This window comes from Vibrio owensii CAIM 1854 = LMG 25443 (assembly GCF_000817815.1).
GTDB classification, from domain to species: Bacteria; Pseudomonadota; Gammaproteobacteria; order Enterobacterales; family Vibrionaceae; genus Vibrio; species Vibrio owensii.
Window position 1 is genome coordinate 1 of the sequence record NZ_JPRD01000024.1, and the last position, 57,671, is coordinate 57,671.

General features: G+C 45.8%; 41 protein-coding genes, 1 pseudogene and 1 riboswitch (1 of these 43 running past the window's edge). Of the genes and pseudogenes, 32 read left to right on the forward strand and 10 right to left on the reverse strand.

What is annotated here, in order from left to right; genetic code table 11:
• Positions 1-897: 897 nt before the first annotated feature.
• Positions 898-2,223, reverse strand: coding sequence for a cation:proton antiporter (locus H735_RS14740; protein WP_009707674.1), 1,326 nt, complete (start codon positions 2,221-2,223; stop codon positions 898-900).
• Between the two features lie 189 nt (positions 2,224-2,412).
• Here H735_RS14740 and metH point away from each other — a divergent pair, with 189 nt between their 5' ends.
• Complete coding sequence (gene metH, locus H735_RS14745) at positions 2,413-6,093, forward strand: methionine synthase (RefSeq protein WP_020195918.1); 3,681 nt, start codon at positions 2,413-2,415, stop codon at positions 6,091-6,093.
• Positions 6,094-6,160: 67 nt separating this feature from the next.
• Here metH and lysC read toward each other — a convergent pair whose 3' ends face one another.
• Positions 6,161-7,513 (reverse strand): lysine-sensitive aspartokinase 3, encoded by a 1,353-nt coding sequence (gene lysC, locus H735_RS14750; protein ID WP_020195917.1) that lies wholly within the window; start codon positions 7,511-7,513, stop codon positions 6,161-6,163.
• A 124-nt stretch (positions 7,514-7,637) separates the two neighbouring features.
• A riboswitch (Lysine riboswitch) is annotated at positions 7,638-7,816 on the reverse strand.
• Between the two features lie 223 nt (positions 7,817-8,039).
• Here lysC and H735_RS14755 point away from each other — a divergent pair.
• Positions 8,040-9,161: a pyridoxal-phosphate-dependent aminotransferase family protein gene (locus H735_RS14755; RefSeq protein WP_020195916.1), complete on the forward strand. Its 1,122-nt coding sequence runs from the start codon at positions 8,040-8,042 to the stop codon at positions 9,159-9,161.
• A 56-nt stretch (positions 9,162-9,217) separates the two neighbouring features.
• Here H735_RS14755 and H735_RS14760 read toward each other — a convergent pair whose 3' ends face one another.
• The 4 genes from H735_RS14760 to H735_RS14775 all read right to left on the reverse strand — a co-directional run bounded on the left by H735_RS14760 (position 9,218) and on the right by H735_RS14775 (position 15,710).
• Complete coding sequence (locus H735_RS14760) at positions 9,218-11,002, reverse strand: PglL family O-oligosaccharyltransferase (RefSeq protein ID WP_020195915.1); 1,785 nt, start codon at positions 11,000-11,002, stop codon at positions 9,218-9,220.
• 67 nt (positions 11,003-11,069) lie between these two features.
• Positions 11,070-13,892 (reverse strand): excinuclease ABC subunit UvrA, encoded by a 2,823-nt coding sequence (gene uvrA, locus H735_RS14765; RefSeq protein ID WP_020195914.1) that lies wholly within the window; start codon positions 13,890-13,892, stop codon positions 11,070-11,072.
• 138 nt (positions 13,893-14,030) lie between these two features.
• Complete coding sequence (gene galU, locus H735_RS14770) at positions 14,031-14,903, reverse strand: UTP--glucose-1-phosphate uridylyltransferase GalU (protein ID WP_009707668.1); 873 nt, start codon at positions 14,901-14,903, stop codon at positions 14,031-14,033.
• 162 nt (positions 14,904-15,065) lie between these two features.
• Positions 15,066-15,710: a LuxR C-terminal-related transcriptional regulator gene (locus tag H735_RS14775; protein ID WP_005438104.1), complete on the reverse strand. Its 645-nt coding sequence runs from the start codon at positions 15,708-15,710 to the stop codon at positions 15,066-15,068.
• A gap of 293 nt (positions 15,711-16,003) precedes the next feature.
• Here H735_RS14775 and H735_RS14780 point away from each other — a divergent pair, with 293 nt between their 5' ends.
• From H735_RS14780 to tldD, 26 genes and pseudogenes are all read left to right on the forward strand, one after another.
• Entirely contained in the window at positions 16,004-16,543 is a 540-nt protein-coding gene (locus H735_RS14780) for a single-stranded DNA-binding protein (RefSeq protein ID WP_005438106.1), read from the forward strand.
• Positions 16,544-16,790: 247 nt separating this feature from the next.
• On the forward strand, positions 16,791-18,800 hold the full coding sequence (csrD, locus tag H735_RS14785; protein ID WP_020195913.1) for an RNase E specificity factor CsrD: 2,010 nt from the start codon (positions 16,791-16,793) through the stop codon (positions 18,798-18,800).
• An 11-nt stretch (positions 18,801-18,811) separates the two neighbouring features.
• A pseudogene (locus tag H735_RS14790) lies at positions 18,812-20,260 on the forward strand (MSHA biogenesis protein MshI).
• Positions 20,257-20,907 (forward strand): type II secretion system protein GspM, encoded by a 651-nt coding sequence (gene gspM / locus H735_RS14795; protein WP_009707663.1) that lies wholly within the window; start codon positions 20,257-20,259, stop codon positions 20,905-20,907. The pseudogene H735_RS14790 and the gene gspM overlap by 4 nt, the downstream one beginning before the upstream one ends.
• Positions 20,900-21,229 carry a hypothetical protein gene (locus H735_RS14800; protein WP_009707662.1) on the forward strand — a complete coding sequence of 110 codons (330 nt, stop codon included), beginning with the start codon at positions 20,900-20,902 and terminating at the stop codon, positions 21,227-21,229. Before gspM ends, H735_RS14800 begins: the two co-directional genes overlap by 8 nt.
• 20 nt (positions 21,230-21,249) lie before the next feature.
• Positions 21,250-22,920 (forward strand): pilus (MSHA type) biogenesis protein MshL, encoded by a 1,671-nt coding sequence (mshL, locus tag H735_RS14805; protein ID WP_027726671.1) that lies wholly within the window; start codon positions 21,250-21,252, stop codon positions 22,918-22,920.
• A gap of 43 nt (positions 22,921-22,963) precedes the next feature.
• The gene (locus tag H735_RS14810) at positions 22,964-23,809 is read left to right on the forward strand and encodes an ExeA family protein (protein ID WP_027726670.1); all 846 of its coding nucleotides are present in this window, start codon (positions 22,964-22,966) and stop codon (positions 23,807-23,809) included.
• Positions 23,794-24,891, forward strand: coding sequence for a tetratricopeptide repeat protein (locus H735_RS14815; protein ID WP_042980064.1), 1,098 nt, complete (start codon positions 23,794-23,796; stop codon positions 24,889-24,891). The genes H735_RS14810 and H735_RS14815 overlap by 16 nt, the downstream gene beginning before the upstream one ends.
• Positions 24,888-26,612 (forward strand): MSHA fimbrial ATPase MshE, encoded by a 1,725-nt coding sequence (locus H735_RS14820; RefSeq protein WP_020195907.1) that lies wholly within the window; start codon positions 24,888-24,890, stop codon positions 26,610-26,612. Before H735_RS14815 ends, H735_RS14820 begins: the two co-directional genes overlap by 4 nt.
• A gap of 8 nt (positions 26,613-26,620) precedes the next feature.
• Positions 26,621-27,844, forward strand: coding sequence for a type II secretion system F family protein (locus H735_RS14825; protein ID WP_020195906.1), 1,224 nt, complete (start codon positions 26,621-26,623; stop codon positions 27,842-27,844).
• Positions 27,845-27,848: 4 nt separating this feature from the next.
• Positions 27,849-28,310: a hypothetical protein gene (locus H735_RS14830; protein ID WP_020195905.1), complete on the forward strand. Its 462-nt coding sequence runs from the start codon at positions 27,849-27,851 to the stop codon at positions 28,308-28,310.
• 289 nt (positions 28,311-28,599) lie between these two features.
• The gene (locus tag H735_RS14835; RefSeq protein WP_020195904.1) at positions 28,600-29,082 is read left to right on the forward strand and encodes a type II secretion system protein; all 483 of its coding nucleotides are present in this window, start codon (positions 28,600-28,602) and stop codon (positions 29,080-29,082) included.
• A gap of 71 nt (positions 29,083-29,153) precedes the next feature.
• Entirely contained in the window at positions 29,154-29,384 is a 231-nt protein-coding gene (locus H735_RS14840) for a type II secretion system protein (protein WP_020195903.1), read from the forward strand.
• A 119-nt stretch (positions 29,385-29,503) separates the two neighbouring features.
• Complete coding sequence (locus H735_RS14845; RefSeq protein WP_020195902.1) at positions 29,504-30,052, forward strand: type II secretion system protein; 549 nt, start codon at positions 29,504-29,506, stop codon at positions 30,050-30,052.
• Positions 30,049-30,642: a type II secretion system protein gene (locus tag H735_RS14850; protein ID WP_020195901.1), complete on the forward strand. Its 594-nt coding sequence runs from the start codon at positions 30,049-30,051 to the stop codon at positions 30,640-30,642. The genes H735_RS14845 and H735_RS14850 overlap by 4 nt, the downstream gene beginning before the upstream one ends.
• Positions 30,642-31,355: a PilW family protein gene (locus tag H735_RS14855; protein ID WP_020195900.1), complete on the forward strand. Its 714-nt coding sequence runs from the start codon at positions 30,642-30,644 to the stop codon at positions 31,353-31,355. The genes H735_RS14850 and H735_RS14855 overlap by 1 nt, the downstream gene beginning before the upstream one ends.
• Complete coding sequence (locus H735_RS14860; protein WP_020195899.1) at positions 31,345-31,788, forward strand: MSHA biogenesis protein MshP; 444 nt, start codon at positions 31,345-31,347, stop codon at positions 31,786-31,788. The genes H735_RS14855 and H735_RS14860 overlap by 11 nt, the downstream gene beginning before the upstream one ends.
• A gap of 8 nt (positions 31,789-31,796) precedes the next feature.
• Positions 31,797-36,218: a DUF6701 domain-containing protein gene (locus tag H735_RS14865; RefSeq protein ID WP_227741536.1), complete on the forward strand. Its 4,422-nt coding sequence runs from the start codon at positions 31,797-31,799 to the stop codon at positions 36,216-36,218.
• Positions 36,219-36,370: 152 nt separating this feature from the next.
• Positions 36,371-37,414 (forward strand): rod shape-determining protein, encoded by a 1,044-nt coding sequence (locus tag H735_RS14870; protein ID WP_005381144.1) that lies wholly within the window; start codon positions 36,371-36,373, stop codon positions 37,412-37,414.
• Between the two features lie 147 nt (positions 37,415-37,561).
• Positions 37,562-38,452 carry a rod shape-determining protein MreC gene (gene mreC, locus H735_RS14875; protein ID WP_009707647.1) on the forward strand — a complete coding sequence of 297 codons (891 nt, stop codon included), beginning with the start codon at positions 37,562-37,564 and terminating at the stop codon, positions 38,450-38,452.
• Positions 38,442-38,930, forward strand: coding sequence for a rod shape-determining protein MreD (mreD, locus tag H735_RS14880; protein WP_020195896.1), 489 nt, complete (start codon positions 38,442-38,444; stop codon positions 38,928-38,930). Before mreC ends, mreD begins: the two co-directional genes overlap by 11 nt.
• 4 nt (positions 38,931-38,934) lie before the next feature.
• Positions 38,935-39,504: a Maf family protein gene (locus H735_RS14885; RefSeq protein ID WP_009707646.1), complete on the forward strand. Its 570-nt coding sequence runs from the start codon at positions 38,935-38,937 to the stop codon at positions 39,502-39,504.
• Between the two features lie 18 nt (positions 39,505-39,522).
• Complete coding sequence (rng, locus tag H735_RS14890) at positions 39,523-40,992, forward strand: ribonuclease G (RefSeq protein ID WP_005438152.1); 1,470 nt, start codon at positions 39,523-39,525, stop codon at positions 40,990-40,992.
• Between the two features lie 11 nt (positions 40,993-41,003).
• Complete coding sequence (locus tag H735_RS14895) at positions 41,004-44,882, forward strand: YhdP family protein (RefSeq protein WP_020195895.1); 3,879 nt, start codon at positions 41,004-41,006, stop codon at positions 44,880-44,882.
• 39 nt (positions 44,883-44,921) lie between these two features.
• Complete coding sequence (locus H735_RS14900) at positions 44,922-45,743, forward strand: carbon-nitrogen hydrolase family protein (protein ID WP_020195894.1); 822 nt, start codon at positions 44,922-44,924, stop codon at positions 45,741-45,743.
• 11 nt (positions 45,744-45,754) lie between these two features.
• Positions 45,755-47,200: a metalloprotease TldD gene (tldD, locus tag H735_RS14905; RefSeq protein ID WP_020195893.1), complete on the forward strand. Its 1,446-nt coding sequence runs from the start codon at positions 45,755-45,757 to the stop codon at positions 47,198-47,200.
• Positions 47,201-47,270: 70 nt separating this feature from the next.
• Here the strand turns inward: tldD and H735_RS14910 are convergent, their stop codons facing one another.
• Positions 47,271-48,647, reverse strand: a complete 1,377-nt coding sequence (locus tag H735_RS14910) for a PhoH family protein (RefSeq protein ID WP_005438161.1) — start codon at positions 48,645-48,647, stop codon at positions 47,271-47,273.
• A 536-nt stretch (positions 48,648-49,183) separates the two neighbouring features.
• On the opposite strand from H735_RS14910, the gene rapA reads away from it, so the two are divergent.
• The gene (gene rapA, locus H735_RS14915) at positions 49,184-52,093 is read left to right on the forward strand and encodes an RNA polymerase-associated protein RapA (RefSeq protein ID WP_020195892.1); all 2,910 of its coding nucleotides are present in this window, start codon (positions 49,184-49,186) and stop codon (positions 52,091-52,093) included.
• Positions 52,094-52,191: 98 nt separating this feature from the next.
• Here the strand turns inward: rapA and H735_RS14920 are convergent, their stop codons facing one another.
• The gene (locus H735_RS14920) at positions 52,192-53,457 is read right to left on the reverse strand and encodes an NRAMP family divalent metal transporter (RefSeq protein WP_009707642.1); all 1,266 of its coding nucleotides are present in this window, start codon (positions 53,455-53,457) and stop codon (positions 52,192-52,194) included.
• A gap of 240 nt (positions 53,458-53,697) precedes the next feature.
• On the opposite strand from H735_RS14920, the gene rluA reads away from it, so the two are divergent.
• Both rluA and H735_RS14930 read left to right on the forward strand, forming a co-directional pair.
• Entirely contained in the window at positions 53,698-54,450 is a 753-nt protein-coding gene (gene rluA / locus H735_RS14925) for a bifunctional tRNA pseudouridine(32) synthase/23S rRNA pseudouridine(746) synthase RluA (protein ID WP_020195891.1), read from the forward strand.
• A gap of 32 nt (positions 54,451-54,482) precedes the next feature.
• Positions 54,483-55,445: a D-2-hydroxyacid dehydrogenase gene (locus H735_RS14930; RefSeq protein ID WP_020195890.1), complete on the forward strand. Its 963-nt coding sequence runs from the start codon at positions 54,483-54,485 to the stop codon at positions 55,443-55,445.
• A 65-nt stretch (positions 55,446-55,510) separates the two neighbouring features.
• Here H735_RS14930 and yjgA read toward each other — a convergent pair whose 3' ends face one another.
• Positions 55,511-56,038, reverse strand: coding sequence for a ribosome biogenesis factor YjgA (gene yjgA, locus H735_RS14935; RefSeq protein ID WP_005442209.1), 528 nt, complete (start codon positions 56,036-56,038; stop codon positions 55,511-55,513).
• Between the two features lie 110 nt (positions 56,039-56,148).
• Between yjgA and pmbA the strand changes: the two genes are divergently transcribed.
• Positions 56,149-57,492, forward strand: a complete 1,344-nt coding sequence (gene pmbA / locus H735_RS14940; protein ID WP_005442211.1) for a metalloprotease PmbA — start codon at positions 56,149-56,151, stop codon at positions 57,490-57,492.
• 83 nt (positions 57,493-57,575) lie between these two features.
• Here the strand turns inward: pmbA and mgtE are convergent, their stop codons facing one another.
• Positions 57,576-57,671 carry the 3' portion of a magnesium transporter gene (gene mgtE, locus H735_RS14945; RefSeq protein WP_005432861.1) on the reverse strand. The gene runs 1,260 nt beyond the window's last position, so 96 of the gene's 1,356 nt are visible here — the last part of the coding sequence; the start codon falls outside the window, past its right edge; the stop codon is at positions 57,576-57,578.

A 57,671-nucleotide genomic window follows, 5' to 3' on the forward strand; every position in this document is an offset into this window, starting at 1 on the left:
TCCGCTCCGCCACTTATTTAAAAACCCAGTCTTCGGACTGGGTTTTGTCGTTTTAAAGCTCAAAAATGTTCCCTTTCAGGGAATGAGTCCCGCTTGAACGCAAGCCCGAACTAGGCGTCCCCGCCGGTTTGCCGCTTATTCCAGACCTTAGTGGAAATGCTGAGGTCTTTTCGTATTACGATATTATACTTTGGTCTGCGACCAACGAGTCCCGCTCGTGTGCGAGTCCAATTGAACGTAAGCCTAGACTCGGCATCATCACCACTCCGCTACTTATTTAGAAACGTAGTCTTTGGACTTGGCATTGTCGTCTCTAGAGCACAATGACGTTCCCTTTTAGGGAGCAGATCTCCAAAAGGTGTTCTCTTAGTCGAGTGCTCCTTCAGGTGTTTCCGATTTAATTTCTCTTATTCAGAAAAACACAAAATAACGAAGTGAAAGAGCGCCTTGGACTTTTCGTATCTATGGGCTTGTTAATTCTCTAATAAAGCTTAGTTAGCATGTAATCTACGTTTCGGACCTATTAATTCATTTAGAATACAGTAATGATTTTGATGTTGGAGTCGATGAGCTCCATAGCTTTAGCTAGTCTCGTCTTCACTTATTCCTATAAAGTAGGCCTCAGTCTGAAGACCCCCTATATTTCATCATTCCTTAACAGTTCAGCCTTGGCGTTGTTTTTATAGTATGGGAGGGAGAACTTCTTCTTTCCAATGTAGCAAGCTACTGTCGACTCTTCTCTTAGTGTTACATGATTATGGATTAAGAAGCGCTGTATGAAGTTACTAGAGGTAGGGAAATAGGTTTTAGTTTATTGTTTTGGCTTTAGATACACTAGATTTTAGGCATAAAAAAAGGCAGCCAAGTGGCTACCTAGTTTGATAATTGTAGAAGTACTTACTCTTGAGAAGCTTTTGCTTCTTGTGGTTCAACTGAGCCTTCTGCTTCCATTTCTTTCTCGGCTTGTTTCGCTTTCTCGATCATTGGCGTAATGGTGGAGCCTTGAATCAGGATTGAGAACACAACCACCGAGTAGGTCATCACCATGATGATCTCTTTCACATCAATCAATTTCTCTGGAATAACCAAGATACCCGATGGGATTGATAGTGCCATAGCTAGAGCGAGGCCGCCGCGCAAGCCACCCCAAGTTAAGATCTTAATAGACCAAGGATTATATTTTCTATAGCGCTTAAATCCGATGTAAGAAATGAACACACTTAGATAGCGAGCAGCCAGCACTAGTGGTACTGAAATTGCCATCATGATCCAGTCTTCTTTGTGGAATTCGAACAGTAGCATCGACATACCGATAAGAAGGAATAGCACGCCATTTAAGAACTCATCGACCAGTTCCCAGAAATGGTCTAGGTGATCTTCACTCTCTTTAGAGAAACCGATAAAACGCGTCCAGTTGCCAATCATAATACCCGATACCACCATCGCAAGTGGTCCAGATACATGAAGGTATTCAGCAAATGCGTAACCAGCGGTTGGCACACCAATAGTAAGCAATAGCTCCATTGAGTGGTCATCAGTGGCGCTGATTAAGTAGTGGAAAATAAGACCTAGTACGAAGCCATAAACGATGCCACCAATCGCTTCTTGAACAAATAGAAGTGTTACACTGCCAACGGTAGGAGCTTCAGTACCGAAGGCGATGGTGAATAGTGTTACGAAAATTACCAGACCAAAGCCGTCGTTAAACAGAGATTCACCTTCGATCTGTGTGGAGATTCGTTTTGGTGCATTAAGCTTTTTAACAATGGCGAGTACTGCAATCGGGTCGGTTGGGGAGATAAGCGCACCGAAGAGCAGACAGTAGACGAGGTCAAATTGAATGCCGATAACTTGGCAGAAGCCGTAAAGTACAAAACCGATAAAGAAGGTTGAGAAGAGTGTTGCACCTAAAGCGAGTACGGTGATTTCCCATTTTTGATCTTTGAGGTTAGGGAGTTTGATACCCAAACCACCGGCAAAAAGTAGGAATCCGAGGATACCTTTAAGAAGAAAATCCTCGAAGTTAATGCTGGTAACAGTTTCGGTCGCTATCTCGGTGAGATGAAACCAATCATTTTGACCTGCGATTAGAATGAGGAGTGAAAGAATCATCGAACCGGCAGTGATTGCGATGGTGGTTTGCATCTTTCCTATCTTACTGTTTACAAAGGCAATAACCATTGCCGCTGCAGATAGAAAACATAAAGTATGATAGACCGACATAGAGCTCTCTATTTGTAACATTTTATGAATGGAATTCTCGGACGATGTTGACTAAATAGCAAACATTTTTTCGAGATTATTTTGTAACTCGACGGAGACAAAATAATCAGTAATTCGTATTTTAGACGTCTAGACTCCTTTAATTTGTGTGATAGGATGGAGAGATAACTAAAGGAATGAGGCTGTACTGTGGGAAGTAATGTAAGACAACAGATTGAAGCTCAATTAAAGCAACGTATCTTGCTGATCGATGGTGGTATGGGCACCATGATTCAGGGATATAAACTTGAAGAGCAAGACTATCGAGGAGAGCGCTTTGCGGATTGGCATTGTGATCTAAAAGGCAACAACGATTTGTTGGTGCTCACTCAGCCTCAATTGATTAAGGAAATTCACAGCGCTTACTTAGAAGCAGGCGCTGATATTCTTGAAACCAACACCTTTAACGCGACGACGATTGCGATGGCTGACTATGAGATGGAAAGCCTGAGTGAGGAAATCAACTTTGCCGCTGCAAAGCTTGCGCGTGAAGCCGCTGATGAGTGGACGGCAAAAACGCCAGAGCGCCCACGTTATGTTGCGGGTGTGCTTGGTCCAACAAACCGTACTTGTTCTATCTCCCCTGATGTAAACGATCCGGGCTATCGTAACGTCAGCTTCGATGAGCTTGTTGAAGCTTATTCAGAATCAACTCGAGCGCTGATCAAAGGTGGCTCTGACCTTATTCTGATCGAGACCATTTTCGATACACTTAATGCTAAAGCTTGTGCCTTCGCAGTTGATAGCGTCTTCGAAGAATTAGGTATCGAGTTGCCAGTTATGATCTCCGGTACCATTACCGATGCTTCTGGACGCACCCTCTCAGGTCAAACTACGGAAGCCTTCTATAACTCTCTTCGTCATGTTAACCCTATTTCATTTGGTTTGAACTGTGCGCTTGGTCCTGATGAACTGCGCCCGTACGTAGAAGAGCTTTCTCGTATCTCGGAATCTTTTGTTTCTACTCACCCAAATGCGGGTCTACCGAATGCATTTGGTGAATATGACCTTTCGCCAGAAGATATGGCGGAACACGTTAAAGAGTGGGCGGAGAGTGGTTTCCTCAACCTAATTGGTGGTTGTTGTGGTACCACGCCAGAGCATATTCGCCATATGGCAATGGCAGTTGAAGGTGTGAAACCTCGTGATTTGCCTAAGCTTACGGTTGCTTGTCGTTTATCCGGTCTTGAGCCTCTTACTATTGAAAAAGAGACGCTGTTTATTAACGTAGGTGAGCGTACTAACGTTACTGGTTCTGCTCGATTTAAACGTTTGATCAAAGAAGAACTCTATGATGAAGCACTAGAGGTTGCCCGACAACAAGTTGAGAACGGAGCTCAGATCATCGACATCAACATGGATGAAGGCATGTTGGATGCAGAAGCTTGTATGGTTCGCTTCCTAAACCTATGCGCATCTGAGCCTGAGATCTCCAAAGTGCCTATCATGGTCGACTCTTCTAAATGGGAGGTGATCGAGGCGGGTCTGAAGTGTATTCAGGGCAAGGGCATCGTAAACTCCATCTCTTTGAAAGAAGGTAAAGAGAAGTTTGTTGAGCAAGCAAAGTTGATTCGTCGATACGGTGCCGCAGTTATCGTTATGGCGTTTGACGAAGTTGGTCAGGCAGAAACACGTGAACGTAAGCTAGAAATCTGTACTAACGCTTACCGTATCTTGGTTGATGAAGTCGGCTTCCCACCAGAAGACATCATCTTTGACCCGAACATCTTTGCAGTTGCGACGGGTATCGAAGAGCACAACAACTACGCCGTGGATTTCATTGAAGCGGTTGCAGACATCAAGCGCGACTTACCTCACGCGATGATCTCCGGTGGTGTGTCTAACGTTTCCTTCTCATTCCGCGGTAATAACTACGTTCGTGAAGCGATTCATGCGGTGTTCCTATACCACTGTTTTAAAAACGGTATGGACATGGGCATCGTGAACGCGGGTCAATTAGAGATCTACGATAACGTTCCAGACAAACTGCGTGAAGCAGTAGAAGATGTGGTTCTTAACCGCCGTGATGATTCGACCGAGCGACTACTTGATATCGCGGCAGAATACGCCGGAAAGGGTGTCGGCAAAGAAGAAGATGCTTCTGCACTAGAGTGGCGTACTTGGGCGGTAGAAAAACGTCTAGAGCATGCGCTGGTTAAAGGCATTACTGAGTTCATCGTCGAAGATACCGAAGAAGCTCGCCTTAATGCCTCTAAGCCACTTGAAGTCATTGAAGGTCCATTGATGGATGGCATGAACGTGGTGGGTGACTTATTTGGTGAAGGTAAGATGTTCCTTCCTCAGGTAGTGAAATCAGCGCGTGTTATGAAGCAGGCAGTAGCGCACTTAGAGCCTTTTATTAATAAAGAGAAGCAAGCGGGCTCTTCCAACGGTAAGATTTTGTTGGCTACGGTAAAAGGTGACGTGCACGATATCGGTAAGAACATTGTTGGCGTGGTTCTACAATGTAACAACTACGAGATCATCGATCTTGGCGTCATGGTGCCATGTGAGAAGATCCTCAAGGTAGCCAAAGAAGAAAACGTCGACATTATTGGTCTTTCTGGTTTGATCACACCGTCTCTCGATGAAATGGTTCATGTCGCGAAAGAAATGGAGCGTCTTGATTTCGATCTTCCACTTCTGATTGGTGGTGCAACAACATCCAAAGCGCATACGGCAGTTAAGATTGAGCAGAACTACAAACATCCTGTGGTTTACGTCAATAACGCTTCTCGTGCGGTCGGTGTATGTACATCACTGTTATCAAATGAGCTTCGTCCTGGCTTTGTTGAAAAACTGGATGCGGACTATGAGCGCGTACGTGATCAGCATAACCGTAAGAAGCCGCGCACTAAGCCTGTTACTTTAGAAGAAGCACGAGCGAACAAAGTCGCGATTGATTGGGATAAGTACACGCCTCCTACCCCTGTGAAGCCGGGCATTCATATCTTTGATGACTTTGAAGTATCTACTTTGCGTAAGTACATCGACTGGACGCCTTTCTTTATGACTTGGTCGTTAGTCGGCAAGTATCCAACAATCTTTGACCATGAAGAAGTGGGTGAAGAGGCTCAACGCCTGTACAAAGATGCTAACGAACTACTAGATCGTGTTGAGCGTGAAGGGTTACTCAAAGCGCGTGGCATGTGTGGTCTGTTCCCTGCAGCAAGCGTGGGTGATGATATCGAAGTCTACACCGACGAATCGCGTACAGAAGTGGCGAAAGTCCTGCATAACTTACGCCAGCAGACGGAGAAACCAAAAGGCTTCAACTACTGCCTGTCGGATTATGTTGCCCCGAAAGAGTCTGGTAAGCTCGATTGGGTTGGTGCTTTTGCTGTAACTGGTGGTATCGGTGAGCGTGAACTTGCCGACGAATACAAAGCGCAGGGTGATGATTACAATGCCATCATGATTCAAGCGGTAGCGGACCGTCTGGCGGAAGCATTTGCTGAGTATCTACATGAGCGCGTGCGCAAAGAGATTTGGGGTTACGCTGCGGATGAAGAGCTATCGAATGAAGAGCTGATTCGTGAGAAATACCAAGGTATTCGTCCTGCTCCCGGCTATCCAGCATGTCCAGAGCATACTGAGAAAGGACCGCTTTGGGAGCTTATGAATGTTGAAGAAAACATTGGAATGTCACTGACATCGAGCTATGCGATGTACCCAGGAGCATCCGTTTCGGGTTGGTACTTCTCGCACCCTGACTCTCGTTACTTTGCGATCGCTCAGATCCAAGAGGATCAGTTGCAAAGCTATACTGATCGTAAAGGTTGGGATAGGATCGAAGCGGAAAAATGGTTAGGTCCCAACATTAACGGTTAACCAAGCTATATAGAAACGAAAAGGGCTGCCATGTGCAGCCCTTGTTTATTAGTGATTGAAAGTATTTTTATTGCTCAAACAACTCGGTGTGCAATTTTTGGATTGCTTGGCGAGATACGGACTCGTGAACAAGGAAGCACAGGTTATGTGGGCTTGCACCGTAACAGATCATACGTAGGTTGAAGTCTTCTAGCGTGCCAAATACTTGCTTCGCGTAGCCTTTGCTTTCACTCATGTTGTTACCAATCAGAGCGACGAGGCATAGATCGTGTTCCACCTCTACCTTACATAGCTCTTCAAGCTCTTCACGCGCTGCTTGTGGCAATTGAGGTGCACCGCCAGATGTGTCTGTTTGATCAAGAGTGAGTGACACACTGATTTCAGATGTGGTGATCAGATCAACAGAGATTTTGTGCTTCGCTAGGATCTCAAATACTTTCGCTAAGAAGCCGTACGCGTGGAACATGTTAGCACTGCGTAATGTCACCATGGTTTGGTTGCAGCGAAGAGCAAGTGCTCGGAATAAAGGCGAACTCTCTACTTGATGGCGAATCCATGTGCCGCCTTTTTCCGGCTCTTTAGATGACCCAACAAATACCGGAATGTCGTGACGAAGAGCAGGAACCAATGTTGAAGGGTGCAGGATCTTTGCGCCAAAGTTTGCCATCTCTGATGCTTCGCTAAAGCTGATCTCTGGAATTGGCGCTGCTTTTGAGGCGATACGTGGATCAGTGGTGTAGATGCCCGGAACGTCGGTCCAAATCTCTAGACCTGCAGCTTTCACGCCTTCTGCAATGAGTGCTGCACTGTAGTCACTGCCGCCACGGCCAAGCGTAGTGGTATTACCTTCTTCATCTGAACCAATAAAACCTTGGGTGATAACCACGTATTCTTGGCAAAGTGGGACTAACTTTTCTTGTGCTAGTTGTGAAATGGACTCGACATTAGGTTCAGCTCGACCAAAGTTTCCATCGGTTTTTAGCACGTCGCGAATATCAAAACGAACTGCGTTCACACCACGCTCTCGCATTAGTTGGGCAAGGATGTGAGTCGACATTAATTCACCACAAGCGACTAAATGATCGGTCAGTTTAGTGCTTGCTTGGATTGAAGCGGCCTCTGCCAAACTGGTGACGGTATCAAGAATCGAATAAACCTCTGCCGCAGCTTCGGTTGCATCCTCAAGTTGCGACAGAATTGATTGGTGGATACCTGCTAGTTTCTGAAGTACTTCCGCACGATGTTCTTGGTCTTGAACACCATTTGCCAGTTCAACCAATAGGTTAGTGACACCTGAGCAAGCGCTGCTAACCACAAGGCGAGTATTTGGGTTGTTTTCTATGATAGTGGAGCAACGACTCATTGCCTCAAAGTTGGCAACACTGGTTCCACCGAATTTTGCTACGTTAAATGCGCTCACTGCGTTCTCCCACGACTTCCTGAAAAAATAATAACAAATTAATAGGTTGCCTAATACATCCAATGTTTGGTGAGGAAAGGAACAGAGCAAATAGAGAGGTAGTTAGAATGTAATTTGAAAATTTACCCTCAGAAGCTCTTCATCATACGGCGCTGATGACAGTTGATGGGATTCAACCCAAGTCAACCGACAAGTCAAATCCTGCAACTTTGACTTACCTCGGCACTACTCCCCCTGAGTGATTGGTATTGGAATTGCGGCTCCACAAATCACCTGCCTGGGCAGTGCTCCTCTTCTGCATAAAGCTTAAACATTGAACGGTTTTGCTGTCACATTGTCAACCAATATCTCAACCAGAATGAAAGTTTTTATTAACGAATTTGTGACAGTGGTTTGACCTCTATACTTAGGGCTAATTGCCGATAGAGGAAAAATCTATTAGGGTGAAAACTTCGATACCTGAGCCAACCTTTTGAATAGAACTTTTATAACGCTCAGGATGAATGACTGCAATCAAGGAGCTGACATGCCGATCCAAAGCTTTATTCCCCCACACCGTATTTTGATGGGACCTGGTCCATCTGATATTTCCCCTCAGGTTTTACAAGCGCTTAGCCGTCCAACAGTTGGTCACTTAGACCCGCTTTTCATTGCCATGATGGATGAGCTAAAACAGCTGCTTAAATACGCTTTCCAAACGGAAAATGAATTTACTATCGCAGTTTCGGCACCGGGCAGTGCGGGTATGGAAACGTGCTTCGTTAACCTGATAGAAAAAGGCGACAAGGTCATCGTCTGCCGCAATGGTGTTTTCGGTGAGCGTATGCGTGAAAACGTGGTTCGTGCTGGTGGTGAAACGGTTGTCGTCGATGATGAATGGGGAACCCCTGTATCGGTCGATAAAGTTGAAGAAGCGTTAAAGCAGCACCCTGATGCTAAGATTCTTGCTTTTGTTCATGCTGAAACATCGACGGGGGCGGTAAGTGATGCTCAAGCTCTGGGTCTACTCGCGAAGCAATACGGTCTGTTATCGATTGTTGATGCTGTGACCTCGCTTGGTGGTGTACCTCTTAAAGTTGACGAGTGGCAGTTAGACGCAGTGTATTCGGGCAGCCAAAAATGTCTTTCGTGTGTTCCAGGTTTATCGCCTGTGACGCTTTCTCCGTCAGCTATTGAGAAGATTCAATCAAGAACGACACCGGTTCAAAGCTGGTTCTTGGATCAAAGTCTAGTGTTGGGTTATTGGAGTGGACAAGGTAAACGTAGCTATCACCACACTGCGCCCGTGAACAGTTTGTATGCGCTGCATGAAGCTCTACTTATTCTTAAGAATGAAGGTTTAGAAAATGCGTGGGCACGTCACCAGTTAATGCATGAGAAGCTTAAAGCCGGTTTACAAAAACTAGGTTTTGAATTTGTGGTAGAAGAAGAGTATCGACTACCACAATTGAATGCGATTTATGTCCCGGAAGGAATTGATGAAGCAAAAGTGCGTAATCACTTACTTGAAACCTACAATCTAGAGATTGGTGCCGGTCTTGGTGCACTGGCTGGTAAAGCATGGCGAATTGGTTTGATGGGCTATGGTGCTCGACCTGAAAATGTAGCTTTGTGTTTGCGAGCTTTAGAAGAGTCACTGACTGAATAAATCGACTCGGTAATGAGGTAAAGAAAAGCGAAGGTTATTCCTTCGCTTTTTTGTATTTATTGCTCAGCACCTGAAGTCGGTGCTGGTGAGGCAGATATGGTTTGAGAAGGTGGTTGATAGTTGACGCCACTGAAATCAATTTTAGGGAACAAGAACTGTGCCTCTGCACGAATTTGTTCTGCCTTGCTTGTGTCATCTAACCCTTGATATGCCAGTATCAAGTTGTTGTAAAACGCCGGGCGTGGCTTGTCTTTAATGATGTCCAATGACCAATCAATGTAAGGCTGAATCAAGGTTGGGTCTTGCTTGTATAAGCCAATGTTTAAGAAAGTACTGTATACATCCCAGTCGAAACGATCTTTCCAAACCACAGGGTTTGTCACTTGATTCAAGATATCCGGATTGGTTGGGCGTGTAGTTTCAAACTTGGTTAAGACATAATTAGTGTGCAATGCGCTAACCATATAGAAAGTAAACACTGCTGGAGTGACTAGGCTACACACTCGCAATAAACTTTTGGTTACTTTGCTAAACGGTGCTTGGCGGTAACGAGACACTCGTTGGTCGACCCAATAAAGCAGAATCACAAAGATCAGCCAATGCACCAAGGAATGATAGAAGGGGTATTCTAATTGTGAGTGCAGCACGATTGGTATAAACAGAGCCAGCAGTGCTAAGCGAGTACCGCGTTTGGCTTGGTAGATGCGATATAGCACTAGCGCCATTGCCAAAAATATACCCAGAATTGGCAACAATCCGCCTTCTACCGCCCAGTACAACAATTCATTGTGCGGGTGGTCCATAGATGGCAAGCCCGCAGGATAGCTTTCATTAAGTGCATGCTGTCGTGCCGTGTAAAGTATGTATTCTGACTCAAACTTGCCGTAACCATAACCAGTGAATGGCTTCTCAATCACCATATCTAAGGTTTGAGGGAAGGTGTAAGCACGTGCTGACTCCATGTTCACCTTTTCGCTGGCTAAACCGCTTCCATCGGGAAAGGCGATCTGCATGATCACAATAGATAAGGCTAATCCTGTTGCCATTGCGAGCGCCCAACGTACGAATCTTGCTTTGGTTGCGAAGCGGTACATATACGGAATGACTAGTAGGATTGCGATGATAGAAGTAAGCCATCCCGTTCGAGATGCCAAGGCGACAATTAACGGTAGAGTCAGTACTGGCACAGCATAAAGCAGATAGATATCGCTAAGTTTACGAGAGTATTTATAAGGTTGACGGACAAGCAGGTAACTTGCGATAACTAAACCAGTCGCAAGGAAGTTCGCCATGACATTGGGTTGTTGGAAGATGCCATAAGGGCGGTTCGAGACTGTGTCATATCCAAATACGTTCCCTGGTTTAAGGTAAAGATATTGCGTTAAACCGAAAATCGCTTCGATAACGACGGCAAGCACAATAAACCATAATAAGCGCTGACGATGCTTGTTACTGAAATGGAATTGCTGCAGCACGATGAAGAACAACATGCCGCACCACAGGCCAATCAGCTTATTTGCAGCAAGCGCACTATCCGCATTGGGGTAGAAGATAGGCAGCGTCATGATGATACAGCTGATCAACAGGCCAATTGTTAATTTGGAGTAGCGTAATACACGATTGGTCGCAAGTTGGTAGCAGCCAATACCAAGTGCAAAGCTGAACGCAATCCACGTGGTCGCATTAAAAGACAGTGCTAGTCCAGAGCCACCCGGATTAGGCATGAAGAAGTGCATCGCCAGCAGAAAGAGAGCTGCTAACGCGATGAGAAACTTGCGGTTAAGAGGAACTTGGACTTTCCCTGGAGAAAGCTTAGTTCCACTGACGTGTATAGTTGCCATAGTTATTGTGTTGTTTTGAATGAAAAAAGACCAGCATTGGCTGGTCTTTGTACTTTACCTGTTTTTTCTACTTCAACATAGGCTTAAGGAAGCGAGCTGTGTGCGAACCTTCGATCTGAGACACATCTTCAGGCGTTCCTTGTGCGATGATTTCACCGCCGCCTTGTCCACCTTCAGGACCTAAGTCGATAATCCAGTCGGCCGTCTTAATCACATCGAGGTTGTGCTCAATGACGACAACGGTATTTCCATGGTCGCGCAGACGGTGTAGTACAGTTAATAACTGCTGGATATCGTGGAAGTGCAGACCGGTTGTCGGTTCATCCAAAATGTATAAGGTTTTGCCTGTATCACGCTTGGACAGCTCTCGAGCCAATTTCACACGCTGAGCTTCACCACCTGACAGTGTAGTTGCTGCTTGACCTAAGCGAATGTAAGACAATCCTACATCCATCAGAGTTTGCAGCTTACGAGCAATCGCTGGTACTGGATCGAAGAAAGTACGTGCATCTTCTACCGTCATTTCCAGTACTTCATCAATGGTCTTGCCTTTGTAACGTACTTCAAGTGTTTCGCGGTTGTAGCGCTTACCTTTACAAACATCACAAGGAACGTAGACATCTGGTAAGAAGTGCATTTCTACTTTGATTACGCCATCGCCCTGACAGGCTTCACAGCGACCACCGCGAACGTTAAAGCTAAAGCGGCCTGGCTTGTAACCACGAGAGCGCGACTCTTGCGTGCCTGCAAACAGTTCACGAATCGGAGTAAAGATTCCCGTGTAAGTGGCTGGGTTTGAACGTGGTGTTCGACCGATAGGGCTTTGGTCAATGTCGATCACTTTATCGAAGTGCTCTAACCCTTTGATTGCTTTATATGGCGAAGGGTGCGCCGTTGTTGCACCATTCAACTGGGTATGAGCAATCTTAAAGAAAGTATCGTTGATCAGAGTCGACTTACCTGAGCCAGATACGCCGGTAATACAACTGAACAAGCCAACAGGAACGGAAAGGTCAACATTCTTTAAGTTGTTACCTGTCGCGCCAAGTAGTTCAACGGTTTTCTTTGGATCGCGTGGTGTACGCTCTTTTGGTACTGCAATCTCTTTCGCACCACTGAGGTACTGACCAGTCAGTGAGTTCGGATTGGCAATGATCTCCTCCATCGTACCTTCAGCGACCACGTTACCACCATGTACACCGGCACCTGGACCGATATCGATCACGTGGTCAGCACAACGAATCGCATCTTCATCGTGCTCAACCACTAATACCGTGTTACCTAAATCTCTTAGGTGTGTCAGAGTTTTCAATAGACGTTCGTTATCACGCTGGTGGAGACCAATTGATGGCTCATCAAGTACGTACATCACACCTACTAGACCCGCACCAATTTGGCTCGCTAAACGAATACGTTGAGCCTCACCGCCTGATAAGGTTTCCGCGCTGCGTGATAAGTTGAGGTAGTTCAAACCAACGTTAACCAAGAATTGCAGGCGGTCGTTGATTTCCTTCATCACTTTTTCGGCGATTTGGGCGCGTTGACCTTCTAGCTTCAAAGAATGGAAGAATTCCAATGCGTCGGCGATGCTGAGTTCTACAATCTCCGGTAGTGTCGTATCTGCAATGAAAACGTTACGTGCTTCTAGGCGCAGACGTGTACCGCCACAGCTTGAGCAAGACTTGGTCGAGATGTATTTCGCGAGCTCTTCACGTACTGAGTTAGATTCAGTATCGCGGTAACGACGTTCAAGTGTATTCAGAATCCCTTCAAAAGGATGACGCTTAACACGAATGTCACCACGATCGTTAATGTACTTAAACTCGACTTCAGTACGCCCCGATCCTTTAAGAATGATGTCCTGGGTTTTCTTTGGTAGAGAATTAAACGGTGCGTGAAGATCGAAGCCGTAATGATCCGCCAGCGCTGTCAGCATCTGGAAGTAGTAATAGTTCTTTTGATCCCAACCACGAATCGCCCCTTGCGCCAAGCTAAGCGTTTCATCTTGAATGACTCGGCTTGGATCAAAGTATTGCTGCACGCCCAAACCATCACAAGTGCCACACGCGCCAGCAGGGTTGTTGAACGAGAACAAACGAGGCTCAAGTTCTTGCATGCTGTAGCCACAAATAGGGCAAGCAAAGTTGGCTGAGAAAATCACTTCTTCGCCGTCGCCATCCATTGGTGCAACAACAGCAATACCACCAGAAAGCTCTAGCGTGGTTTCGAACGATTCAGCTAAACGTTGCTGCAAATCTGGGCGTACTTTAAAGCGGTCCACAACGACTTCAATAGTGTGTTTCTTGTGTAGCTCTAGCGGCGGTGGATCAGAAAGGTCACAAGTTTCACCATCGATACGTGCGCGGATGAAACCTTGAGCAGCGAGGTTCTCTAGAGTCTTAACATGCTCACCTTTACGTTCTTTCACGATAGGAGCAAGCAGCATCATTTTGCTGCCTTCTGGTAACTCTAAGACTTTATCGACCATCTGGCTGATGGTTTGAGCGGCAAGAGGCGTATGGTGCGTCGGACAACGAGGTTCACCAACGCGAGCGTAAAGTAGACGCAGGTAATCGTATACCTCGGTAATGGTACCGACGGTAGAACGTGGGTTGTGTGATGTTGATTTCTGCTCAATCGAGATCGCAGGAGACAAACCTTCGATGTGGTCAACATCTGGTTTTTCCATAAGAGACAAAAACTGACGTGCGTAAGCTGATAGCGATTCTACGTAACGTCTTTGACCTTCAGCGTACAAAGTATCGAATGCGAGAGAGGACTTACCAGAACCACTCAAACCAGTAATGACAATTAGTTTATCGCGGGGGATAGTGAGGTTGATGTCTTTGAGGTTATGGGTGCGGGCACCGCGAACTTCTATTTTATCCATCGTTTTTGCTCTATGTATAACCAAGTGACGCAAGTATTACATAGTGTGAGAAATGTGCAAAGAAAATACTGGACAAAAAAACAGTAAACAAAAAGCCCAGCATTAAGCTGGGCTTTCTCATCAATCAGTTTGAGTTGGTTACGCTTCTTTCTTCGTAGCGTGTTTGCCTAGCTCAGACTTCTTTTCGTCTTTTAGGTACAGGTTTTCGAAGCAGTAGTTTGTTGCTTCGATGTAGCCTTCTACGCTACCACAGTCGAAACGCTGACCTTTGAATTTGTACGCCAATACACAGCCCGCTTTTGCTTGTTTAAGCAGTGCGTCTGTGATTTGGATTTCGCCGCCTTTACCTGGTTCTGTGTTTTCGATCAGCTCAAAAATATCTGGAGTCAGGATGTAACGACCAATGATCGCTAGGTTGCTTGGCGCCGTGCCTTGCTCTGGTTTCTCGACCATGTCGTCTACACGGTAGATGTCATCTTTGATCATCTCGCCAGAGATTACGCCGTATTTATGGGTTTCTTCTTCTGGAACTTCTTGAACAGCAACGATTGAACAGCGGAACTGTTTGAAGAGCGCTACCATTTGAGCCAGTACGCCTTCTTGTTCATTCACACAAAGGTCATCAGCCAGTACCACAGCAAATGGTTCGTCACCTACAAGTTCACGACCAGTTAGGATTGCGTGACCTAGACCTTTCATCTCACGCTGGCGGATGTAGGTGAAGTTTGCAGAGTCAATGATTTCACGGATATCAACCAACAGTTCTTCTTTGTTTGTACCGCTGATTTGGTGCTCCAATTCGTAGTTTTTATCGAAGTGGTCCATGATTGAGTGCTTACCACGGCCAGTCACAATACACATGCCGTTCATGCCAGCTTGGATTGCCTCTTCTACACCGTATTCAATCAGTGGTTTGTTCACTACAGGCATCATCTCTTTAGGCATAGACTTGGTCGCAGGGAGGAAGCGCGTACCATAGCCCGCTGCAGGGAACAGACATTTTTTAATCATTGGGGGAATATCCTTTCTCATTTTTTAATCAAGAATCTGGGCATCACTTTAACACGAGAGATGCATATGAATCATGAATTAAGTAGGAAAAAATCTGAGAATCGGAGCCTAAAGAAGCATGAGCAACTAATGTCTTTGTGAATTTGTGTCGCGCATCTAGTTTTATGACATCAGATTTTGGTCAGCCCAAGCAATGGCTTGTACGCGGTTTTTTACTGAGAGCTTCTTAAAAATTTGATACAGGTGTGACTTGATGGTGAACTCACTAACGAACAACTCTTCCGCCATTTGATTGTTCGATGCCCCCGCTTGAAGGCAGCGTAAGACTTGCAGTTCACGAATGGTCAAATCGACGGTGGCTGGCGCTGTGTGGGTACTGATGACATTGCGATAATAATGCAGGAGTTGGCTAGTCACATTGCGAGGTAACCAGTTCTGGCCGTTTACGATCTCTTTTAAACCCTCCCCAATTTGTTCTAAAGAACTATCTTGGTAGAAGATGCCTTTCAATTGCCCAAATGTCAGCAATTCATCCGTAGTCAAACGCTTAGGCACATTGAACACCACGGTTTCAAAATTTTTCCAGATCAACGGCAGATTTTTGATCGATTGAACCAGTTCCTTGTGTTCACTAAAGTCGATCAACAAGATTTTATTGCGGTGTTTCGGGTTGGCTTCCATCAAAGCTTGAGTCGAAATGACAGGGATGTTGATGTCGGTGTATTTTTCCAGAGCTTCGACCTTTTTCGCTGCATCATCTTCCATGCTGATCAGAAAAAGTTTTCTCGCATAAGCCGATTTTTTCACGCGCCTTAATCTCCTTGAGTAAAGTTTCTTGAGTTCGAAAACGCGGATACGTTGGCATCAATCATCACTCAGAGCTATAGGAAGGGAGGAGAAATGCGTTGAGATTCAAAGGTTCGCGAAACGATGTCTGCAAAACGAATCAAAAATGCTACGCCTAGAGGTTGAAGTGAGATTTCGATTCCACCAACTGTTGTCACAGAAGACAATGGGGATTAGGCTTTAATCAAAACATCAAAGCGTGTATTCTTATGCGCTAAAATTTTATATAGATCCAGAGTGAAACGGAGCACATCATGGCCAGCCGTGGAATTAACAAAGTTATTTTGGTGGGGAATCTAGGTAACGACCCTGAAATTCGTTACATGCCTAATGGTGGTGCAGTAGCAAACATCACAATTGCAACTTCTGAGTCATGGCGTGACAAAGGGACTGGCGAACAGCGTGAGAAAACAGAATGGCACCGTGTTGTGTTATTCGGCAAACTTGCTGAAGTAGCAGGTGAGTACCTACGTAAAGGTTCTCAAGTTTACGTTGAAGGCCAGCTTCAAACTCGTAAATGGCAAGACCAAAGTGGTCAAGACCGTTACTCAACAGAAGTTGTTGTTCAAGGCTTCAACGGCGTAATGCAAATGCTTGGTGGTCGTGCTCAAGGTGGCGCACCTATGGGCGGTGGTCAGCCACAACAGCAACAACAAGGTGGTTGGGGTCAGCCTCAACAGCCAGCTCAGCAGCAGCAATACAATGCTCCTCAGCAACAACAACAGGCTCCTCAGCAACCACAGCAGCAATACAACGAGCCACCAATGGACTTCGACGACGATATCCCGTTCTAAGTCGATTCAGTATTGAGTTTAAAAGGCCGCGAATTTCGCGGCTTTTTTATTATCTTCGCGCCTATATCGTGGGTTCAATCATTTCAATTTGTAATTAAAAGACAGTAACGCTCAAATATCGAATGATGTTTTGTTTCTTTCCGCCTCAGCTTCTCACATTCACACGAATGCGATTGTTTACTGAACGCTTATCAAGTATAAATATTTCAACAAGGTATATGATGAATAGAAAAGGAATTTGGTATTCATGAGGTATACCCCAACTCTTAAGCTAAGCACGCGGCTGGTGGCCTTTGTCACCATGATCGTTATTTGCGCAATGTTTATCTTGTTTGTCGGTGGCACCCTCTCTTTCAAACGACTAGGACAAGAGTATCTCAACCATTATTTGGAAGGGATCGTAGAAGTTGTTGATAAGGAGATGGAGGATCCTGACGCAGCGTATTCGATGCAACGTTGGATGCCAAAGATGCTGCAAGCAAGCAACATTGTTGAAATGACGCTCTCAACCAACAATGCTGTGGTTTATCGCTTCAAAGATACTTCCCATAAGATGGATAATTCCGTTTTGTTTGAGCACGAGTATCAGCTTAATCATAACCAAGATTACACTATCTATTTCAAAGCCATTCCTCCGTATCTAGGCTACGGTTATTCGATGCAAGCACTTTGGTCGATCACGCTAGCGGTCATTTTGATCATTTTCTGTTTAATGCGCGGTGTTAAATGGCTCAAAGAGCAACTCGCGGGCTCGGAAATGCTTGAAGAGCGTGGACGCATGATCCTCGCAGGGCGAGTCGAACAATACGCCAAAGGTGATGAGCGTGAATGGCCATATACAGCCAGTGAAGCGCTAGATGTATTGATCGAAGAGCTTCAAGATGCGCGCCAAGAGCGTAGCCGCTTTGACACCTTTATTCGTACTCAAACCTTTCTTGATAAGCTCACTGGTACTGCAAATCGTGTGCTGTTTGATAGCAAGCTTGAATCTGCTTTGTTGGAAAGTGGTGCTCGTGGTTCAGTGATGCTGATTCGTATCCAAGATTGGAAGTCTGTCGAAGAAGAGCAAGATAAACAAACTTGTGATGAGTTTATTGTTGAAGTGGGCAGTTTGCTTTCAAACTTAGTTCAACGTTATCCCGATGTCGTGTTCTCACGCTACTACAATGCTGATTTTGCCCTGTTCTTACCTCATCAAGCGGCAAAAGATGTCGCAAACTTGGCGTCTCAATGTATTCGTCAATTAGAAAAGCTTCATCCTCCTTACCCTCTCGATTCTGACAACTGGTGTCATATCGGTATCACCATGTACAAAGAGGGCGAACGTCATAGCCAAATCATTGATGAAGCTGAAACCGCATTACGTAGTGCTCAGTTACAGAATAATAACAACTGGAGTCGTTTTAAGAAGTGGAATCACGACGAAGAAGCTCGCGGTAGTGTTAGATGGCGTACGCTATTTGATTCAGCACTCACATCTGAAAATGTGATACTCTACGCACAATCGGCCTATTCAATAAGTGATGTGGCGCATAAAAAACCATTACATGAAGAGTTAACATGTCGGATTCGCGATCCGGAAAATGGCATTGTTAAAGCGTCTCGCTTTATTTCTGCTGTTCGACAAGTTGGCTATGAAGCACAAATGGATCGTGCTGTTGTTCATAAATTCTTAAAAGATTTTAAACATAGCTTTGATAGTTCCAAGTGTTATGTCGTTAATCTGCATGTTGTGCCTTTTGGCCATCGAGAATACTTCAAATGGTTCCGTGATGAACTCTTACAGTTGTCACGTGAGCAAAGAAAGTGTCTCATTTTTGAGTTTGTGGAAGCACAATTTGTAAGACACTTAGACTTTATGCGACCAGTCGCTAAAATGCTGGCCGGTTTAGAATGTCACGTCATGATTGGACAAGCGGGACGCACGATCGTTAGCACCCATTATTTAAAAGAAGTAGACATTCGTTACCTTAAGCTTCATCGCAGCTTGGTAACAAAAATCGATCAGAGACATGAGAACCAGCTGTTTGTTCGCAGTATGTTGGGTGCGGCCGCAAACAGTAAAACAAAAATAATAGCAGTGGGAATTGAGAATAAGCACGAATTGAACACCCTGAATGAATTAGGGGTTCATGGCGGGCAGGGACGTTATTTCTCTCCAGAAGAGCAGTATCTACCTAGATCCAAACCAACGGTCATTTCTCAATCTGAATCTCAAGTAAAATTGGGACGCAGAAATCGCTGGCGAAAAAAATAAAGATAATAATCATGGATTTTAAAGCAGTACTCGATAAGCTCAAGCGGTCATCGGTTGGTGGTCGTACGTGCTTTTTGGTCATTCAGCCAGACGCAGTTTATTTATCATCACCAACGAAAAGCAGTCGACCATCCAAATTTGAGATCACAGAATCAAATTGGGAACGAGCTTGTGAGCAAGCACTCAGTGTTGCTGCCAGTTCTTACGACTCGTTGGCAGTTGTGCTTTCTCACAACTATTACCAGATGTATCAGATCGATAAGCCTGCGATGCCGCGCAATGAGTGGCCGTCGGCGTTGCCGTTTCTGTTAAAAGAACTTATTTCTGAACGTGCTATCGACATTATTGCCGATGCCGCAGAGTTACCTAACTCAAATAAAGTTCAAGCTTATGTGCTTTCGCGCAAAATCCTCGACAAGATCGTACTGCTTGCAAACCGAGTTCAATTAACGCTTGAAGCAATCATTCCTGAAGATGATATCTGGGGGGATACCTCTGGTGGGCTAGGCAACTTCCTACTTCTACAACGCAGTGCGCGCGGTCACTTCCGTATCAGTGCGTTTGTCGAACATACCATTGCTTTCCACCGTTCTATTCGTAGCGTCACGCCACCATTAACAGGTGTACCTTCAAGTGACTTACAAATGGACAGTTTGTCACTGGAACTGCAACGATCGATAGATTATCTCTCTTCTCAATTACGTCATGTTCAATTGCACCAGCTTAAGGTTTGTTGTGATGATGAAGATGAAAAAGAATTGGTAGAGTCGCTTAACTATCGTTTAAGCACCAAAGTTTCGCCATAGCTAGCAGAAGAGCATGAGCTATCAGGTCATGTGTTGGCGGATACTGCATTAGCTACATCAAGTGCTCGACGTGTCAATCTATACCCTGATTTTCTAAAGCCGAAGAAGAACCTGCTGACGTTAAAAAACGTCGCTATCTCTTGGGGTGTCGCTGCCGCGCTGATTTTCTTGTCTTACGGTTATGTTACTTGGCAGAGCCAAGGCGTTGAGGATGAAATCGCGATTGTTAAAAGTCGTGGCGATATCATGAAATCAGAGCTTACACGCCAACAAGCTAAGTTACGTAAACACCAGCCGGATACCAACAAGTTGGCGGCGAAAGCACGTTTAGAGCGTGAGGTGAAAGCAAAGCGTGACTCACTAAAAGCGGTCGGAAAATATGACGATTCACAACGAACCGGTTACTCTGGCGTGATGCAATCTCTTGCCAAGCTTGGCAGCAATAACATTTCTTTGTCTGAAATTCGTATCGACAATACGACTCTAGATCTCAAAGGCTTGGCTCGTTCTCCAAGCTCAGTCCCAAATTGGGTGAGCCAATTTAAAAATGAAATTAGCCTTGTTGGGCGTACATTTGATGATGTGAAGATTGGTCGTAACGAAGACAATATTGTGACCTTTGAATTAAAGACGCGTGGAGACAAAGAGAAATGAACGAATTCTGGTCCTCGTTAGAAGAGCGCTTCGATGAGATGAGCGCACGAGAAAAGGTATTGATCGCCTTGTGTGGTCTTGTCACTGTCGTGATGCTGCTGTTTACCTTGGTGTTAGAGCCGAAACTGAATGAAGTTACCAGCAATGACAAACAGCTACGTAACTTAAAACAGACCAATCAACAGACTGAAATCGAGATCTTACGCATCCAAGCGCAATTAAAGAAAGATCCGAACGCTGAGATTGATCAAGCTATTTCTCAATTGTTAACCGAAAGTCAGCACCTATCGATGCAGCTTTCTGAAATTATTGAACACTTGATTACGCCTTCTCAAATGGCGAGCTTGTTAGAAAGTGTATTGGAGCAGCAAAGCGGTATTCATTTATTGTCACTTCAGACATTGCCTGCGGAGCCGATAACGGAAGATAAAGAAGCGTCGCAATACTCAGGTTACTACGTGCACCCAGTTCGTATGGAACTTACTGGTGACTACTTTGCAATTGCTAATTACCTAACAAAACTTGAAAGCTTGCCTGCAAGTTATTACTGGCGAAGCTTCAGCTACAAAGTTGAAGATTATCCAAAAGCAAAACTTGTATTGGAAGTCTACACCCTAGGTTCACGAGAGGAGTTTATTGGTGGTTAAGAAACTCATTATCTCATTGGCACTTGTTTCTATTGCGGGCAGCTGTTGGGCGAACCAAGATCCAACAGCGCCGCTGGGCTGGACGAAACCAGCTACCGAGCAAGCAAAGCCAAAAGCGAAACAATATCGTCTGCCAACACTGAATAGCATCGTTTGCAAGCCAAACACGCCCTGTGTAGCGATTTTGAACGACCGTATTGTTGAGCCTGGGGCAAAACTTAATGGCTACCGAGTAGCTAGCATCAACAGTGAATTTGTAACTTTAAAGCGTGGTAACCGTCAGTGGAAGCTAGAGCTTTTTGGTTTAAACGTAAAAAAATAATAATCAGAGCCTGATCAGATATGCGCAAATTAGTTGTAGGAATTGTGATTGCTTCCTTAATGGGTTGTTCTATGGGTCACCGCGATCCAGTAGAAGTGAAGCAAGCACTGAATGAATCTATCAATGAAGCAAACAGTCGTGCCCTAGAAGACATTCCTTCTTCAGTGGAAGCCGATCTTATGCCAAACCTAGACGCAAACATGTCGTCTCAACAAGGAACATTGAAGCGTTTTAGAATCCAAGCCAACGCGGTTGAGGCGCGTAGCTTTTTTGCTTCTTTGGTTAAAGGCACCGAATACAGCGTGGCGATCCACCCTGCGGTACAAGGCAATATCACCGTAAACCTTTCTGATGTGACGCTGGATGAAGTGCTGAATGTTGTGCAAAACATGTACGGCTATGACGTGGTGAAGTCGGGTAAAGTAATTCAAATCTACCCAGCTGGTATGCGTACCGTTACGATTCCAGTGGATTACCTTCAGTTCAAACGTTCTGGTCGCTCACTAACAAGCATCGTAACTGGCTCTGTGACCTCGGCGGGTACATCAAGTTCTGGCGGTAGCTCTGACGATTCTGATTCTTCAGATTCAAACAACAACGGTGATAGCTCAACAACCTCAACGGGCGGCACTCGTATTGAAACTATTACGGAAAGTGATTTCTGGCCAATGCTACAGCAAGCAGTAGCTAACCTGATTGGCTCAGGTAAAGGCCAAAGCGTTGTTGTGACCCCACAAGCTGGCGTGATCACAGTACGTGCTTTCCCTGATGAAATTCGCGAAGTTCGTGAGTTCCTTGGTGTATCGCAGGAGCGTATGCAACGCCAAGTGATTCTAGAAGCAAAAATCTTGGAAGTGACATTGAGTGATGGTTACCAACAAGGTATCAACTGGTCGAATCTATCTGCCTCTATCGGTAATTCGGGCAGCATCTCGATTGGTCGTCCATACCCGGGTGGCGGCTCTCCTGGTGATGGCTCTGATATCCCATTATTACCAGGACTAGATGCGATCGGTTCACTACTTGGTGGACAAACGAATGTGACTATCTCTGATGGCAATTTTGATGCTGTATTGAGCTTTATGGCAACGCAAGGCGACTTGAATGTGCTTTCTAGCCCACGTATTACAGCAGCAAACAACCAGAAGTCAGTGATCAAAGTGGGTACTGATGAGTACTTTGTCACTGAGCTTTCGAGCAACGCAGGTAACGGTGAGAACTCCAATGCCGTTCCTGAAGTTGAGTTGACACCTTTCTTCTCTGGTATCTCTCTAGATGTCACTCCGCAAATTGATAATAAAGGTAATGTGTTCCTGCACGTTCACCCTGCAGTAATTGAAGTAGAAGAAGAGATTAAGAAATTAAATCTAGGCGGCGAATTCCAAGATATTCAACTGCCACTGGCGAAAAGCTCAATTCGTGAGTCTGACTCTGTTATTCGCGCTAAAGATGGCGACGTGGTGGTTATCGGCGGCTTGATGAAGCAACAAAACCTAGAGCAAGTCTCAAAGGTGCCTTTCCTCGGTGATGTACCAGGGCTTGGTAACTTATTCCGTAACATCAATAACATATCGCAAAAAACAGAACTGGTTATTTTGCTGAAACCAACCGTTGTTGGGGTGAACACATGGCAGAAAGAGCTAGAGCGTTCACGTGACTTGTTGCAAGAGTGGTTCCCTGACGCTGAGTAATCGGCGTTAGAACTGTCGTTAAACGTGGTTTTGTGATTCGACTATGTACTTGTCGCATTTTGGATTTCGAGTTCAACCTTTTTCACTGACCCCAAATACGGAAATGTTTCTGGGGTTAGTGCCTCACTACGAGGCTATTCAAACCATTATGGCTGCAGTCAAAATGGGTGAAGGGGTGATTAAAGTGACCGGAGAGGTTGGTACGGGCAAAACCATGGTTTGTCGTAAGTTAATCGAGCAAATCGAATCTGAAGTGGAACTCGTTTACTTACCCAACCCTGTTCTAAATGGTGAGCAGTTACAGTTTGCGGTCGCTCGTGAGTTGGGTATTGAAGATAGTGACCCCCTCAAGGTGGTTTCGCTGATTCAAGAGCGTTTAATTCAAATTCATGCGGTAGGTAAAAAGACCGTACTGATTGTCGATGAAGCACAGGCATTGTCATCAGAAGCTCTGGAAACGCTGCGTTTATTCGGCAATTTGGAAACGGAACAAGACAAGCTAATTCAACTGGTCTTGTTTGGTCAACCTGAATTGGATGAGCGACTTGGCACTCATGAATTAAGACAGTTCCGTCAGCGAATTACGTTTAGTTGCCAACTTCGTCCTCTCTCGATTGAAGAGGGCGTCGCCTACATCAATAACCGTTTAGACAAAGCGGGAAATGGGGCGCATATCTTCTCTATAGAGCAGAAAAAAGCCATTTGGCGTTCGGCGATGGGTATCCCAAGATTGATCAACCAAATCAGCCATAAAGCCTTGCTGACGGCGTTTAATGACCGTTGCACCTTATTAAAGAATCAACACGTTTACGTTGCAATGCATGACACTTTCGATGCGCGTAAACCTAAGTTTAAAACTCCCAAATTTTGGGGATGGAGTCAGCCTTGAGTGCCATCAATAAAGCATTATCAGAACTTGCTGAAAAAGAATCGCCTTCTGCACTAACGAAAGCAGAGATTCCAAGAATCACACGAAGCAAACCGTGGCTGTGGCTAGTGGGTGGCTTCTCATTGAGCCTTGCTGTTGGAGGTTGGGCTGTCTCTCAAGGTCCGGCACCGATGGAAGACATCACATCTTCATCGAACATTTCAATGAATACCGTCAGCGTTGAGACCTCGCCAATCATGGCAGTGAATCACTCACCGACCAGTAAAGTGACGCCTCAGTTAGATAATGTGGTGTACACGCAAAGAATTGATAAACCAAAGGTGACGATTGAGTTGCCTGTGACGAAGTCCACTCCGCAAGCAGACCAATTCACTACTAACGCAGAAGTGAACCGATCAGTAGAACAACCGATGTTGTTGGCGAGCGTGAATCAGAATGTGAATACCTCGTCGAATGTGTCACAAGATAGCTCAATGCGTATTGAGCAAGTTGAGCTGACGCATCAACAGTTAGCAGAAAAAGCGTTAGCCCGTGCAGATAAAGCAATGGATGCGAATGATATGAAGACGGCTTTGTCTGCATTCGATGAAGCACTTCGCTATCAGCCAACGAATTTAGAGGCCCGTCAGAAGTTAGCGGCGCTGTATTTTGGAAAAGGGGATACGCGCAAAGCTTATGAGATCTTACAGTCGGGCATCGCTCTAAACACCAATAACCAAAGCTTGCGCCTTGCGCTATCAAAACTGTTGATGAAAGCGGATCAAGCTGAAGCAGCATTAAGCCCACTTGTGCATTTACCGCCAGCACCAAGCCGCGAATATTTAGCCATGCGTGCCGCGTTGGCCCAAAAGCAAAAGCAAAATGAAATTGCACTGGAAAGCTACCAGTTATTGACTCAGCGTGAACCTGAGAATGCGCGCTGGTGGCTTGGTTTGGCCATTCAACAAGAGCGAGCATTAGCTTTCACTCCAGCGATAGCTTCTTATAAGCAAGCACTTGGTAAAGTCGGCATTTCAAATCAATCTCAGGCATTTATTCGTGATCGCTTGAATATCTTAAAACAACTGGAGAGTGCGCAATGAAAATTCAGTTGAGAAAACGCTTAGGCGATCTGTTAATTGAAGAAGGTATTGTTTCTGAAGATCAAGTTCAGCAGGCGCTGAACGCTCAGCATAGTACTGGTCAAAAACTGGGTGATGCGCTGATTGATCTTGGTTTTATCAGTGAAAAGCAGATGCTTGAGTTCTTGTCCCAACAGTTGAGCTTGCCCTTAATTGATTTGAGCCGTGCTCCTGTTGATGCCGATGCGGTGCAAATTCTTCCAGAAGTACACGCGCGTCGTTTACGTGCCATGGTTGTGGCTCGTAATGGTGACACATTACGTGTTGCGATGAGTGATCCGGCGGACTTGTTTATTCAAGAGTCGCTGATGAACCTTCTTGGTCAATACGACTTAGAGTTTATCATTGCACCAGAACGCCAGTTAGTAGATAGTTTTGACCGTTATTACCGTAGAACCAAAGAGATCGCTTCGTTTGCAGAGCAGCTTCAAGCAGAGCATCAAGACGTTGAAGGCTTCGATTACGGCATTGATGAAGGTGACAGCGAAGAAGTTACCGTTGTTAAACTGGTTAACTCCATGTTTGAAGATGCGGCGCAAGTCGGCGCGTCGGATATTCATATCGAGCCAGATGATAAAGTGCTGCGTTTGCGTCAACGTGTCGATGGCGTCCTTCATGAGACACTTCTAAACGAGGTGAACATTGCCTCAGCGTTAGTATTGCGTCTGAAGCTGATGGCGCATCTCGATATCTCTGAAAAGCGCTTACCTCAAGATGGTCGATTCAATATCAAAGTTCGTGGTCAATCGATTGATATTCGTATGTCGACGCTACCAACACAATATGGTGAATCAGTAGTAATGCGTTTGCTAAACCAATCTTCTGGTTTGCGTAAACTTGAAGATTCCGGTTTGCCACCTGAGCTACTCGCTCGCCTTCGTCGTCAGCTTTCTCGCCCACACGGGATGATCTTAGTTACTGGTCCAACAGGTTCCGGTAAAACCACTACGCTTTACGGCGCGTTAAGTGAATTAAATGAGCCGGGCAAAAAGATCATTACCGCAGAAGATCCAGTGGAATACCGCTTGCCGCGTATTACTCAGGTACAGATCAACAGCAAGATCGACCTAACGTTTTCTCGCGTGCTACGTACCTTCCTACGCCAAGACCCAGACATCATCCTTATTGGTGAGATGCGTGACCAAGAAACGGTTGAGATTGGCCTTCGTGCTGCACTGACTGGCCACTTAGTATTGAGTACCTTGCACACCAACGATGCGGTAGACAGTGCGCTGCGAATGATTGATATGGGCGCTCCTGGTTATTTGGTGGCGAGTGCGGTTCGTGCGGTTGTGGCTCAGCGTCTTGTTCGTCGTGTCTGTCCAGATTGTAAAACCACCGATGTGCTCGATGAATCTCGTCAACAATGGTTAGCGGGCCGCTTCCCAAATCAAATAGGAACAACTTTCCATAAAGGTGCTGGTTGCCAAAACTGTAACCTAACAGGTTATCGCGGCCGAGTTGGTGTGTTTGAGATGCTTGAGCTAGAAAATGAAATGATGGACAAGTTACGCGCGAATGATGCCGTGGGCTTTGCTCAAGCAGCGCGCCGCTCAGAAAACTACAAGCCGCTATTGGCTTCTGCAATGGAACTTGCGTTGCAAGGTACTGTGAGTTTGGACGAAGTTATGACCCTTGGCGAGGGTGATGCTTCTGGTAAAACCGCCCCAATTTTCATGTAGGTAAGTAAATGCCAACTTTTCGTTATCAAGGCCGCACCTTAGACGGCTCATCAACCAGTGGCAAAGTCGATGCGGTGAACTCCGAAGCGGCAGCGGAAGCATTGATGAATAAGGGGATCATTCCTCTAAACTTGCGATTAGAAAAAGAAGCGGTTAAAAGCAAAGTCAGCTTATCCAAGTTACTTGTGCCTGCGATTCCGCTTGAAGTGATTATCCTGTTTTCACGTCAGCTATTTAGTTTGACCAAAGCGGGCGTGCCATTGTTGCGTTCAATGCGTGGCCTGCTGCAAAACTGTGAGAACAAACAGCTCAAAGAAGCTTTAGAAGATGTGGTAGCTGAGTTGAGTAACGGTCGCGGCCTTTCCTCCGCGATGCAGCCGCATACCAAAGTGTTTAGCCCGTTGTTCGTTTCGATGATCAACGTGGGTGAAAACACGGGTCGCCTCGACCAAGCCTTGCTACAGCTAGCAAACTACTACGAACAAGAACTGGAAACGCGTAAGCGTATCAAAGCGGCAATGCGCTATCCAACGTTTGTGATCGTGTTTATCACCATCGCAATGTTTATTTTGAACATTCTGGTTATCCCAGAGTTTGCTTCCATGTTTACACGCTTTGGTGTTGAGTTGCCGCTGCCTACCAGAATTCTGATCGCGACGTCGAACTTCTTTGTGAATTACTGGGGCTTGCTGATTGCTGCCATCATTGGTGCATTTATTATTTTCAGATCTTGGGTTGCAACCGCAGATGGTCGAGAGAAGTTCGACAAACTGCGTTTAAGGCTGCCTATTGTTGGTGACATTGTTAACCGAGCACAGCTATCACGATTCTCACGAACATTTTCATTGATGTTGAAGTCCGGTGTGCCGCTCAACCAATCATTAGCTTTAGCTGGTGAAGCGCTCGGCAATAAGTTCTTGGAGAACCGAATTCTAGAGATGAAAGCGGCCATTGAAGCGGGCAGTACCATTTCAGTTACCGCAATCAACAGTAAGATCTTTACGCCTCTGGTTATTCAGATGATTGCGGTCGGTGAAGAAACCGGTCGTATTGATGAGTTGCTATTGGAAGTGTCGGACTTCTATGACCGTGAAGTGGATTACGACTTAAAAACCCTAACCGCGCGAATAGAACCGTTACTTTTGGTCATTGTAGCAGGCATGGTTATGGTGTTGGCACTCGGTATCTTCCTGCCAATGTGGGGGATGCTGGACATCATCAAAGGCGGCTAACGGCGTGGTCGAAAATCAAAGTCGAGCGACGCTTATTTTAGCGGGGGTCGTCAGTATTATTGTGCTGGCTGCATTTATGCAAAAGTTGAAACCGATAGAGCAAGAAGCGCAAGAAACTGGAGCGAAACTTGCCAAGGTTTGGATGCAAGATAGCGTGCAAAGATACCACCAAGCATGGCTCGTTCATGGAGAGCCTAAGTTGCTGTTAATGGATGGTTTTGAGCTCAATATGACGGAAGGGGGCTTAGTATCACCTTTCAGAACAAGCGGTGCACTCGATTGTGACTATTGGCTGACGGTCCATTACCCACAACGTAAAATTATGGCGAGCGAGTTGTTAGAAATTCGTGGAGCAATTAAAAGTAATAGTTATACATGTAACTATACTTATGAAAATGGACAGAGAGTTGTTGTTATATCAGACGCTAATTACCTGAAAATAGACGTCGAAATTTCGGCGGAGTGAATTTTTTGACACTTAAGTACTATAAATGGGAATGAAAGTCGGTATAATGCAAACATTACCATAAGCAAAAGGTTGTAATGAAAAGTAAACCAAACATGGGATATCTTTTTTGCACGGCTTTAACTTAACAATGGCGAATCGTCATTCTGCTCAAGCGGTAGAAAAAGGGCTCAATGGATAAACATTGGTTTATCGCTGAGATGCCACACCGTTTTGACATCATCCAAAATGGTCGCATGACCGATAAACTTTGCAGTCACTCTGCATGCTTACATAGAGAGAGTAAACAATGAAAAGACAAGGTGGTTTCACCCTTATCGAATTGGTAGTGGTAATTGTAATCCTAGGTATTCTAGCGGTAACTGCAGCACCACGCTTCCTTAACCTGCAAGATGATGCTCGATTAGCTTCACTACAAGGCTTGAAAGGTGCAATTGATGGTGCTGCAGGTATTACATATGGTAAAGCTGCTGTTGAAGGTGTTGAAGGTGAAGCTAGTGGTAAGTCAGTTGAAGGTATTGACCTAGCGTACGGTTACCCTACTCAGGCTGGCTTGGAAAATGCTGTAATGGGACTTGCTGATGACTGGGATGAAATTACTGTAAGCAGCGACAAAGTATATACATTTAAAGGCAAAGAGGCAGGAGATGATTGGGTTTTCGATCCAACGGGCGCAGCTACAAATAAAGGTTGTTACGTTGGTTACATCCAAGCTACAGGTAAAACAGCAGCTTCAGCAGCTAAAACAGTTATTGCAAATGATGACTGTTAATTCTTGAGTTCTGAAAGGCCAGCTAGTCTGGCCTTTATCTCTTTATTTTGATTAATCTTGGAATAGTTCATATGCACAAATCATCGGGTCTTAGTGCAATTGAGTTTGTCGTTGTGCTGATTATCTTGGGGGTGATCGGTTATGTGGTATTACCAAGATTTATCAGCTTTGAGCCAGAAACTTATGAAGCAAAGTGGGAGCAAACTAAGCAAACTGCTGAACACGTTTCTGAGGCTCTAAGCAACAAAGAAACTTACGATCGAATTGAAGAAGAATTAGAGCGCTCAAAAGGGGAGAAATAGCCTTTTGTTGGTTATTTGTACACTTGCTCACAGTTCGAATTTAAAACTTATAAGTCTATCATTATTCTCATAATTTCATCGTATACTTACTTCGCTTGTCCTAAGCCTAAGGTTGGGTTATGAAAATTCGCAGCTCTGCATTAGGGTTTACCTTGATGGAATTGATCTTAGTGATCGTTCTCTTATCTATTCTTTCCCTTTTTGCTGCTAGCCGTTTTATGGGTAAAGGCAGTGTGTCTGCATTCGCTCTTCAAGAGCAGGTTATTTCAGTGATTCGCCAAGTTCAAGTGAGTCGCATGCAGTCGAATATCAATATCCCAAACAAGTCTTATCCTGAAAGATGTCTACCCAGTAGCTATAACGCTGGAGAGGACTCTAGCTACACTAACTTTTGTCTATCAATCACGAGCACTTGTATCGGATCTAGTGCAGCGTGCAATCTAGTTAGTAATGAACGAGATGCTCGAAGCGATATTGTTGTCGATAGCTCAGCACAGTTTTCAATTATTAATGGTGCCTCTAGTCCCATTGAATTTGATCTATTGGGTAATCCTCTCAATGTTTCCTCTGCTGGTATTTCTATTCTTATTCAAGATAAAAACGGTCAAAGCCAGTGTCGAGTATTGATCAATCCTCAGGGTTATGTTTCGGAGGAGACATGCTCATGAGAAAGCACATTGGTATGACGCTTATTGAGATGATCATTGCCATCGTTCTTATGGGGATTGCGATGGTAGCGTTTACGTCTTTTTTAGTTCCTCAAATTCGTGATTCAGCAATGCCTCATTATCAAATGCGTGCAGCAGCCCTAGGGCAGGGTTTTATGTCGCAAATATTGGCGCGTGGCTTTGACCAGTGGAGCGATTTTGATGGTGGGGTTATTCGTTGTGAGGAAGCTAACCCTCATCCAGATAACCCCTCTAACAGTTGTTCGGCAACATTGGGTGTTGATACAAAATATGGCGAAATTTCTAATAATCCGAGTACTTTTAATGACGTGGATGATTACATTGGTTGTTGGAGTACACCGACGACGGTAGGTCAGTGCCAAGGTGCGAAGCGTGGGAGTATTGCTGATGTGTTAGGAAAGAGCGGTGAAGATAAATATCGCAATTTCCGTGTTGAGGTCGGAGTTGCGTACGACAACTTATCTGCGGCGAAAACGACAGGCACTACTAACTATAAAAAAATCACTATTACTATTTTTGCAAGTAACACTCAGCCATTAACACTCACTGCCATAAGAGGTAACTACTGATGAAAGCTCGTGGTTTTACCTTAATGGAAATGATCGTCACCATTGTGATCGGGAGTTTTATCATGCTGGGTATTGCGGGTTATGTTCAGCTTGGTATGAAAGGTTATGCGGATACTATTGACCGACAACGTATGCAAACTCAAGCCCAGTTTGTGCTGGAGAAGATGTCTCGAGAAATTCGCCATGCGGTACCGAATAGTTTTCATGAGCCTGATGGAACGACGAAGTGTTTAGAGTTTGTACCTATTGAGTATTCGGGGTTCTACACACTGACAAATAACGACTTGGAGTTCTTATTGGGCAATGACGCCACGTTAAACCCAATGCCTGCTAACGCTTGGATGGTTATTAATCCGAGCCGTTATGAAGATCTACAACCTTCTTCTTCACAAAGTTTAGATGTTGGTGATCTAGCCAAAATTGGTGATGTCTTTGTTATTAGTGGTGCTGCCAGTACGATTGGGGGCTCTTCTATTTCGAGCCGTCATTACGTCTATCAAGATAAGTCTGAAGTACGTTACTGCTTCGAAAATGATCAAATAACGCGCAATGGAATTACAGTCGCGGATAGTGTCGATACTTCGGTAAGTGATATGCACTATCTAGAGCCAACGCTGCAGCGTGGTGGTCTTGTACACATCAATTTAGAGTTCACTCAAAACCGGGAGCGTAGTGTTTACCAACAAGACGTGCAGGTGCTCAATGTTCCGTAGAAATGTCCAACAAGGTAGTGTTCTGATTGTCGTGTTGTTTGTCATCATTGTGATGGGGTACTTAGCTGCTTCTTTGATGAGAGTAAGTTGGTCAAACCAAAGTACATTAACGAGAGAATTCTTGGGCACCAAAGCTTGGTTTATTGCTCAATCTGCCAATGAGTGGGCACTAACTCAGCTTTATCCATTAAACACAGATGGCTCCGTCATCGCTGATGTTTGCTCTAAGATTGAAAATGGTAAGACATCTCCTCCTACACAGATTACACAAGGCTCGGGTTGCCTAATCAATACTATGACATGTTCAAATATCGGTACCTTTAACGCAGGTACCTCTGAAGCTGAATCTCTTTTCAGAGTGCAAGCCACAGCAATTTGTGGTTCCGGGGTTGTACAAGTACAGCGCCAACAAGAGATTTGGGTTACGGAGTAAATAAAATAATGAAAAAAATAATGATGTTTGGGGCTCTCACATATAGCTTGCTGTCTGCTCAATCTCTTGCTGGAGTTATGTATGACCTTACTCCTCGTTGGTCTTGGAGCGATAATGAATATGTGGCTTGGAATAGTCCTTGCCCCAATAATGGCTACTATGCAAACAACTACTCCACTTACGTATGTACAGTAGGCGTTAATCTAAACTACGGCGATAGTATTGTTGCCGGTCCTTATGTATCACAACTGTATTTGGATCGATATTCTTCTTTTGGTGGTAATAATACGATTGGTAGTAGTAATCGGAATCTTTCCCTTAACCTAGACCGAAATTCTTTTAGTGCTCGTAACTTATATATTTACGGTAGTATCGATAATGGTGGTTACATCAATTTAACAGACGCTACTGTATCTAGGTTTATAAGGAGCTCTAACAATGATGTTGTATTTGATAATGTCAATGTTGGAGAAAGTGTTATAGCTCAAAAACACATTAATGGTGCCAACAGTGATGTTGGTGGCTATGTTGATAGCTATGCCGGAGGGGTGACACTGAATAATGTTGATGTAGGCTCGTATATCGAGGCTAGAAATCAGATAAAAACAACGAATGGTGAGGTGGGCGGACACATTTCCTCTTCCAGCGGTGGTATTCTGGCTGTGTCAAACAGCGCGCATCTCATTTCTGGGTATGTTAGTGCTAAAGAATCCATAAAAGTGACTAACTACAGAATCAATCAATACATATTTTCTGAAGACTATGTGCAACTCAATAATACGAATGTGAATGGAGATGTTACCTCTCGTAGCAGTGGTAACCCTGCGGTTGAAGTATTAAATAACTCGTCTGTTTCTGGTGATATCTCCGCCAAAGGTTTTATTCGTGTATCTGACTCTAGTGTATCTGGCGATATTGATAATACTCAAGGGCGCAATCAGAGCATGGCAATTAATAGCAGCCAAATTGGCGGAGATATTGCTGCTAAGGGATACGTCGATGTGCAATCTTCACAAGTGTCAGGCACTGTTTCTAGTGCAAATGAAGGTGGTCGAATTGAGCACTCTAAAATTAAAGGTGATGTTAATGTTAAAGAGTACCTTCACGTAGTTAATAGCTCCTATATTTGTGGAGAAGCATCAAGCTCTGGTGATGGTGCAAATATTAACAACTCATTTGTTGGTGATGATGTATCAACTAAAAAGTATCTGCATGTCACAAATGCCTCTGTTTTTGGCACTGTAAGTACCAAAAATACAGGGATGGCTTTTTCTGGAGCGAAAATTCTTGCTGACATGAAAGCAGTAGGTTTTCCTAATAACGAGTATGTCAGTATTTCTAACAATTCTACGTTGTGTGGGCAGTTGAACTCTTCATATTATTACAACGGAAATTTGGTTGCGTTTTGTGGGTTAAATGACCCAAGTTGTAATAGCTCCCAATCAAAAGGCGAATGTCCAGTTAATGTAAGTTCAGGATCCGGTTACGATGACTTCTATGAGTTTTGTGGTACTCCTCCTCCTGACCCTGAACCAACACAATGTAATTTACTCCCAATGGAAGACTTCAATGTTAATGATATTAGCAACTGGTCTGTTATTGGCTTTGGGCAAAGCATCAAACCTACACCATCTGGTGGTCGATTCGTTTTAAACTCGTCTCAAAGAAATCAAGCAACAGCATCGGCATACAACTATCTGTTCCCTTCGAAAGATAACTACCTTGAGGTGGAGTTTGACCATTACGCGCACTCCGGCTCTGGGGCTGATGGTGTGGCATTGGTTTTATCTGATGCTAATGTGCCGCCGCAAACTGGTGCATTTGGTGGTCCACTTGGCTATGGTGTGAAACCTAACATACAAGGTTTTGCTGGCGGTTGGCTTGGGTTTGGTATTGATGAATACGGCAACTACTCAAGAGAAGGTAGTTTTGACGATTCCCCTAATCGACCATCCAGACCAAATGCAGTCGCAATTCGTGGTTCTGGGATTAAGAACAACTCTGGGCAATGGATGGGAGGTTATCGCTATATCAAAGGTAACAATAATGTTGGTGACTTAGATAACCGTACTAATCTAAAACACAGATATAAGGTTATTATTGACTCAAAACAGCAAGGTAAAGTCTACATTACGATTCAGCGTAAGATAGGTAGTGCGAACTCTTGGACAACATTGATCTCCAAATTTGATGTTATGGGCGGTTTTGGGCAAACCACGCCTCCAGAAAATTTTCGAGTGTCGATTACCGCCTCGACTGGTGACATTACCAACGTACACGAAATGGATAACTTCCAAGTTTGTGCCGACAAATACCAGAAAATAACGGAAGGCATTCACCACTTCGAATTTGATTACGCTGGTACTGGCAGTATTTGTCAGGCGTCCGAGGTAACACTACGAGCGTGTATGGATGCTTCTTGTTCGAAAACGTACCCATCTTCAGTATTGAGCTCGAACCCGGGAGCAACGGTTGATCCTGTGACAGTTTCTTTATTGCCGCAGTCAGATTCTCTTGTCGAATGGGAAGGGGGAGATCGTGTTACGTTCTCTGACTCTGTTTCGTTGAAGCTACAAGCATTCCAATCAGGTTCAGCAAAACTTGGAATTGCAAGTAGCTCGGTTCCGCAGTTTGGTTTTGACGGTGCGAAGTGTCGTATCGCTGGTGGCTCGCTACTTGAGCAAAACTGTAATATCGTATTTAATTCTGCAGCCTTGGGCGTAACGGTTCCAGATAAGGTTGCTGGTAAACCATTCTTCAATAACAAAGGACAGGCACAATATAGCAATCAAAGTTTGCCTTATTTGGAGTTTTGTAGTTCGCCAAGTCAACAAGGCGGTAACGGCGAAAATCGAGATGTTCAGCTGTCTATCGAAAGAATTGAACCTACAAGTAACGCAGTATCAGTACCTGTTTACGTTTCTTTCAAAAAACGAGATGGCAACTTCAGTGATGATGAAGTTAGTGTTGGAACAACTGATGTTGATATCGCGGATGTTTATTTTAATAGCCAAGGTAAAGCGTACTTCAACCTGAGATACCCAGAAGCTGGCAAGGTTGCGTTGAAGGCAAGAATTAAAGATGAAAGTGATTCCTTGGGCCAGAATAGCTTTGTTAGCTTCCCAGCATATCTCAAATTGACGGTTGATGGTGGTTTGTGTGGTTCAGGCTCTTGTAACCAGAAACTTGTTGCTGCTGGAGAAGAGTTCACTATGAAAGTGACGGCTTACCAATTTGGTGATGACAAGAAGCCTGCACAAAACTATCAACAATCAGGTTTAACGATTAGTCATAAAGTATCTTACCCGCAGTTTGATAGTGCGATTCCTGGCACTTTAGGGACGACCACATACGATCATATCAATCTAAATAATGGTACGGGGTCAGTGACGCAAACTGTGTCCGAAGTTGGTGCTTTTGATTTTACGATTACACCACCTGAAACGTATCTCGGCAGTAAAGCTTTCACCATTACGCCAGCAGAAGAAAATATTGGTCGTTTCTACCCTAAGTATTTCCGAGTTGATGAAGCGAAAGGAAATCAATGGGCTTACCCACATAAAGAAAACTTTGCTTATATGGGACAAAACTTTGGCGTCGAGGAGTTTTATGTTGAGGCATTAAATGCGGATAAAGGCGCTTTAACAAACTACGCCTTCTTCTCTAGTGGCTTACAAGCAAAGTTTGGTTTGAAAGATACTAGCTCTTATCAGTCTCGTTTTATTTTGAACAAAACCTATAGGGGGACTTGGGTGAATAATGGTGCTGCTTATGTCACTTCAAGAAGTCTAGGTAAGTTTACTGGTTCAACGACGGATGGGTTAGAGCTATTAAAAGGTTCAGGTTCAAGTTACCCAGATGGTCCGCTCAACCTCAACGAGAACGCGAAAGATACGGCGATATCAATCAAATCTGCGGATCATAATAAGGATCCAGTATCTATTGATGATAGTGAGGGATTATTGCCTACTCAACCTGACATCCGCTTCGGTCGTGTCGACCTAGATGATGTTGGCGGTAACCAAGGTACGACATTGCGAGTACCACTTCGAGTTGAATACTGGAATGGCAGCCGTTTTATCGCCAACTCTGATGATAGTCAAACTAGTGTACTTGGGGAAACTGAAGATGGCTCTCAGGTACATATTTGGCCTACAGATAATACTGCTAAAGTTGTTTCTCTAGGGGCTGGTGGTCGAGTTAGTTCAGGTTATTCTCGTTCAGTTACTGCAATGGAGGCGGAGTCTTACCGTCAACAAACTCGTGTGTGGCTTCAGCTTGATGGTGTTCTAAATGCAATCCCATGGCTCAAATACGATTGGGACAACGATAACGCCGAAGAAAACCCATCATCAGTCGTCACGTTTGGTATTCACCGTGGCAATGACCGCGTGATTTATCGGGGTGAACCGGGGTTAACCGGACAATAACAAACTTCGGTTTCTTGCGTTAAGTAAGGAAACTGCAAGAAATTGAGGCTTTCTGCTCATGTTTGTGTACCAATGCCTTGCTGTGACAGCGAGGCATTGGTACATTTAGGACAATTTTTGTCTTCTAAATTTTTGCAGGATGAGCGAAGAATATGTTTAAAAAACTTCGTGGCATGTTTTCTAACGACCTATCTATCGATTTAGGTACTGCCAACACTCTAATTTACGTAAAAGGACAGGGCATCGTCCTTGATGAACCTTCTGTAGTTGCTATTCGCCAAGATCGTGTAGGTTCTGCAAAAAGCGTTGCTGCTGTAGGCCATGCGGCAAAACAGATGCTTGGTCGTACACCGGGCAACATCTCAGCAATCCGTCCAATGAAAGACGGCGTTATCGCTGACTTCTACGTAACAGAAAAAATGCTTCAGCACTTCATCAAGCAAGTGCACGACAACAGCATTCTTAAACCAAGCCCTCGCGTACTAGTTTGTGTTCCTTGTGGTTCTACTCAAGTTGAGCGTCGTGCGATTCGTGAATCTGCACTAGGTGCTGGCGCGCGTGAAGTTTACCTAATTGATGAGCCAATGGCGGCGGCAATCGGTGCTGGCCTTCGCGTATCTGAGCCAACAGGTTCTATGGTGGTCGATATCGGTGGTGGTACAACGGAAGTTGCGGTTATCTCACTAAACGGTGTGGTTTACTCTTCTTCTGTTCGTATCGGTGGTGACCGCTTTGATGAAGCAGTAATCAACTACGTGCGTCGTAACTACGGTAGCTTGATCGGTGAAGCAACAGCTGAAAAGATCAAACACGAAATCGGTTCTGCTTACCCAGGTGATGAAGTTCAAGAGATCGAAGTTCGGGGTCGCAACCTTGCAGAAGGTGTGCCACGTAGCTTTAGCCTTAACTCAAACGAAATCCTAGAAGCACTGCAAGAGCCGCTATCTGGCATCGTATCTGCAGTGATGGTTGCGCTTGAGCAATGTCCACCAGAGCTAGCGTCTGATATCTCTGAAAACGGTATGGTACTAACAGGTGGTGGTGCACTACTTAAAGACCTAGACCGTCTACTAATGGAAGAAACTGGTATTCCAGTTGTTATCGCTGAAGACCCACTAACGTGTGTGGCTCGTGGCGGCGGTAAAGCTCTAGAAATGATCGACATGCACGGTGGCGATCTATTCTCTGAAGAATAAAATGCAGGGTGGAGTCTATATGGACTTCACCTTCATTTCCGCTCTCTGTAATTTCAATCTGCTCCATACCAAGAATCCACTTACATTAGATTCTCTGGTTGCCAAGTAAGGCTCAATAATCATGGTAGCAATCAGGTTAAAAACAAGATGAAACCGATTTTTGGCAGAGGCCCATCTCTGCAATTACGTCTGTTTTTTGCTGTCATCGTGTCGGCGAGCTTGATGCTGGCTGATAACCGTCTAGATACGTTTTCCAACGTCCGATACCTATTGAACAGTATGGTTGCGCCAATTCAATACGCAGCTAATTTGCCTCGTAGCATGTTCGATGGAATGTTCGAGAGTTTAAACACTCGTCAGGCACTGATTGAAGGCAATCGCAGTTTGAAGCGAGAAGTGCTTCGCCTGAAGAGCGAGCTGATCTTGCTCGACCAATATAAAGAAGAAAACCAACGCCTGCGTAAACTGCTCGGCTCTTCATTCGTCCGTGACGAAAAGAAAGTCGTCACAGAAGTGATGGCTGTCGACACCTCGCCGTATCGCCACCAAGTGGTGATTGATAAAGGTCGTATTGATGGTGTTTACGTTGGTCAGCCTGTTATTAACGAGAAAGGCATCGTTGGTCAGGTAACGTTTGTTGCAGCGCACAACGCACGCGTGTTGTTGCTAACAGACGCGAAAAACGCGATTCCTGTTCAAGTGATTCGTAATGATATTCGTGTGATCGCTTCCGGTAATGGTGAAGTGGATGAAATCCAACTGGAACACATCCCAACCAGTACTGACATTCAAGTGGGCGATTTGCTCGTGACGTCGGGTCTCGGTGGTATTTATCCAGAAGGCTACCCAGTTGCAACCGTCACGAATGTCGATCACGATACTCGCCAAGAGTTTGCATCGATCAAAGCGGAACCTGTGGTTGAGTTTGATCGTCTGCGCTACTTGCTGTTGATCTGGCCGAATGAAGACCGTCAACACAAAGTACTGCAATCCAATGTCGAAGAAGGTTCAGAGCAAGAGGTAACCGATGGCCAATAGTGTATTTAGAAGCCGAATGGTCATCGGCGTTAGCTTCTTTGTTGCGCTAGTCTTACAAACTATTCCATGGCCGGGCGTGCTCGATTTGCTGCGTCCGTCATGGCTATTTCTAGTGGCCTGTTACTGGGTGTTGGCATTGCCTCACCGTGTTAACGTCGGTACCGCTTTGATCTTAGGTTTATTGTGGGACATATTGATTGGTTCTACGCTCGGTATCCGAGGGATGATGATGTCGATCATTATCTACTTAGTAGCCTTGAATTTCTTGGTGATCCGTAACATGGCATTGTGGCAACAATCTATCTTGATTGCCTTTTTTACCGTGCTACTGGAACTTCTTATATTCTGTGGGGAATATTTGAACCAAGACGTAGTATTTAATCCATTATCTCTGTGGACTGCGGCAATAAACTGTATACTTTGGCCATGGATGTTTTTACTTATGCGACGCGTCCGTCGCGCATGGCACGTAAGGTAGCGTTGTGAAAAAGGGCTTATCCCTCGTTCTCGCATCGGGTTCTCCGAGAAGAAAAGAGTTGCTTGCTCAATTAGGTTATGACTTTGATATTGTGCTTCCTGATATAGAGGAAGCCAAACAAGACCACGAGCAAGCAAAAGACTATGTTTTGCGTCTCTCTCTGGAAAAAGCTCAAGCAGGCTTAGCGATGGCTAAGCCTGATTCCGTTGTATTGGGCTCAGATACCGTGGTGGTATGCGATAACCACGTATTAGAGAAACCTAAAAATTTCGAAGATTCAAAACGCATGCTCAGCAATTTATCGGGTCGTCAGCATCAAGTGATGACCGCGGTGAGCGTCGTATCAAAAGAACAACAACATTCAGTGGTCGTTATCACTGACGTGTGGTTCAAAACACTGACTGAAGAAGAAATAGAACGATACTGGCAGTCAGGCGAACCATGCGATAAAGCTGGAAGTTATGGTATTCAAGGACTCGGTGGGCGTTTCGTCACCCGAATCGAAGGCAGTTATCACGCCGTAGTAGGCTTACCTTTGTTCGAAACCGATCAGCTAATTCAAGAATTTTTATAATTGTTTTGAGGTGTGCACATGAGTGCAGAATTGCTGCTAAACGTGACCCCGAGTGAAACTCGTGTGGCCATGATTGAAGGTGGAGTACTACAAGAAGTTCATATAGAACGTGAATCACGCCGTGGCATTGTGGGCAATATCTACAAAGGCAAAGTGAGCCGAGTATTGCCAGGCATGCAAGCGGCGTTTGTTGATATTGGTCTTGATAAAGCGGCGTTCTTACACGCATCAGATATCGTTCCACACACCGAATGTGTGGCAGAAAACGAAAAGCAACAATTCCAAGTACGTGATATTTCTGAATTGGTTCGCCAAGGTCAGGACATCGTTGTGCAAGTGGTGAAAGATCCTCTGGGCACTAAAGGCGCACGTCTTACAACCGATATCACCTTGCCATCACGTTATCTTGTCTTTATGCCGGGTGCTAGTCACGTCGGTGTCTCTCAGCGTATTGAAAGTGAAACAGAACGCGAGCGTTTAAAGAAAGTTGTCAATCACTACTGTGATGAGCATGGCGGCTTCATCATTCGTACTGCCGCAGAAGGTGCAGACGAAAAAGAGCTTTCTCAAGATGCGGCATTTTTGAAGCGTTTATGGCTGAAAGTCATGGAGCGTCGCTCGAAATATAAAACGCGTTCCACCTTGTACGGTGAGCTAGGTTTAGCCCAGCGAATTCTACGTGATTTTGTTGGCACTGAGCTTGACAAAATCATGGTCGACTCTCGCCTTGAATACGAGAATCTGAAAGAGTTTACCTCTGAATATGTGCCAGAGTTGACTGAGAAGCTTGAACTGTACGAAGGCGATAAGCCTATCTTCGATATGTACGACACAGAGAACGAAATCCAACGCTCTCTGGAACGCAAAGTCGAGCTTAAGTCCGGCGGCTATCTGATCATCGATCAAACGGAAGCCATGACTACGGTCGACATCAATACCGGCGCGTTTGTTGGCCGTCGCAATCTAGAAGAAACCATCTTCAATACCAACGTTGAAGCGACACAAGCAATCGCACGTCAACTTCGTCTGCGTAACCTTGGTGGCATCATCATTATCGACTTTATCGATATGGCATCGGATGAACACCGTAAGCGCGTTCTAAGCTCTCTTGAAGCTGCACTATCAAAAGACCGAGTGAAAACCAACATTAATGGTTTTACTCAACTAGGCTTAGTGGAGATGACTCGTAAGCGCACGCGCGAAAGTATTGAACATATCCTGTGTTCAAGCTGTCCTACTTGTGAAGGTCGCGGCAGCGTGAAGACTGTCGAAACGGTGTGTTACGAGATCTTGCGTGAAATTACCCGTGTTAACCGTGCTTACGATGCAGACAACTTTGTTGTGTACGCGTCACCGTACGTTGCGGAGACACTACTGGGTGATGAATCACACGCACTGGCTGAACTCGAAGTATTTATTGGTAAGCAAGTTCGTATTCAAGCTGAACCCCTGTACATTCAGGAGCAGTTTGACGTCGTCATGATGTAATTGGAAAATTTGTGAATTCTGGTTTTAACCGTTTCGGGCGTTTCTGCGCGTGGACTTTAGTTACTCTGTTGGTGCTTCTGGCCATCTTAGTAACCACACTGCGCGTAGCATTGCCACAACTTAACCACTTCCAAGATGAGATCAAAACCTGGGTCAAGCAAGGCACAGGTTTTGACTTTTCTATCACCAGCGTTGCTGGTTCTTGGCGTAACAGCCATCCCTCTATCGCCCTGCAAGGTTTAGAAGCGAATCTGCCTAATAACCAAGACGCTCGCTTTGCAGTGGATGAAATCCATATTGAATTCGATTTGATTCAATCTCTTCTGAGTTTTAAACCAGTTGTTGCTGATTTAACGATCGATGATTTAGCGTTAGACATCCGCACCGTCGACCTTTTGTCGAAATCAGAAAGCAAAGAGCCGCAAGCGAATGTCAGCAAAAATGAAACCAAGCTGATAGACCAATTAGACTCCTTGTTGCTGCGTCAGTTTGAAGACTTCACCATCACAGATTCTCGCATTTGGTATAAATCCGTTTCAGGCGAAACACGCCGTTTGGACATCGAGCAATTACGTTGGAGTAACCAAGGTAAGCACCATTTAGCTGAGGGCACGGTAAGCATTGCGGACGCCAGTCTCAACTCATTGTTAGTACGTGCTAACTTCAAAGATTACGGTTCGCTGCGTGATGTGTCGGGTGAGTTTTACGTCAGTGCGAAAGACGTCTCGGTAACGCCTTGGCTAACCACTTACATGCAAGATGAGTCTGGCGTTGAGTCAGGCAAAGTCAGCTTAAACACTTGGCTGACTCTTGAGCGCAGCCAACCAAGTTATGCTTATGTTGACTTACAACCTTCCGAGTTAGTGTGGGACGAAAATGGCCGTCATGATCTGTTATTAGAGTCTGGCATTTTCAAGCTGTCTCCTGATAAAGAGGGCTGGAAAGTAAATGGCCACTCACTGCAAATCCGCACCGATGACAGACCATGGCCAGAATTGGATGTCGCCTTTGATTGGCAACCGGATGGTTGGCTACTCAACCTTTCCCAATTAGATATTGAAGCGTTAACACCACTGGTTAAGTTGGCGCCAAAGTCTGAGTCCACTACCGATTTACTCAACAAGTTGGCACCAAAAGGACGAGTGGAAGACATTCGTCTATCGATGAATGGCGGCTTAGATACCTTGCGTTACTCTGCTGAGTTAGATGAACTGGGTTTAACACAATGGGAACTGCTTCCTGGCTTTAGTCATGTGCAAGGTAAAGTATCGGGTAACTTAGAACAGGCGAAAGCGAAAGTTACCGTTATTGATGATGTCTTCCCTTATGGGGATGTGTTCCAAGCGCCACTGAACATTAAGCAAGGTGAAGTTGACATCATTTGGCAGCAAGATGAAGATGGCTGGCGTTTGTGGTCCGATAAAGTGACGGCGGCGACACCTGACTTACAAGTGCTGGGCGCATTCCGCCTCGATTTCCCGAAAGAGCAAAGCCCATTTCTGTCGTTTTATGCCGAAGCTGACCTCTACAACGCAGGTGAAACATGGCGCTACCTTCCGACTTTAGCGCTTGGGCAAGATCTCACGGATTACCTATCTACCGCGATTCAAGGTGGTAAGGTCAATACCGCAAAACTGCTTTGGTATGGCGAGTTGGCCGACTTCCCATACAAAGAGCATAACGGCATGTTCCAAGCATGGGTTGGATTGAAGAACGCGAAGTTCAGCTTTGACACTGCTTGGCCGACCATCACAGATTTACAGCTCGATTTGTTGTTTGAAAACGACGCCATGTACCTAGATTCAAAGTCTGCCACGTTAAATGGCGTGAAAGCGAAGCGAATCACGGGACGCATTCCGGAGCTTGCAGAAGATGGCCATATTGAAATCGAAGCCAAGGCCAGCGCTCCGGGTAATGAAGTTCGCGACTACATGATGGCAACGCCACTGGTTGACTCTGTTGGTGCTGCCTTGACCGCGCTGCAAGTCAGTGGTCCGGTATATTCTGAGTTCCAACTGAACATCCCATTTGATTCAGACCGAGATGCGAGAGCTTGGGGGTATGCCGATCTTAAAAACAATCGCGTAGATATCGATGCGCCGCCTATGACGTTAGAAAATGCGACTGGGCGTATTAGATTCGATAACGATGTAGTGACCACATCTGGCTTGTCAGCGGAACTGTTGAAGCAACCAATCTCACTGGATTTCCGAGGTGAGAACGCTGAGCAAGGCTATAACGTGACCATCAACACCCTTGGTGATTGGGAAGTGGATCCACTTAAACCTTACCTTGGCGAGCGTTGGTTAAGTTTGGTTTCTGGTCATGCGCCGTGGCAAATGGACATCGACTTACAACTTAATGATGTCGGCTTTACCTACCAAGTCGATGTGCTTGCTCAACTTAGTCAGCTCGCGAGCGAATACCCATATCCATTGGCGAAAAAACGCGGTGAGAAAGGGCAAGCGAAACTGCAAGCTTCTGGCAACCAAGAAAGCATCTCGGCTCGATTACAAATCCCTAATGCGAAGTACCAGACGGAAATCGATATCTCTGGCGATGTACCTCTGCTAACCGCGACTAACCTGGTTATTGGCAATGGTGGCTTCAAGATAAGCCCAGTTGTGGGGCATGATGCTTCGATTCGTTTAGATGATTTGAGCCTCGATAAGTGGGCGGACTTAATGCACGTTCCACAAAGTACGACGCAATCGGTATTGTCGAGTATGAAAACGCCGACGATTCCCTTGCCAACGCGCGTCAGTATGGATGTGCAAAACCTAGAGCTCGGTGGTATTGAGTTCCACGACGTCGACTTAAATGCGCGTAAGAAGAACCTAAGTTGGCAGCTTGAAGTCGATAGCCAAGAGGTGAAAGGTAAAGCCAATTACCTCAAACCATATGATCTGTCTGTTTCATTGGATCACCTGCACTTGTACATTCCGGGTTTCGATGAGATGACCAAGGAGCGTAGTTCTCTGTTTGCTAGCGAAGATCAAACGGCGCCACTTATCTCAAACTTTGACCGTAAGTTCCATGCAGAGATGCCAAACTTAACGCTGAGCATCGATGATTTTTGGCTGCAAGGTTACAAGGTCGGTAAGGTGAACGTGGATGTTGAACGTGGCAACAACCGACTTGAATGGAAGAATGTAAACTTTAGTAGTGGCCAGAACCGCGTTGATATGAGTGGTTGGTGGGAGCTGACGAAAGAACGCAGTCATTCAAACCTGACCATGAAAGTAAAAGGTGAAAACAACAGTGATTTAATGGAGCGATTTGGTATCACTTCAGGTATCCAGCAAGCACCGTTTGAAATCAATGCCAACCTTGATTGGGATGGTGCGCCTTGGTCGATGAAAACGCAAAGCTTGCAAGGGGATGTCTCTACCGAGTTTGGTAAAGGCGTGATCACCGAAGTGAGTGGCGCGGCGCGATTACTGGGTCTGTTTAGTCTTGATTCGATCATCCGTAAGATGCAGCTCGACTTTACTGACGTGTTCGACAAAGGGATGGCATTTAACTCAATTACGGGTACAGGCAAAATCCAAGATGGTGTGTTTATTACCAACGATATTGTGATGGATGCGTTAGCCGGTGAGATGAAGATCCGCGGCATTGCCAATATGAACACTCGTTTGGTGGATGCCGAGGTGAACTTCACTCCGGATATTACTTCGGGTTTGCCTATGTTGACGGCCTTTGCGGTAGCGCCTCAAACGGCATTGTATGTTCTGGCGATTTCGACGGTTATCTCTCCTGTAGTGGAAGTCTTTACACAGGTAAACTACGAAGTGAAAGGCCCTCTGGATTCACCTACCGTAAAAGAGATTTCGCGAAGCAAAGGTGAATACAAGTTGCCAGAAAAACTGCGTGAGCAAGCGAAGTAATTACGCGGTCAGCCTTCTGACGAACAAGGAATTGAATACATGGAACGTGTTGGCATCATTCAAATGACATCGGGTCCAGATATCGAGCAGAATCTGGACTTCATTGCCAAGCAATGTGCATTGGCTGCTGAGCAAGGTGTGAAGCTGGTTGTGACACCAGAAAATACCACACAATTTGCCAACCGAGAGGCGTATCACCAGAACGCAGAAACTTTGGGTGACGGTCCGACTCAACAGCGCTTATCTGAGGTCGCACAGCACAACCAACTGACTTTAATCGTGGGCAGCATGCCGATTCGTACTGAACAAGGTGTGACTACCACGACATTGGTTTTCTCACCGCAAGGCGAGTGTATTGCTCACTACGATAAGCTGCATATGTTTGATGTGGATGTCGCTGACGGGCACGGCAGTTATCGCGAGTCGGATACTTTTACCGCTGGCAATCGCATCGTGACGGCAGAGACCAATATTGGTACGGTAGGGTTAAGTATTTGCTACGACGTACGCTTTCCTGAATTGTTTAAAGCGCTACGCTTAGCAGGAGCACAAGTTATTGTGGTGCCTGCTGCGTTTACCGCGGTGACGGGACAAGCGCATTGGGAAGTATTGCTTCGAGCGCGTGCGATTGAAACCCAATGTTGGATTCTAGCCTGCGGACAAACGGGGACGCATCCGTGTGGTCGCCAAACTTGGGGACACTCCATGGTGATTGACCCTTGGGGGCGCGTTCACCAACAATTGAATGACCAAGTAGGATTGCTGGTGGCCGAGATAGATTTGTCACACAACCAGCAAGTAAGGCAGAATATGCCGCTGACTCAACACAGTCGCTTTCAAAATGAATTGAAACGGAAATAAAAGAGCTAACTATGAGCATAAACCAAATAGAACAGGCACTCCTTGCCCCAAACGGTCTGACAGAGCAAGACATCGCTGACACACTAGCGAGCATTGCGACGCGCCAGATCGATTATGCGGACATTTACTTTCAGTCCAGCTGGCACGAGTCTCTGGTTCTAGAAGACAGCATCATTAAAGATGGCTCTTTCAATATTGACTGTGGTGTCGGTGTACGAGCAGTCACAGGCGAAAAAACCGGTTTCGCCTATTCAGACCAAATTCAACTAGACGGTTTGAAGCAAAGTGCGATTGCAGCGCGTGGTATTGCGCAGCAAGGCCAAAATGGCAAAGTGCACGCATTCAAACGTTCTGATAACCAAGCTTACTACGGTGCGGTAAACCCACTAGCAAGCTGGGAAAAGCAACAAAAAACCGAACTGTTGTTGTCTCTAGATGCGTACATTCGTACCAAAGAGCCAATGATCAAAGAAGTATCGATCAGCATCAGTGGTGTCCATGAGCAAATGTTGGTTGCTGCAACCGACGGTACTTACGCTGGTGATATCCGCCCGCTTGTCCGTCTTTCAATCAGTGTTCTTGCTGAAAAAGGCGATCGTCGTGAACGCGGCAGCGCTGGTGGCGGTGGTCGTTTCGGTTACGACTTCTTCCTATCTGAAACGAACGGCGTGAAACAAGCCTTCCAATTCGCTGATGAAGCGATTCGTATGGCGCTAGTGAATCTAGAAGCAGAAGCAGCACCTGCAGGCATGATGCCTGTGGTACTTGGTTCTGGTTGGCCGGGTGTATTGCTGCACGAAGCGGTAGGTCACGGTTTAGAGGGGGACTTCAACCGTAAAGAGTCTTCCGTATTCTCTGGCAAGATGGGTGAGCAAGTGACATCTCCACTTTGTACTATCGTGGATGATGGCACGCTAAAAGACCTACGCGGCTCATTGAACGTCGATGATGAAGGTGTGAACGGTCAGTACAACACACTTATCGAAAATGGTGTGCTTAAGGGCTACATGCAAGATAAGTTGAACGCACGCCTAATGGGTGTGAATCCTACAGGTAACGGTCGTCGTGAGTCTTACGCACATCTACCAATGCCACGTATGACCAACACTTACATGCTGCCGGGTGAGCACACGCCAGAAGAGATCATCTCTACAGTGAAGAAAGGTCTGTACGCACCAAACTTCGGGGGCGGTCAGGTGGACATCACTTCTGGTAAGTTCGTGTTCTCTGCATCGGAAGCGTACTTGATTGAAGATGGCAAAATCACTCGCCCAGTGAAAGGCGCAACGTTGATTGGCTCAGGCATCGAAGCAATGCAGCAAGTTTCTATGGTGGGTAACGACCTAAGCATCGACAGAGGCGTTGGCGTGTGTGGTAAGGCGGGTCAAAGCGTACCGGTTGGCGTTGGTCAGCCCACATTGAAGCTCGATTCCATCACCGTTGGTGGCACTGAATAAACTTCATCTGAAGCAGAATTAAAAAGAGCGCCCATTGAGCGCTCTTTTGTTTTTAGGAGGAGAGTGTTCGTTATAAGTTCTCTTCAGCGAACTCAGCCAAGCGACTGCGCACCACACCATTGAGGTGAATATTGGCGCTACCTTCAAAGTTCTTGAAGCGTTCAACCATATACGTCAAACCAGACGTCACTGGCGTGAGGTAATGAGAGTCAATCTGTGCCAAGTTACCCGAACACACAATCTTAGTGCCTTCACCACAACGGGTGATGATGGTTTTGATTTGTGAGGCGGTTAAGTTCTGGCACTCATCGAGCAAGACAAACGCATTCTGGATAGAACGGCCACGCATAAAGTTGATCGACTTAAACTGAATATTGGCTTTATCACAGATGTACTTCATCGAGCCCTCTGTGCAGTGGTCGTTCTTGTGCAGCGCTTCCAAGGTATCGGTCACCGCTGCTAACCAAGGCATCATTTTCTCTTCTTCCGAGCCCGGTAAGAAACCAATCGACTCACCAATGTCTGGCGTGTTACGCGTCACGATGATCTTATCGAACATGCCTTTTTCAATGGTTTGTTCCAATGCCGCTGCCATGGCAAGCAGTGTCTTACCACTACCTGCAGCACCGGTCAGAATCACCAAATCAATATCTGGATCGAGCAGGGCATCCATCGCCATGCCTTGATAGATATTTTTAGGTGTAATGTCCCAAGCGCGGCGATGCATCATGCGCTCACGGCTGAGGTCGAGTAAGGTGAGCTTATCCTCATTGATGGTTTCTACTCGGCCTACAAAATCACTCTCTTCATCAATCACGTATTGATTAATAAAGGTCGGATCGAACGGTTCGCGGCTGAGTTTATGGAACGTTTTTCCACCCAGCGCATAGCTTTCCACTTCATCCACGCCACTCCAAAAATCGCCTTCACGTTGTTGGAAGCCCTTGGTGAGGTATTGGATATCATCAATCAGCTGGTCCGTACGATAGTCTTCAACGAAACGCACGCCAGCGCCTTTGGCTCGCAAACGCATGTTGATGTCTTTGGTTACGAGCACGACTTCGCGTGGTGCGCGTTTGTTTTGCAGATAAAGCACCGCATTGAGTATGCGGTTGTCACCGGCTTTGTCGGCGAAGGCTTTGACGGTTTCCTGCAATTCGAAGTCCGCCAAAATAGAGATGGTGCCTTGGCTTGGGTTGTCTTTAGAAACGGGAATGCCTTCTGAGATTTCATCTGGCGTGGCTTCTCTAAATAAATCCTCCAAAGCGCGAATCGCAACGCGTGCATCTCGTGCAACATCACGTTTGCTGTCTTTGATTCGGTCGAGTTCTTCCAACACAGTCATTGGGATGACGACATCGTGTTCTTGGAAAGAGAAGATGGCGAAGGGTTCATGAAGAAGAATGTTGGTATCGAGTACAAACAGTTTCCGATCGGTATCGCCCATAGCGTCTCCTTGCCGCAGTGCGGCTTTGCTGGCTAGTAGTTAAGAAGGAACAGACTTCCTAACTCTGATTGCTTGCAATAGAGGTTGTCGGGCAATGTCGGTTAGTGCGCAACCGAGTAGCAAGACAACTTACTGCAAACCCGTGTTGATCCTAATCGTGTACTTAATGCGCTCAAATCATGCACGATGATTCTAAGCGCCCCTCAATAGAAGTATACGTAATATTTACTTCTTACAACTTAATAATTGTCATGAGTTTTTTACAATTTGATTGCATTCCTAATTCAGGAAAAAAAGTTTGCCCTCTGGGCGGTTTCGGCGTGACCTAAATCACAGCTTCAAGTAAGATTAGCGACCTTTTTCTGCGTATAGGCTACGCCCGATTTATCATGTTCAGCTGGCTTAAAAATGCACAGCACAAAGTGGCATGACAAGCACGATTGGCATAGCAGAAGCCAGAATCAGATCTAAACTAATATCCATGCCCATCGGGATGGGTAGAGACCAACAAGAAACAACAACGAGGTAGTCAATTCATGACATTTGCTTTGGGGCAGCGCTGGATTAGCGATACGGAAAGCGATTTAGGTTTAGGTACCGTAGTAGCAATGGATGCTCGTACTGTGACATTGATGTTTGCAGCATCAGAGGAAAACCGAGTTTACGCACGTAACGATGCACCAGTTACCCGAGTAACGTTCAACGTCGGTGATGTCATCGATTGCCAAGAAGGTTGGTCATTAAAAGTTGAAGAAGTACTGGAAGATGAAGGTCTATACACCTATTTCGGTACTCGTGAAGACACGCAAGAAACGGCGATCGTGCTGCGTGAAATCTTCCTAAGCAACCACATTCGTTTTAACAAACCGCAAGACAAGTTGTACGCAGGTCAAATCGACCGCATGGACAACTTCGTACTTCGCTACCGTGCGCTACAAAACCAATTTGAACAGCACAAGAGCCCAATGCGTGGCCTGTGTGGCATGCGCGCGGGTTTGATCCCTCACCAGCTTTACATTGCGCACGAAGTCGGTCGTCGTCACGCGCCTCGCGTATTGCTAGCGGATGAAGTAGGTCTTGGTAAAACCATCGAAGCGGGCATGATCATCCACCAGCAAGTGCTGGCGGGTCGTGCCGAGCGTATTCTTATCGTGGTTCCTGAGACGCTGCAACACCAGTGGCTCGTTGAGATGATGCGTCGTTTCAACCTGCACTTCTCTATCTTTGATGAAGAGCGATGTATTGAAGCGTTCGCAGAAGCAGAAAACCCATTCGATACGCAGCAATACGTATTGTGTTCTCTGGATTTCCTACGTAAGAGCCGCAAGCGTTTTGAGCAAGCGCTTGAAGGCGAGTGGGATCTATTGGTTGTCGATGAAGCGCACCACCTAGAGTGGAGCCAAGACAAACCAAGCCGCGAATACCAAGTGGTAGAAGGCTTGGCAGAACGCACTGCGGGTGTGCTTCTACTGACAGCGACGCCAGAGCAACTAGGTCGTGAAAGCCACTTCGCTCGTCTACGTCTTCTAGATCCAGATCGTTTCTACGATTACGACGCATTCGTTGAAGAAGAAGAGCAATACGCACCTGTTGCGGATGCTATCACCTCGCTATTCTCTGGTGAGAAGCTGCCTGACGAAGCGAAAAACCAAATTACTGAACTGCTTTCTGAGCAAGACGTTGAGCCACTATTCCGCATTATTGAAAGCGACAGTGATGAAGAAGCGAAAGCGTCAGCGCGCCAAGAACTGATCGACAACCTAATGGACCGTCACGGTACTGGCCGCGTTCTGTTCCGTAACACGCGTGCTGCAATCAAAGGCTTCCCGAAGCGTAACGTGCATCTAATGCCAATGGACATTCCGCAACAGTACACCACGTCAATGCGTGTATCAGGCATGATCGGTGGCAAGATGACACCAGAAGCACGCGCGGTGAAGAACCTTTACCCAGAAGAAATCTTCCAAGAATTTGAAGGCGAAGATTCAAGCTGGTGGCAGTTCGACTCACGTGTGAACTGGCTGCTTGAAAAAGTGAAAGAGAAGCGCAGCGACAAAGTCTTGGTTATAGCCTCTCGTGCAAGCACTGCACTGCAACTTGAGCAAGCATTGCGTGAGCGTGAAGGTATTCGTGCAACTGTATTCCATGAAGGCATGTCGATCCTTGAGCGTGATAAAGCGGCTGCTTACTTTGCGCAAGAAGAGGGGGGGGCGCAGGTTCTTATTTGTAGCGAAATCGGCTCAGAAGGTCGTAACTTCCAGTTTGCGAACCAGCTGGTGATGTTTGATTTGCCGTTCAACCCAGACTTGCTAGAGCAACGTATTGGTCGTTTGGACCGTATCGGTCAGAAGCGTGATATCGACATCCACGTCCCTTACCTAAAAGGCACGTCACAAGCGATCCTTGCACGTTGGTTCGATGAAGGTCTAAACGCGTTTGCTGAAACCTGTCCAACAGGTCGCGCGGTTTATGATAAGTACTCTGATGCGCTGATTGAAATGCTGGCGTCTGGCGATGTTTCAAATCTTGATGAAGTGATTGAAGAATCTGCGAAGATGAACAAAGAGCTGAAATCACAACTTGAGCAAGGTCGTGACCGTCTGCTAGAGATGCACTCAAACGGCGGCGACAAAGCGCAGCAAATCGTTGAGAAAATCGCATCGACAGATGGCGACACAAACCTAGTGACATTCGCGCTGTCTCTGTTCGATACCATTGGTTTGAACCAAGACGACAAAGGCGAAAACGCACTTGTGGTAACGCCATCTGAACACATGATGGTGCCAAGCTACCCAGGTTTGCCATACGAAGGCGCGACAATCACGTTTGACCGTGATACTGCGCTGTCTCGTGAGGATATGCATTTCATCAGTTGGGAACACCCAATGATTCAAGGCGGTATCGATCTGCTGATGAGCGAAGGTGTGGGTACCTCTGCGGTTTCTCTGCTGAAGAACAAAGCGCTACCAGTGGGCACTATCCTACTTGAACTGGTGTATGCGGTGGATGCACAAGCGCCGAAACGCAGCGGCATTGCTCGTTTCCTACCGAAGACGCCAATTCGCATGATGATGGATGCTCGTGGTAACGATCTGTCTTCTCAGGTTGAGTTTGAAGGTTTCAACCGTCAGCTTAGCCCGGTAAACCGTCACCTAGGCAGTAAGCTAGTGACATCAGTTCAGAAAGACATCCATAGCCTAATCGAAGCGGGTGACGCATTGGTTGAGCAGAAAGTGGAAGAAGTTCGCAACCAAGCGCATCAAGACATGCAACAAAGCTTGAATGCCGAGCTTGAGCGTCTACAAGCATTGAAAGCGGTAAACCCGAACATCCGTGATGAAGAAATTGAAGCGATTGAAGAGCAAATCAAAGAGCTAACAGGTTACATCAACCAAGCTCAGGTTCAGCTAGACTCGCTACGTCTGATTGTGGTCAGCCACAACTAATCAGCGTTCATACAAACGAAAAAAGGTCTTCAATTGAAGACCTTTTTCTTTATCTGAGCTTTGTTTACCCACGAGCTAAGCTAGTTGCTCGCAGATAATTACATCAACCACTTCCACCAAATAAACAGTGCTAAGAAGCCGAATAAGTAAATCAAACCCGCAATCGACAACCACTTCAATTTACGACCCAATGCCAATGGCTTAGGTAAGTCCGTTTTACTCACTAGAATGTAGTTCAATAGCGCGAAAAACGGCGTCGTCATAAATGCCAGCACCATGGCAAAGTCCAACATTGGCAGCAGTGCCGAAGCCCAGAACACAACAATTCCTAAAGCCAGTAGCGATACGATCAGCATGATCGCTGACGTCGCTTTCGGGTCAGTTTCTGGCTGTGAGCGCAGCAGGCGCTGAGAGTCTGAAATCACACGTGAGTAGCCATCAATCACCGTAATGGTACTACCGAAGATACAGAAGAATGCAATCACTGCAATTAGGTAACGTGACCACTCACCAATGGTCGAAGCGTACAAGCCAACAAGCTGGTGGGAGAAGCCTACGCCAGAGCTCTTAAGTTCAATGCCTGAGCCGTGTAGCATCAACGCACCTAGCGATACAAACACCAAAGCCAATACTGCTGTGCCAATGTAGCCGACATTGAAATCAAACAGGGCAGATTTTGCCGTAACCTCTTGTTGGCTAGTTTGGCGTTTTAACCACGCAGACGTCAAACAAGAGATCTCGATTGGAGCAGGCATCCAGCCCATGGTCACAACAATAAAGCCGATTGCTGCAATTGACCACGGAGAAGGGGATTCAAAGTTCGCAACAGGCTCTACAGGGTTACCAAATGCAATCGCCACCGCCAGCAAAGTCGCAATGGTCAGTACTGTCATGATGGCTTTAGAGAGCGTATCTAGGGCTTTGTAATGACCAGCAAATAGGATCACCAAGCACGTGACCAATACGATGATGCTGAGTGATGCCATCGACAATGAAAAAGGAATGAAGTAACCCAACAAGCTAGCACTGAACATCAACAGGGCTGCGGTATTGATTACCGCTGAAACAGCACTAAGAAACAAGAACAACCACAAGTATGGGCGACCAAGTTTGGCATAGCCTTCAACCAACGTTTTACCAGTGCCCATGGTGTACTGCACGCCTGCTCGGAAGAATGGGTATTTAAAAAGGTTTACCAGCAGGATGAGCGCCGCGAGTTGCCAGCCGTAGATAGCTCCAGCTTTGGTGGATGCAACAAGGTGAGAGCCACCGACGGCGGCAGAGGCCATGAGAATACCAGGACCAAGGGAACGGAAGAATTGCGAGACTTTGGATTGGGGTTGATCGGATACTGCGGATTCCATTTATTATTGTCCTTTTTGTGTCAACTAGTGCTTATAAATAACATTACCGCTCAGCTTGTCAATTTATATTTACGAGGTGATTTTTTTTATTTTTCTATTCGTTATTGACTTGGTTGTTTTTGTTATTTCTAAAAGTTATATCGATGGTCAAAAGAGGCAGAATTTAAGCGATTTTTCTGCATGCATCTTTGCATCTCTTGGGTATAATCAGCGCGTTTTTATTCTGTAGAGATCCAGCCCATGGCAATGCTTGAGTACAATCCACCAACCGACCCTTGGATTGATGTCGTTTTTGAAGATGAGCAAATTTTGGCGGTAAACAAGCCATCTGGTTTGCTTTCTGTGCCGGGGCGTCTTGCTGAGCATCACGACAGCATGTGGAGTCGCTTAACCGAGCAATACCCTGACATTCAAGTCGTGCATCGTTTAGATATGTGCACTTCTGGCTTGATGGTGCTCGCTAAAAACAAACGTGCAGAAAGCGCGTTAAAAAAGCAGTTTCAATACCGATTGACGCATAAGATTTACTACGCGCGAGTTTGGGGACATTTAGAGCAAGAAGAGGGTGAAATCGACCTGCCATTGATTTGTGATTGGCCGAATCGTCCCCTGCAGAAAGTGTGTTTTGAGGATGGCAAACCATCTAAAACGCTGTTCCAAGTAGCGAAGCGAGAAGATCATCCTGATGGCTCAAAGACGACGATTGTACGTTTGTTGCCGATCACTGGTCGCTCACACCAATTACGAGTTCATATGCAGGCATTAGGTCACCCGATTGTAGGCGATGAATTTTACGCAACTGAAGAAGCGAAAGCCTTCTCTGAGCGTCTAGAACTGCATGCCGCTGAGTTGAGCTTTTACCATCCGAAATGCCATTGGCTGCGCAGCATCTTTGTTCCTTGTGATTTTTACCCGGAAGCAGAAGCGATGATCTTTGACTATTTCGACCCAGCGCGTAAATTACCAGATTACAAAACACTGCCTCGCCCATAAATTCATCTTTAGGCAGTGAACAAGGAGTTGTTATGTCACTGCTTAAAGTGGTCTTCCTAGACCGCGCGACCATCCCCACTCAAATTCAAATACCTCGTCCAAGCTTTGCCCATGATTGGGTGGAATACGATCTGACTTCTTCTGAGCAAGTTGTTGAGCGTCTCGCTGATGCGGATATCGTGATCAGCAACAAGGTGGTGCTCGACCAATCTGTTCTCATTCAACTTCCTAACCTCAAGATGATTGCCGTCGCGGCAACGGGCTTTAATAACGTCGATATCAACTATTGCGCCGAGCACAATATCGCAGTTGCTAACGTGCGTGGCTATGCGACTCGGTCTGTTCCAGAGCACGTTATCGCAATGCTGTTTGCCTTGCGTCGTAACTTGTTTGGTTATCATCAAGATATTGCTGCAGGTGAGTGGCAACGCAACAAGCAGTTCTGCTTCTTTACGCATCCGATTGGAGACGTTGCAGGTAGCACTTTAGGTGTGGTTGGCAGCGGTGCATTAGGTCAGGCGACGGCACAATTGGCAAAAGCATTGGGCATGACTGTGTTGTTTGCTGAGCGTAAAGGCGCAACGGAGTGCCGAGAAGGCTATGTTTCTTTTACCGAGATGTTGGAGCAAGCGGACGCCATCACTCTGCATTGTCCACTGAATGATGAAACACGTAATTTGATTGGCGAAGCCGAACTCAAGCTGATGAAGCCTACATCAATCTTGATTAATACCGGGCGTGGCGGCTTGGTGGATGAACAAGCTTTAGTGGATAGCTTAAAACAAGGTGAGATTGCAGGGGCAGGGTTTGATGTCTTTACCCAAGAGCCAGCTGATGAGAGTAATCCGTTGATTGCCAATATGCACTTGCCGAATCTATTGTTGACACCACACGTCGCCTGGGGCAGTGATTCATCGATTCAGCGTTTAGCTGAGATTCTGATAGAGAATATTAACGCCTTTGAACGTGGAGAAAACCTTAATCGTTTGGCGTAATGCCAGAAAATAGGCATGAAAAAAGCAGACTCAAAGGTCTGCTTTTTGCTTTCTTAAACACCGAATTAAATTTCTTCTTCTTCGTGCGCTTTTAGAATTTGGAAGATTTCACGGTAAGATTTTGCTGGTTTGCCGGCTTTCTTCTCTTTCGCTGCTTGGCGAGCAAGTTGGCGTAGGCGTTGACGGTCCGCTTCTGGGTACAGTTCCATTACGTCATCAATCGCTTTATCGCCTTCTTCTACAACACGATCACGCAACGCTTCTAGCTTGTGCAGAGCGGCTGTTGCTTGTGAGTGCTTGTTGCGCACTTTGTCCAGTGCCGCTTGAATTGGCTCTGGATCTTCGTAACGCATTAACTTACCGATACGTTGCAATTGACGACGGCGTGCTTCGTTTTTAAAGCGCTGCGCATCAGCAATTGCTTCGCGTAGGTCTTCGCTCAATGGAAACTTTTCGAGAACTGCTGGCTTAAGGCCGACAAGCTCTTCGCCAAGCTTTTGCAGCTCTTCCATGTCTCGCTTCATCTCGGATTTACTTACCCAGATGATCTCTTCTTCTGGTTCCCATGGCGCTTTTTGATTCTTACGTGCCATTTCAGTTGCCTGTGTTTTGATTAATATTATGACTATTTTAACAAGAATCGTGGGGAGAAAGCGAAATTCTTGTTATTCTATTGTACATCGAATACATGATGTGAAAGACAATGGATATTAAACAGCAGGTTGCTGAGCAACGTACCGAGCTAGAACAAGCCGTTTCACGTGCACTAGAAATCGCTGCGGCGAAGTCTGATGCCGCTGAAGTCGCAATCACCAAGAGCACGGGTTTGAGTGTTTCCACTCGCATGGGTGACGTGGAAAACGTTGAATTCAACAGCGATGGCGCACTGGGCATTACTGTCTACCGTGGTCAACGCAAAGGCAGCGCTTCCACATCTGACTTGAGCGAAGCAGCTATTGAGCAAACGGTATTAGCGGCGCTAGACATTGCTCAATACACATCAGAAGACCCATTCGCAGGTCCCGCTCCAAAAGAATACATGGTGAAAGAGGTGCCTGACTTAGACCTTTTCCACCCAGACGCACCCGATCCAGATTACGCTGCACAAGTTGCGATTGCTGCTGAAAAAGAAGCGCTGAACTACAGCGATGCGATTAAGCAAAGCGATGGTGCGAGCTACGACAGTCACTACGGTGTAAAGGTTTACGGTAACAGCCACGGCTTGCTAGCAAGCTACGCATCGAGCCGTCATAGCACCAGTTGTTGTGTGATTGGTGTAGGTCAAAACGGTGAGATGGAACGCGATTACAGCTACACCGTTGCTCGCCATCGTGACGATCTTTGGTCACCAGAAATGGTTGGCCGCAAAGCAGCTGAGAAAACCATCAGCCGCCTTGATGCGCAAAAGCTTAAGACTGGCAAATACCCAGTAATGTTTGCGGCGGACGTAGCGACAGGCTTGATTGGTCACTTAGTGATGGCAATCAGCGGTGGTAACCTGTACCGCAAATCATCTTTCCTATTGGATCACCTTGGTAAGCAAGTATTGCCGGAGTGGTTCAACATTTCTGAGCGTCCACACGTATTACGTGGTTTGGCTTCAAGCCCATTTGATAGCGAAGGTGTATACACACAAGATCGCGAAATCATCACCGATGGTGTACTGGCTACTTACTTATTGACCAGCTACGCGGCTCGCAAGATGAAGATGGATCCAACGGGTCACGCTGGTGGTATCCACAACTGGTACGTAAATTCTACCGGTCAGAATTTCGAGCAAATGCTGAAAGAGCTCGGCACAGGTCTACTGGTAACAGAAACCATGGGTCAAGGCGTGAACGTTGTGACTGGCGATTACTCTCGCGGTGCAGCTGGTTTCTGGGTTGAGAACGGTGAAATCCAATACCCAGTGTCTGAAATTACCATCGCGGGCAACCTGAAAGACATGTTCAACCAGATTGTTGCTGTGGGTAGTGATGTAGAAACACGCTCGCAAATCCAAACGGGTTCTATCTTGTTGGATACTATGAAGGTTGCCGGTGAGTAAGCTTGCTAAACGCTAGATACGAAAAAGCCTGATGTGTTCATCAGGCTTTTTTATTGCTCGTTATTGGCAGTTCGCTACATGGCTTAAATCATTAAGGTTGCGAGACCGAGGAAGACCGACAGACCAATCACATCGGTTACGGTCGTCAGCGCCATACCACCTGCAAGGGCTGGGTCGAT

Coding starts and splice junctions, on each gene's coding strand:
- csrD (WP_020195913.1), top strand. CDS start 16,791: ATGAGGTATACCCCAACTCTTAAGCTAAGCACGCGGCTGGTGGCCTTT.
- H735_RS14820 (WP_020195907.1), top strand. CDS start 24,888: ATGAAAATTCAGTTGAGAAAACGCTTAGGCGATCTGTTAATTGAAGAA.
- yjgA (WP_005442209.1), bottom strand. CDS start 56,038: ATGGCACGTAAGAATCAAAAAGCGCCATGGGAACCAGAAGAAGAGATC.
- H735_RS14910 (WP_005438161.1), bottom strand. CDS start 48,647: ATGGGCGATACCGATCGGAAACTGTTTGTACTCGATACCAACATTCTT.
- H735_RS14900 (WP_020195894.1), top strand. CDS start 44,922: ATGGAACGTGTTGGCATCATTCAAATGACATCGGGTCCAGATATCGAG.
- H735_RS14860 (WP_020195899.1), top strand. CDS start 31,345: ATGTTCCGTAGAAATGTCCAACAAGGTAGTGTTCTGATTGTCGTGTTG.
- H735_RS14755 (WP_020195916.1), top strand. CDS start 8,040: ATGCCGATCCAAAGCTTTATTCCCCCACACCGTATTTTGATGGGACCT.
- H735_RS14840 (WP_020195903.1), top strand. CDS start 29,154: ATGCACAAATCATCGGGTCTTAGTGCAATTGAGTTTGTCGTTGTGCTG.
- H735_RS14835 (WP_020195904.1), top strand. CDS start 28,600: ATGAAAAGACAAGGTGGTTTCACCCTTATCGAATTGGTAGTGGTAATT.
- rng (WP_005438152.1), top strand. CDS start 39,523: ATGAGTGCAGAATTGCTGCTAAACGTGACCCCGAGTGAAACTCGTGTG.
- mshL (WP_027726671.1), top strand. CDS start 21,250: ATGCGCAAATTAGTTGTAGGAATTGTGATTGCTTCCTTAATGGGTTGT.
- tldD (WP_020195893.1), top strand. CDS start 45,755: ATGAGCATAAACCAAATAGAACAGGCACTCCTTGCCCCAAACGGTCTG.
- H735_RS14855 (WP_020195900.1), top strand. CDS start 30,642: ATGAAAGCTCGTGGTTTTACCTTAATGGAAATGATCGTCACCATTGTG.
- H735_RS14825 (WP_020195906.1), top strand. CDS start 26,621: ATGCCAACTTTTCGTTATCAAGGCCGCACCTTAGACGGCTCATCAACC.
- H735_RS14760 (WP_020195915.1), bottom strand. CDS start 11,002: ATGGCAACTATACACGTCAGTGGAACTAAGCTTTCTCCAGGGAAAGTC.
- H735_RS14930 (WP_020195890.1), top strand. CDS start 54,483: ATGTCACTGCTTAAAGTGGTCTTCCTAGACCGCGCGACCATCCCCACT.
- uvrA (WP_020195914.1), bottom strand. CDS start 13,892: ATGGATAAAATAGAAGTTCGCGGTGCCCGCACCCATAACCTCAAAGAC.
- rapA (WP_020195892.1), top strand. CDS start 49,184: ATGACATTTGCTTTGGGGCAGCGCTGGATTAGCGATACGGAAAGCGAT.
- gspM (WP_009707663.1), top strand. CDS start 20,257: ATGAACGAATTCTGGTCCTCGTTAGAAGAGCGCTTCGATGAGATGAGC.
- pmbA (WP_005442211.1), top strand. CDS start 56,149: ATGGATATTAAACAGCAGGTTGCTGAGCAACGTACCGAGCTAGAACAA.
- galU (WP_009707668.1), bottom strand. CDS start 14,903: ATGATTAAAAAATGTCTGTTCCCTGCAGCGGGCTATGGTACGCGCTTC.
- H735_RS14920 (WP_009707642.1), bottom strand. CDS start 53,457: ATGGAATCCGCAGTATCCGATCAACCCCAATCCAAAGTCTCGCAATTC.
- H735_RS14865 (WP_227741536.1), top strand. CDS start 31,797: ATGAAAAAAATAATGATGTTTGGGGCTCTCACATATAGCTTGCTGTCT.
- mreD (WP_020195896.1), top strand. CDS start 38,442: ATGGCCAATAGTGTATTTAGAAGCCGAATGGTCATCGGCGTTAGCTTC.
- mreC (WP_009707647.1), top strand. CDS start 37,562: ATGAAACCGATTTTTGGCAGAGGCCCATCTCTGCAATTACGTCTGTTT.
- H735_RS14870 (WP_005381144.1), top strand. CDS start 36,371: ATGTTTAAAAAACTTCGTGGCATGTTTTCTAACGACCTATCTATCGAT.
- H735_RS14815 (WP_042980064.1), top strand. CDS start 23,794: ATGGAGTCAGCCTTGAGTGCCATCAATAAAGCATTATCAGAACTTGCT.
- H735_RS14780 (WP_005438106.1), top strand. CDS start 16,004: ATGGCCAGCCGTGGAATTAACAAAGTTATTTTGGTGGGGAATCTAGGT.
- H735_RS14740 (WP_009707674.1), bottom strand. CDS start 2,223: ATGTCGGTCTATCATACTTTATGTTTTCTATCTGCAGCGGCAATGGTT.
- H735_RS14845 (WP_020195902.1), top strand. CDS start 29,504: ATGAAAATTCGCAGCTCTGCATTAGGGTTTACCTTGATGGAATTGATC.
- H735_RS14850 (WP_020195901.1), top strand. CDS start 30,049: ATGAGAAAGCACATTGGTATGACGCTTATTGAGATGATCATTGCCATC.
- H735_RS14810 (WP_027726670.1), top strand. CDS start 22,964: ATGTACTTGTCGCATTTTGGATTTCGAGTTCAACCTTTTTCACTGACC.
- rluA (WP_020195891.1), top strand. CDS start 53,698: ATGGCAATGCTTGAGTACAATCCACCAACCGACCCTTGGATTGATGTC.